This is a genomic window from Saccharopolyspora aridisoli, assembly GCF_004348445.1.
Classification (GTDB): domain Bacteria; phylum Actinomycetota; class Actinomycetes; order Mycobacteriales; family Pseudonocardiaceae; genus Saccharopolyspora; species Saccharopolyspora aridisoli.
Genome location: NZ_SMKV01000019.1, coordinates 57,672 through 115,342, shown reverse-complemented (window position 1 = coordinate 115,342; position 57,671 = coordinate 57,672). Strand labels below are relative to the sequence as shown.

General features: G+C 70.1%; 40 protein-coding genes (2 of these 40 cut by a window edge). 17 read left to right on the top strand and 23 right to left on the bottom strand.

Annotated elements, in window-relative coordinates:
- The 10 genes from E1161_RS16790 to sbnA form a co-directional block, all read right to left on the bottom strand.
- Positions 1 to 616 carry the 5' portion of a sulfatase family protein gene (locus tag E1161_RS16790; protein WP_132624316.1) on the bottom strand. Its footprint begins 854 nt before the window's first position, so only the first 616 of its 1,470 coding nucleotides appear in the window; its start codon is at positions 614 to 616; its stop codon lies off the left edge, out of view.
- Positions 617 to 759: 143 nt separating this feature from the next.
- Entirely contained in the window at positions 760 to 1,278 is a 519-nt protein-coding gene (locus tag E1161_RS16785; RefSeq protein WP_132624314.1) for a class I SAM-dependent methyltransferase, read from the bottom strand.
- A gap of 216 nt (positions 1,279 to 1,494) precedes the next feature.
- Positions 1,495 to 2,673, bottom strand: a complete 1,179-nt coding sequence (locus E1161_RS16780) for a type III PLP-dependent enzyme (protein WP_132624312.1) — start codon at positions 2,671 to 2,673, stop codon at positions 1,495 to 1,497.
- Positions 2,666 to 3,439, bottom strand: a complete 774-nt coding sequence (locus E1161_RS16775) for an HpcH/HpaI aldolase family protein (protein ID WP_132624310.1) — start codon at positions 3,437 to 3,439, stop codon at positions 2,666 to 2,668. The genes E1161_RS16780 and E1161_RS16775 overlap by 8 nt, the downstream gene beginning before the upstream one ends.
- Positions 3,433 to 5,181, bottom strand: a complete 1,749-nt coding sequence (locus E1161_RS16770) for an IucA/IucC family protein (RefSeq protein WP_132624308.1) — start codon at positions 5,179 to 5,181, stop codon at positions 3,433 to 3,435. The genes E1161_RS16775 and E1161_RS16770 overlap by 7 nt, the downstream gene beginning before the upstream one ends.
- Positions 5,178 to 6,776: an IucA/IucC family protein gene (locus E1161_RS16765; RefSeq protein ID WP_132624306.1), complete on the bottom strand. Its 1,599-nt coding sequence runs from the start codon at positions 6,774 to 6,776 to the stop codon at positions 5,178 to 5,180. The genes E1161_RS16770 and E1161_RS16765 overlap by 4 nt, the downstream gene beginning before the upstream one ends.
- The gene (locus tag E1161_RS16760; protein ID WP_132624336.1) at positions 6,773 to 7,999 is read right to left on the bottom strand and encodes an MFS transporter; all 1,227 of its coding nucleotides are present in this window, start codon (positions 7,997 to 7,999) and stop codon (positions 6,773 to 6,775) included. The genes E1161_RS16765 and E1161_RS16760 overlap by 4 nt, the downstream gene beginning before the upstream one ends.
- Complete coding sequence (locus tag E1161_RS16755) at positions 7,999 to 9,651, bottom strand: IucA/IucC family protein (RefSeq protein ID WP_132624304.1); 1,653 nt, start codon at positions 9,649 to 9,651, stop codon at positions 7,999 to 8,001. The genes E1161_RS16760 and E1161_RS16755 overlap by 1 nt, the downstream gene beginning before the upstream one ends.
- Positions 9,651 to 10,670, bottom strand: a complete 1,020-nt coding sequence (gene sbnB / locus E1161_RS16750) for a 2,3-diaminopropionate biosynthesis protein SbnB (RefSeq protein ID WP_328591275.1) — start codon at positions 10,668 to 10,670, stop codon at positions 9,651 to 9,653. The genes E1161_RS16755 and sbnB overlap by 1 nt, the downstream gene beginning before the upstream one ends.
- A 31-nt stretch (positions 10,671 to 10,701) precedes the next feature.
- On the bottom strand, positions 10,702 to 11,685 hold the full coding sequence (gene sbnA / locus E1161_RS16745; RefSeq protein WP_132624302.1) for a 2,3-diaminopropionate biosynthesis protein SbnA: 984 nt from the start codon (positions 11,683 to 11,685) through the stop codon (positions 10,702 to 10,704).
- 365 nt (positions 11,686 to 12,050) lie between these two features.
- Between sbnA and larA the strand changes: the two genes are divergently transcribed.
- Entirely contained in the window at positions 12,051 to 13,334 is a 1,284-nt protein-coding gene (gene larA / locus E1161_RS16740) for a nickel-dependent lactate racemase (RefSeq protein WP_132624300.1), read from the top strand.
- A gap of 5 nt (positions 13,335 to 13,339) precedes the next feature.
- Here larA and E1161_RS16735 read toward each other — a convergent pair whose 3' ends face one another.
- The gene (locus E1161_RS16735; protein WP_235875084.1) at positions 13,340 to 14,497 is read right to left on the bottom strand and encodes an acyl-CoA dehydrogenase family protein; all 1,158 of its coding nucleotides are present in this window, start codon (positions 14,495 to 14,497) and stop codon (positions 13,340 to 13,342) included.
- A 406-nt stretch (positions 14,498 to 14,903) separates the two neighbouring features.
- On the opposite strand from E1161_RS16735, the gene E1161_RS16730 reads away from it, so the two are divergent.
- From E1161_RS16730 to E1161_RS16700, 7 genes are all read left to right on the top strand, one after another.
- Positions 14,904 to 15,026, top strand: coding sequence for a ribosomal protein bL36 (locus E1161_RS16730; protein WP_132624332.1), 123 nt, complete (start codon positions 14,904 to 14,906; stop codon positions 15,024 to 15,026).
- Positions 15,027 to 15,071: 45 nt separating this feature from the next.
- Entirely contained in the window at positions 15,072 to 15,641 is a 570-nt protein-coding gene (locus E1161_RS16725) for a class I SAM-dependent methyltransferase (RefSeq protein ID WP_132624296.1), read from the top strand.
- A gap of 296 nt (positions 15,642 to 15,937) precedes the next feature.
- On the top strand, positions 15,938 to 16,729 hold the full coding sequence (locus E1161_RS16720) for an enoyl-CoA hydratase/isomerase family protein (RefSeq protein WP_132624294.1): 792 nt from the start codon (positions 15,938 to 15,940) through the stop codon (positions 16,727 to 16,729).
- 63 nt (positions 16,730 to 16,792) lie between these two features.
- A complete protein-coding gene (locus E1161_RS16715; RefSeq protein WP_132624292.1) occupies positions 16,793 to 18,049 on the top strand; it encodes an acyl-CoA dehydrogenase family protein in 1,257 nt (418 codons plus the stop codon).
- Entirely contained in the window at positions 18,046 to 19,398 is a 1,353-nt protein-coding gene (locus E1161_RS16710) for a phosphotransferase family protein (RefSeq protein WP_132624290.1), read from the top strand. Before E1161_RS16715 ends, E1161_RS16710 begins: the two co-directional genes overlap by 4 nt.
- On the top strand, positions 19,391 to 21,046 hold the full coding sequence (locus E1161_RS16705) for a class I adenylate-forming enzyme family protein (protein ID WP_132624288.1): 1,656 nt from the start codon (positions 19,391 to 19,393) through the stop codon (positions 21,044 to 21,046). Before E1161_RS16710 ends, E1161_RS16705 begins: the two co-directional genes overlap by 8 nt.
- A gap of 5 nt (positions 21,047 to 21,051) precedes the next feature.
- On the top strand, positions 21,052 to 22,074 hold the full coding sequence (locus E1161_RS16700) for a phosphotransferase family protein (RefSeq protein ID WP_235875083.1): 1,023 nt from the start codon (positions 21,052 to 21,054) through the stop codon (positions 22,072 to 22,074).
- Positions 22,075 to 22,082: 8 nt separating this feature from the next.
- On the opposite strand, the gene E1161_RS16695 is transcribed toward E1161_RS16700, so the two are convergent.
- Both E1161_RS16695 and E1161_RS16690 read right to left on the bottom strand, forming a co-directional pair.
- On the bottom strand, positions 22,083 to 22,700 hold the full coding sequence (locus E1161_RS16695) for an MOSC domain-containing protein (RefSeq protein WP_132624284.1): 618 nt from the start codon (positions 22,698 to 22,700) through the stop codon (positions 22,083 to 22,085).
- A gap of 91 nt (positions 22,701 to 22,791) precedes the next feature.
- Positions 22,792 to 23,523 (bottom strand): dienelactone hydrolase family protein, encoded by a 732-nt coding sequence (locus tag E1161_RS16690; protein ID WP_132624330.1) that lies wholly within the window; start codon positions 23,521 to 23,523, stop codon positions 22,792 to 22,794.
- A gap of 350 nt (positions 23,524 to 23,873) precedes the next feature.
- On the opposite strand from E1161_RS16690, the gene E1161_RS27660 reads away from it, so the two are divergent.
- Both E1161_RS27660 and E1161_RS27655 read left to right on the top strand, forming a co-directional pair.
- Positions 23,874 to 24,218: a hypothetical protein gene (locus E1161_RS27660; RefSeq protein WP_207920275.1), complete on the top strand. Its 345-nt coding sequence runs from the start codon at positions 23,874 to 23,876 to the stop codon at positions 24,216 to 24,218.
- A complete protein-coding gene (locus tag E1161_RS27655) occupies positions 24,161 to 24,550 on the top strand; it encodes a hypothetical protein (RefSeq protein WP_207920274.1) in 390 nt (129 codons plus the stop codon). The genes E1161_RS27660 and E1161_RS27655 overlap by 58 nt, the downstream gene beginning before the upstream one ends.
- Positions 24,551 to 24,554: 4 nt before the next feature.
- On the opposite strand, the gene E1161_RS16680 is transcribed toward E1161_RS27655, so the two are convergent.
- Positions 24,555 to 26,012, bottom strand: a complete 1,458-nt coding sequence (locus tag E1161_RS16680) for an MDR family MFS transporter (RefSeq protein ID WP_235875082.1) — start codon at positions 26,010 to 26,012, stop codon at positions 24,555 to 24,557.
- A gap of 397 nt (positions 26,013 to 26,409) precedes the next feature.
- Here E1161_RS16680 and E1161_RS16675 point away from each other — a divergent pair, with 397 nt between their 5' ends.
- Positions 26,410 to 27,717 carry an Nramp family divalent metal transporter gene (locus E1161_RS16675; RefSeq protein WP_165939826.1) on the top strand — a complete coding sequence of 436 codons (1,308 nt, stop codon included), beginning with the start codon at positions 26,410 to 26,412 and terminating at the stop codon, positions 27,715 to 27,717.
- Positions 27,718 to 27,879: 162 nt separating this feature from the next.
- Here the strand turns inward: E1161_RS16675 and E1161_RS16670 are convergent, their stop codons facing one another.
- From E1161_RS16670 to E1161_RS16660, 3 genes are all read right to left on the bottom strand, one after another.
- Positions 27,880 to 28,293 carry a ribonuclease domain-containing protein gene (locus tag E1161_RS16670; protein ID WP_132624278.1) on the bottom strand — a complete coding sequence of 138 codons (414 nt, stop codon included), beginning with the start codon at positions 28,291 to 28,293 and terminating at the stop codon, positions 27,880 to 27,882.
- A gap of 490 nt (positions 28,294 to 28,783) precedes the next feature.
- Positions 28,784 to 29,527: a DUF4352 domain-containing protein gene (locus tag E1161_RS16665; RefSeq protein WP_132624276.1), complete on the bottom strand. Its 744-nt coding sequence runs from the start codon at positions 29,525 to 29,527 to the stop codon at positions 28,784 to 28,786.
- Positions 29,528 to 29,677: 150 nt separating this feature from the next.
- Positions 29,678 to 30,622: a hypothetical protein gene (locus E1161_RS16660; protein ID WP_132624274.1), complete on the bottom strand. Its 945-nt coding sequence runs from the start codon at positions 30,620 to 30,622 to the stop codon at positions 29,678 to 29,680.
- A gap of 240 nt (positions 30,623 to 30,862) precedes the next feature.
- On the opposite strand from E1161_RS16660, the gene E1161_RS16655 reads away from it, so the two are divergent.
- Positions 30,863 to 36,352, top strand: coding sequence for an ATP-binding protein (locus E1161_RS16655; protein ID WP_132624272.1), 5,490 nt, complete (start codon positions 30,863 to 30,865; stop codon positions 36,350 to 36,352).
- 187 nt (positions 36,353 to 36,539) lie between these two features.
- On the opposite strand, the gene E1161_RS27235 is transcribed toward E1161_RS16655, so the two are convergent.
- Together E1161_RS27235 and E1161_RS16650 are read right to left on the bottom strand one after the other, a co-directional pair.
- Complete coding sequence (locus tag E1161_RS27235; protein ID WP_165939825.1) at positions 36,540 to 36,683, bottom strand: hypothetical protein; 144 nt, start codon at positions 36,681 to 36,683, stop codon at positions 36,540 to 36,542.
- Between the two features lie 94 nt (positions 36,684 to 36,777).
- Entirely contained in the window at positions 36,778 to 38,289 is a 1,512-nt protein-coding gene (locus E1161_RS16650) for an acetyl-CoA hydrolase/transferase family protein (RefSeq protein WP_132624270.1), read from the bottom strand.
- A gap of 1,367 nt (positions 38,290 to 39,656) precedes the next feature.
- Here E1161_RS16650 and E1161_RS16645 point away from each other — a divergent pair.
- From E1161_RS16645 to htpG, 4 genes are all read left to right on the top strand, one after another.
- On the top strand, positions 39,657 to 40,352 hold the full coding sequence (locus E1161_RS16645; RefSeq protein ID WP_132624268.1) for a PAS domain-containing protein: 696 nt from the start codon (positions 39,657 to 39,659) through the stop codon (positions 40,350 to 40,352).
- Between the two features lie 366 nt (positions 40,353 to 40,718).
- Positions 40,719 to 43,568: an ATP-binding protein gene (locus E1161_RS16640; protein ID WP_235875088.1), complete on the top strand. Its 2,850-nt coding sequence runs from the start codon at positions 40,719 to 40,721 to the stop codon at positions 43,566 to 43,568.
- Positions 43,565 to 46,378: a LuxR family transcriptional regulator gene (locus E1161_RS16635; protein ID WP_132624264.1), complete on the top strand. Its 2,814-nt coding sequence runs from the start codon at positions 43,565 to 43,567 to the stop codon at positions 46,376 to 46,378. The genes E1161_RS16640 and E1161_RS16635 overlap by 4 nt, the downstream gene beginning before the upstream one ends.
- 55 nt (positions 46,379 to 46,433) lie before the next feature.
- Positions 46,434 to 48,341, top strand: a complete 1,908-nt coding sequence (gene htpG / locus E1161_RS16630; RefSeq protein ID WP_207920273.1) for a molecular chaperone HtpG — start codon at positions 46,434 to 46,436, stop codon at positions 48,339 to 48,341.
- 44 nt (positions 48,342 to 48,385) lie between these two features.
- Here the strand turns inward: htpG and E1161_RS16625 are convergent, their stop codons facing one another.
- The 4 genes from E1161_RS16625 to E1161_RS16610 all read right to left on the bottom strand — a co-directional run bounded on the left by E1161_RS16625 (position 48,386) and on the right by E1161_RS16610 (position 53,283).
- The gene (locus E1161_RS16625) at positions 48,386 to 48,778 is read right to left on the bottom strand and encodes a DoxX family protein (RefSeq protein WP_132624262.1); all 393 of its coding nucleotides are present in this window, start codon (positions 48,776 to 48,778) and stop codon (positions 48,386 to 48,388) included.
- Positions 48,771 to 49,556: a thioesterase II family protein gene (locus tag E1161_RS16620; RefSeq protein WP_132624260.1), complete on the bottom strand. Its 786-nt coding sequence runs from the start codon at positions 49,554 to 49,556 to the stop codon at positions 48,771 to 48,773. Before E1161_RS16620 ends, E1161_RS16625 begins: the two co-directional genes overlap by 8 nt.
- A 105-nt stretch (positions 49,557 to 49,661) precedes the next feature.
- On the bottom strand, positions 49,662 to 51,518 hold the full coding sequence (locus tag E1161_RS16615; protein WP_132624258.1) for an ABC transporter ATP-binding protein: 1,857 nt from the start codon (positions 51,516 to 51,518) through the stop codon (positions 49,662 to 49,664).
- On the bottom strand, positions 51,502 to 53,283 hold the full coding sequence (locus E1161_RS16610; protein ID WP_132624256.1) for an ABC transporter ATP-binding protein: 1,782 nt from the start codon (positions 53,281 to 53,283) through the stop codon (positions 51,502 to 51,504). Before E1161_RS16610 ends, E1161_RS16615 begins: the two co-directional genes overlap by 17 nt.
- A 237-nt stretch (positions 53,284 to 53,520) precedes the next feature.
- On the opposite strand from E1161_RS16610, the gene E1161_RS16605 reads away from it, so the two are divergent.
- On the top strand, positions 53,521 to 57,671 hold the 5' portion of the coding sequence (locus tag E1161_RS16605) for a type I polyketide synthase (protein WP_235875081.1). 22,918 nt of this gene lie beyond the right edge of the window; the window shows 4,151 of its 27,069 coding nt (coding positions 1-4,151); its start codon is at positions 53,521 to 53,523; the stop codon falls past the right edge of the window.

Genomic DNA, 57,671 nt, shown 5'->3' with positions numbered 1-57,671 from the left:
CCTGGGCGGCGCTGGAGCGGATGAAGTCGTTGCCGCGCTGTGCCAGCACGTCGGTCAGGTAGTCGCCCGGCCTGTGCCCTCGCGACCGCACACGACCGTTGACGTTGAGCTGGTAGTCGTACTCCGCGTAACCGTTGCCCGCCACGGCCCACTCGTCCCAGCCCGGCGGCACGAACGGCCGCTCGCCTCCGAGCGTCCGGCCCGGTTGGTAGCCGTTGAGGTACTTGCCCATGAACCCCGTCCGGTACCCGGCCTGCTGCAACTGGGTGCCCAGGGTGTCGCGCTCGTCGCGGCGGTGGAACACCGCGAACCCGCCGTCCGGGGGCTCGTTGGTGAACACACCGGTGTTGTGCGGGTACTTCCCCGACAGCAACGACGCGCGGGACGGGCAGCACAGCGAGTCGGTGACGGTGGAGTTCGAGAACGTCATGCCTTCCCGCTGCATCCGCAGCACCTCCGGCATGAACCGCACCAGCCCCTGGTCCATGTCGTCGACCAGCACGAACACGATGTTCGGTCGCGCCGGGTCAACAGCGGGTCGCGGCGGGGGAGCGGTGCACGCGGCCAGGACCAGGCCGATGGCGGCCACGCAGACGGCCAGCCGCGGACGCGGCATATCGATCACCCTCCGGGGACTTCGACGCCGCGCACAGCATGCCCGGCAACCGGCGCCCGACCAAGCGGATGACCGGAAGTCGAACTGGCATGCACCAGGAGTGGCGCGCGGAGTCCACGGAGCCGGGTCAGAACCCGCCACTCCTAGCGGACGGCGGTGAAGCTGGTGAGGGAGGTCGAATCCTCACGGGAGACCTCGGAGAAGACGCCGCGGAGCGCTCGCTCGATCCGGTCGAGCTTGTCCTCGGAGAGCGCGTTGCTGCGCGAGAGGAACGTCGGTCGCGTTCCGCCGTGGCAGGCGATCAACAGCCGCCCGCCGGGGCGGGTCACCCGGTGCAGCTCGGCGACGCCCGCGCCGAGGTCCGGCCAGAGTGCCACGTTGTTCACCGAAACGACGCGGTCGAAGACCTCGTCGGGGAATCCGGTGTCGGCGGCGGTGCCCAGCCGCAGGTCGATCCGGCCCGCGAGGACCTCCTCGGAGTGCGGACGGCTCGCGACGTCGCGCATCTGCGGCGAGGGGTCGACGCCGCAGATCCGCCTCGCGCGAGTCGGCTCCAGGAGCCGGATCAGTCCGCCGGGCCCGTAGCCGACTTCGAGGACCTCCGCGCCGGCTCGCACGTCGAGGAGGCCGAGCACCTCCTCCTGGCGGTTCGTCCACAGCATGATGCGTCCGGCGATCCGACCGGGCGCACCTCTCGGGAGCGCGAACGGAGAGCGACTCGGTTCACGCCGACTCCACGACGACACGGATGCCACGTCAAACACCCCGCTCCAACCCGGGCCGAAGCCCTGCACGGGAGATAACGGCCCAACGGTACCCACGCGCGCTGAACCTGGCCGGTCGAGCGCGTCGCGGCGAGCCAGGCCCGGCTCGCGAGGTCAGAAGAAGACGTGCTCGGGATGCGGGTGGCTGAGGAAGTCGTGGTGCGAGATCTCCCAGCCGTAGGCTCCCGCGTGGCTGAAGACCAGCACGTCACCCGCGCGGATGCGCTCCACCGGCACGTCGCGGGCGAGGACGTCCTTCGGCGTGCACAGCTCGCCGACCACGGTGACCGGTCCGCTGACCTCCGGACGCGGCGCCGCCGAGTCCCAGCGTTCCACCGGCAGCACCGTGAAGGGGTGGCTGTGCTGCCAGGACGACGGCAGCCGGAACTGGTGGGTCCCGCCGCGCACCAGCGCGTAGTGCACGCCGTGGTTGCGCTTGACGTCCAGCACCTCCACGGCGTAGCTGCCGCATTCGGCGACCAGGTAGCGCCCGCACTCGAAGTCGATCTCCCGGATGTGCGCGGGGAACTCGGCGAGCGCCGTCGGCAGGCGCCGGGCGAACGTCGGCCAGTCGAACTGCCGGTCCAGCCGGGCGTAGTCGACGCCGATGCCGCCGCCGACGTTGACCACCTCGCAGCGCAGCCCGAACTCCCGTTCCCACTCCGACACCGTCCGCCCGTAGTGCGCCAGCAGCTCCAGGTGGGCGTCGGTGGAGAGGTTGTTGGACAGCGAGTGCAGGTGGAATCCGGTGAGCCGCACCCCGGGCAGCTCGCGAGCCGCGGACACGCAGGCGGGCAGGTCCTGCTCGTCGATGCCGAACTGGGTGGGCCTTCCCGCCATCGCCAGGGTCGCGGTCGGGAACGGGCCCGAGAGGTTGACCCGCAGCAGCACCTCCGCCGTCGTGCCCAGCCGGGTCGCCGCGGCCGAAACCCGGTGCAGCTCCAGCAGGCTCTCCACGTGCAGCCGCTGCACGCCCTGCTTGAGCGCCTGCTCGATCTCCGCAGGCGTCTTGGCCGGGCCGCCGAACACCACCGGGACGTCGGTGCCGACGGCGCGCGCCTTGTCCAGCTCACCGCCCGAGGCGATCTCGAACCCGGCGACCAGCGGAGCCAGGGCGCGCAGCAGCGGATCGGCGCTGTTGGCCTTCATCGCGTAGAACATCCGGCAGCGGCGCGGCAGGGTGGCCGTGACGGCGCGGACGTGGTCGGTCAGCCGGTCGAGGTCGTAGGCGAACAGGCACACGGGATCGCCGCCGACGCGTTCCCGCACGAGTCGCTCGAGTCGCTCAGTCATGGTTCTCCCGGTGTCGGTCGAGGTGGGCGCGCAGCGCGCGGGCGGCCAGGCCGCGTTCTTCACCGAGCACGAAGGCGCGCACCCCGGCCGCGCGCCACCGCTCGTGGTCCTCGGGGGTTCGGGGGATCGCGCAGTAGGGCACCCGGTGGGCGTCGCATTCGGCGTGCACGCGGGCCAGCGCCTCCTGGACCAGCGGATGCCGCGTCTGCCACGCGACGCCGTAGGACTGCGACAGGTCCGCCGCGCCCTCCAGCACCAAGTCGATGCCGCCACCGGCGAGGATCGACGGCAGCTCGTCGACGCCCTCGGCGTCCTCGATCATCGCGATGACCATGGTCTCCTCGTTGGCCCGGCGCACGTACTCGGTGAGCTCGATGCGCCCGAAGCCTGGAACCCGGCCCCCGTTGAGGCTGCGCATGCCCTCCGGCGCGTAGCGGGCGGCGCGGACCGCCGCGTCCACGTCGGCGCGGCACCGCACGTGCGGCACCACCACGCCCAGCGCACCCGCGTCCAAGGCTCGCAGGATCGCTCCGGGGTCGGCTTCGGGAACGCGGACGAAGGCGACCAGGTCGACCGCTTCGGCCGCCCGGATGAGGTTCTCCAGCTGTTGCGGGTCGACCAGCGAGTGCTCGGTGTCGAGGATGACGAAGTCGTAGCCCGCGCAGCCGATCATCTCCACCAGCGGTGGTGACGGGATGGAGCAGAACAACCCGTAGCTCTCGCCGCCTTCGGCGAGCCGGTGCTTGACGGTGTTGGGTTTCAGCACTGCTCCACCTCCGCCAGCGGGTTGGGCACGGCGTGCAGCCGCAGCTCGGTGTCCGGGTGCAGCCTGCGGGTGGTCAGCTGCTCCACCTCGATGGCCGGGGTGAACAGGTCGAACAGCTGGAAACGCGCTTCCAGCTCGGGGAATCGGCGTTGGTAGGCGCGGATCTCCTCGACCACCAGCCGCCAGAAGTCCTGTTCGGCGAAGCCGTAGTGGTCGTCGAGGAACAGCGCGAGTTCACCGAGGTTGATGAAGAAGAACGCGTCCAGCAGGAAGTCGGTGACCAAGCTCAGCTCGTCGGTCTCGACGAAGGAGTTGCGGTTCTGGTGGTGCGCGGGCGTTCCCGCCAGCTCCGGAGCGGGTTCGGCGAGGTGCTCCCGGCAGAATCGCACGCCGTCGTGGAAGTCCTTGAGCACCACGCGCTCCGGCTTACCGTCGACGTGCACCAGGGCCATGTTCTGCGCGTGCGACTCCAGCGCGACGCCGTGCGCGCACAGCAGGTGCACCAGCGGCAGGGCGCTGACCCGCACCACCTGACGCACCCAGTCCTCGACCCCGGAGTCGCGCACCCACGCGTCGATCAGCGGTGTTCCGTCCCGCAGGCAGGCGGTCAGGCCGGTGAACGGGATCGCCCGCTCCCCGGTTCCCAGGTGCGGGTGCAGGCTCTCGCGCCAGATGCACGCCAGGGCGCCGTAGGTGTCGGCCTGCAGCAGATCGGCTTCCGGTGTCACCGACACGCCCAGCTCCTCGCCGAGCAGGATCGGCCGCAGCTCGCCGGACAAGTAGTCGTCGCCGGCGACGACCTCGCGCAGCCAGCCGGTGATGCGCGGGGCGTTGCGCACGGTGTGCGCGGCCAGGCCGCGGCTGGTGGAGGTGTTCACCATCGACATCGACAGCTTGAGGTAGGGGCGTTCGGGGGCGTCGCGGCAGGTCAGGGTGCGGATCGACTGCTGGGCGAGGAACTCGTGCGGATCGTCGCCCAGCGGGATCAGCTCACCGCGTCCGAGCTGCTCGGAGAACGCTCGCGCGATGCGCTCCCGCCACTGCCACGGGTGCACCGGGACCAGCACGTAGTCGTCCGGGTCGCGGCCAGCGTCCTCGATCCGGCGGTGGAAGCCCTCGACCGCGCTGCCCAGCTGCTCGTTCACGTAGTCGCGACCGAGGGTTGCGGAACCGCTGACCTCGGTGATGTCGCGGTGCGCTGCCAGCCACAGCGGGCGCAGCGGGTTGGCGAACTCCGGGCCGAAGGCGATGTCGTCGGCGACGTCGAACCCGAGGCGCGACTTGTACGTCGGGTGGTAGCGGTGGCCGTCGGTGATGGCAGATTCCAGGACGTCGTGGTCCGCAGTGGACGGTGGGTCCGCCCGGAGGTGTTCCGACAGCGCGTCCTTGAACAGGGTCTCCTCCAGCTCGCGGGCGAATCCGGGGAGGTGGTCGGGGTCGGCGTCCAGGGACTTGTGGACCTCCGAGAGGAACCGGGTGACCGACTCGGCCTCGACGCCGTCGCGCAGCACCGGTGAGGTCAGCCCGACCCGGCCGAACCCGAACCTGCGCACCGCGCGGAAGGAGTAGCGCACGGGTTCGCCGTCGTGGTCGGTCCCGGTGACGACGTGCTCGTCGCCGTCCCGCTCGGTGCGCACAGCACCTTCGTAGAGCAGCGATTCGACCAGCTGGCGGAACACCCGGCGCCGCACGTCCGCGGCGCGGGGGTCGGTCAGCGCTGCCTGCACGAGCTCGGCGGTCATCTGATCACCTCGTGGATCGGGTTGGGGATGTCGACGTAGAGCGGGTTCTCACCGCGCTCGGAGAACCGGCTGAGCAGGTTCGCCTTGGCGGGCAGTGCCGGTGCCTCGCGCAGTGCGGCCGCGTACCGCCCGGGGACGCCGCGCAGGAACTCGCGGACGACCTCCCACAGCACCCGCTCGCCGGCGGGTGTGCACCGGCCGAGCACCGCGACCACGTGCCCGAGGTGGTTGGTGACCAGGTGGTACCGCAACCGGTGCCACGCCTCGGCGTCGTCGTAGAGCACCGGGCTGGTCGGGGGCAGGACTCCGTCGGGCACGCGATCGCGGTCAGCGCTGGTGCCTTCCATGTCGCGCACGTAGAACCTGCTCGGCCAGCCGCCGTCGGTGTGCAGCAGGCTGTTCTGCACGTGCGCTTCGAAGCCGATGCCGTCGTCGGTGAACACCGCCAGCAGCGGTCCCAGCGAGATCCGCAGGTAGCGGAGCAGCCACTCGGCGACGTGCTCGGTGGTCAGCGGGCCAGCCTGCTCGACGAGCTCCACCAGCGCCGGACGTCCGTCGACCCGGTCCTCCAGCAGCGCGGCGAGCACGCGCGGCGCGATGTCGGTGCCCGCGAACGGGTTCCGGCGGAACAGCACGGCGAAGTCCGCCGCCAGGTCGCCGACGACCGCCGGGTCGAGGGTGCGGTACCCGGTCTCCGGCAGCACCTCGAAACCCTCGTGCTCCCAGTGCTTCTCGAGCGCCGCCACCAGTCGTCCCGCGTCGGCCGCGCGGTGCAGGTGCTCGACGGGGTTGTTGCGCACGAAGTTGGTGATGCGCACGTGCAGCGGCAACTTCCACGCCGTCGGGAAGCCGGGATCGCAGGCGGTGCGCACCGAGGACGTCGCGTACACCCGCGCTCCCACCGGGCCGAGCGGAGTCAGCCGCCCCGACTCGATCAACTCCTGCACCTGGGGCTGCTCCCGCAGGTAGCGGTCCTGCCAAGGGTGCACGGGGAGAACGGAGAGGTCCTCCTGCGGGAGCCACGGCCCGTCACCGACCCGCTCCTCGAGCAGCAGCTCGGGGGCAGCGGCCCAGTGGTGCAGCCGGAACGACGCGCCGAGCTCCGGGGCGTAGCGCTCCAGGTCCTCGTCGCTGATCCCCTCCGCGCTCTTGGGCGTCGGGTGGAACGGGTGCCCCAGCAGCAGCGACTGCTCCGCCTGCCGGGTGATCTCCGCCGGATCGGTCGCCTTCGTGAACGGGGGCCGGTCCAGGTAGCGCGCCGTCCGGGCGACGCTGTTGGCGACCTGACGCCGGAAGCGCTCCACCGCTCCCGGCGGTGCCGTCGCGCAGCGCCCGGCCAGCTCGTCGGCCACCAGCGCCACGAACTGCTCGTGCTCGAGCGCGACCCCGTCCCGGAACACCTCCGACCCGTAGACGTGGTGGCCGATCTCGGACCGGTGCCGGACCTCCGCGCACAACTGGCTCGGAGAGGCATCCCCGGTGCCGGCTCGCAGCGGGACCCGCACCGAGCCGGCACCGAACTCGCCGCCCACTTCCCTGATCAGCGCGTTCAGCAGCCGCTGCCGGGCCGCCGCACGTGCCACAACGTCGTTCACCGCAACACCTTCTCGTGAATCTCAACCGGGGCGGAGGTGTGAGTGGGGACCTCCGCCGCCTTCGTTCGGCCGGCCAGGGCCAGCAGTGCGGCGACGCCCAGCAGCGCGCCGATGAGGGAGAACGCCGCCGCGGGCGGGAGCAGGACCGCCAGGACGGCGCCCGCGAGCGGGCCGAAAACCTGACCGAGGTCGAGCACCCCGGTGCTGAACCCGAACGCCGTGCCCGAACCGCGCTCCGGCACGTGGTTGGCGTTGACGTGCAGCACCGACTGCACGAGCGCCGCGAAGCAGAAGCCCTGCACGATCCGCAGCGGGATCAGCCCTTCCACGCTCACCAAGCCCTGCAACGCCACCGCGAGCGCGCAGCAGGCCGCAGCCACGGCGAAGCCCAGCTGCGCGGGCCTGCGGTCGTTGCGGCGGCCCCACCAGGGACTGCCCGCGCACGACGTCGCCCAGGTCAGCGCCTGCAACGCACCGACCCACACCGTCGCGGTGGCCACCGACCCGGACATCCGCTCGACCTGCGGTGCGAAGACCACCACCAGCGCGTAGATCGCGGCCTGCGCCGCGAAACCGGCCAGCAGCATCAGGCGGCTCTCCCTGCGCCTGAGCAGGATTCCCGCGATGGCGCGCGGCGAATGGCGTTCTCGCGCCTGCGCCGGTGGCTCGGTCAACGAGCACGCGGCCAGCACGCTCGACAGCACGAGCATCCCCGCCACCGCCGCGAACAACGGCCCGAACCCGATCCGGGTGGCCAGCAACCCGCCCACCAGCGGCCCCAGCAGCGAACCCGCCGCCGTGGCGCCGAAGAGCATCCCGAGCGCGCGACCGCGCCGGTCGGTCGAGGCCGCCGCGGTCGCGTAGGAGGCGGTCGCGCTGACCACGCCGCCGCACGCGCCCTGCAGCAACCGGCAGGCCAGGAACTCCTCCGGTGTGCTGGCCAGGGCCATCAGCGCGATCGCCAGGCCCAGCCCGGCGTGGGCGCGCACCACCATCGCCTTGCGGCCGAACCGGTCACCGACCCAGCCCCACAACGGCCCGCTGAACAGCTGGACCACCGCCGGAGCCGCCACCGAAACCGCCGTCCACCAAGGGATCTCGGGTCGAGGCGTGCCGAGCCCTGCCAGGTAGAACGGCAGCAGCGGGACGACGATCGTCAGCCCCGCGGTCGCCGCGAACTGGCCCAGGCACAGCACGGGATAGGTCCTGCCCGGCGAGAACATCACGCCCTCAACTCCCCGACCAGCGGATTCGGCACCGATCCGGCACCGGCGGGCATGCTCACGCCGCTGGACCTCCCCTGCTGCAGCAGCGGCTCCAGCACCCGACGGCTGGGCCAGGAATCGGCTCCCAGCAGGCACTTCCGCAGCACCTCGCGCACCTCGGTGGGCTGCGCGGGCAGGAGCCCCCGCACCGCTTGGTGCAACTGCGCCCACAGCTCCCGCTCGTCCACGCCGAAGTGACGGCGCAGGGCGTCGGCGATGCCGTAGAGGTTGACCTGGAACCCGAGGGTTTGCAGGTAGCCGACCAGCGATTCCGCCGAATCGAGCCGGAGCGACTGCGGCGCACCGGGTTTGATGACGTACTGCGGATCCGGCGTACCGGCCAGCCGCATCCAGTCCGGGAACAACCGCAGCGTGTCGTGGTCGCGCAGCACGAACTGCATCACCCGCCCCTCTTCGAGCTGCACCACCACGTTCTGGCCGTGCAGCTCCGGCAGCACCCCGCGGCTCAGGAAGCCGAACGCGATCTCGCAGAACGAGCGCGCCAGGTCGCCGAAGAACCGGACCGGGTCGAACCGGTCGGAGATCACCGGTGCCAGCACGTCCCACTCGTGCGCGGCCAGCGCCGCCATCGGCAGCACCAACCCGTCGAGCTCCGGGTAGATCCGGACCTGCGCGGCGAGTTGCCCGGGCCGATCCCCGAACTCGTCGTCCGGGTCGTGCCAACCGGCCCAGACCCGCTCGTCGCACAACGCGACCCGTTCGCCCAACGCCGGAACCCGGTCGAGCAGATCGGCCATGCAGCGCTGGGCCCGCTCGGCGTTGGCCAGGTAGCGGGGCGGCAGCAACCGCGTCGCGCCCAGCGTGGCGACTCCGAGCGGGAGTTTGACGTGCCGGTCGGTCTCGGGTTCCGCGACCAGGGTGCGCAGCGAGGAGGTGGGGTGGAAACCGCCGAGCCCGCGGGCCAGCGGAACCACCGCGCCCTCCACCATCTCCGCGCCGAAGGACTTCGCGAGGACGTGCTGGAACTGCCACGGGTGCACCGGAATCGGCTGGTATTCCTCCCCGGCCTCGTCGAGCGCCTGCAGTTCGGCGGGTGAGAGGACCAGCTCGGCGAGGTGGTGCGAGAGCGGGTCAGCGCCGTGCACGAGGTGGTCGCGGCGCACCGCCACCCAGTCCAGCCCCCACGGCTCACCGCGCATCGGGCCGTACCGCTCGACCTCCTCCGCGCGCCACCCCGCGGCCGCCCGCGAGGTGGGGTGGAACGGTCGGTTGCGCGTCGCCGCCAACCGCTCCCCGGCCAGCAACCGGCCGTCTCGCGGGGTCAGGTCGAGGGACGCGCGCTGCTCGCGCAGCACCTCGGCGTGCTCCACAGCTGCCCGCAGATCCGCGGCCACCTCGGACGAGTCCTCGCTCACCAGCGAGAGGAGCTCAGCCGGCGACAGCGACCGCGTCCCCTCGAACAGGACCGGGCCGCCGGCGTGGCGATGGCGTTGCAGCGCGCCACCGGAGACGATCCGGAAGCGCACCGCGCCGTCCGCCAGCGTGATCCGGCCCCAGCCCGGCGGCTCTTCGGTGAGCTCGACGAGCTCCTCCTGCAGCAGCACGTCGATGAGGTCCCGCATGACCAGCTCGGCCGATCCCACCTGCATCAGTACAGGTCCAGCCAGGTGCCGACGCCCTGCTCCTTGGCGCGCTCGTAGACCGCGCCCGCGCAGGCGATGTCCTCCACGGCCATGCCCATCGGGTTGAGCACGATGATCTCGTCGTCATCGGTGCGGCCGGGACGGGTGCCCGCCAGGACCTCGCCGAGCTCGGCGTGCAGCTGCTCGCGGGAGAACGAACCCTCCAGCACCAGCTGGTTGATGATCTTCTTCTCGCGGTTGCTCTGGTCCCAGTCGTCCACCACGACCTTGTCGGCCTTGAGGAAGACGTCCTTGTGAACGTCCATGATGGACACGTTGCACAGCAGCGCACCGGGCTTGAGCCAGTCGAAGACGATGTAGGGCTCGCTGGTGACGGTGCACGGAACGACCAGGTCACCGGCTCGCACGGCCTCTTCGGCGGTCTCGGTCACGCGGGCCTTGACCGACGGGTGCTCATTGCCGATCCGCTCGGCCAGCGCGTGCGCGGCCTCCGGTCGCTGGTCGTGGAGGTGGACCTGTTGGATGCAGTCGAACTGCTCCAGCAGCGCCGTGATCTGGGTGCTGCCGATGACGCCGCAGCCCACCAGCGCGACCTCGGAGAACCCGGCGCGCGCCAGGTGTCGGGCGGCCAGGCAGGTCACGCCCGCGGTGCGCCAGGCGCTGATCAAGCTTCCTTCGAGCACCGCCACGGGGTAGTTGCTCTCCGGGTCGTTGAGCACGATGACCGCGCTGGCGCGCTCCTTGCCGCGCTCGGCGGGGTTGTCGTGCTTGCTGCCGATCCACTTGATGCCGGACAGCCCGGGATCTCCGACGTGCGCGGGCATCGCGATGATCCGGTCGGCGATGTGGCCCTGCTTGCCCGCGACCCGCAGGTACGGCTTGAGCGGCTGCACGGTCTTGCCCTCGGAGTGCGCGATCAACCCGTCGTTGAGCGCTTCCACGTAGAGCTCGGACGCCGCGCCGCCGACCGCTGCGATGTCGCTGCGGCTCAGGTAGAGCATCTGCGGGGATTCCTCGGTGGTCACCGGTCTTCTCCTTCGTGTTGCGGTGTTCTGGTCAGTTCGCGCAGCGCCGGCGGGCGGCGTCGAACCAGTCGTCGTTGTAGATCAGGTCGAGGTAGCGGTCCCCGCGATCCGGGAACACCGCCACCACCCGGCACGGGCGGGGGAGTCGCGGCAGCGTGCGCTGCACGGCGGCGACCACCGCTCCGGTGGACCCGCCGGCGAAGATCCCCTCGGTGGCGAGCAGTTCGCGGCAGCCCACGGCGGCCTCGAAGTCGTTGACGTGCACCACTTCGTCGATCTCGTCGGGGCTGAACAGCTCCGGGACCCGGCTGGCGCCGATTCCCGGCACGTCGCGCTGTCCGGGTGGGCCGCCGAAGATCACCGAGCCGACGGCGTCCACCGCGACCACCCGCATCTCGGGGAAGTTCTCCCGCAGCCGTCGCGAGCAGCCCAGCAAGCTGCCGGTGGTGCTGACCGCCCCGAACAAGTAGGACGGCGGTCCGTCGAGCTGACGGCTCAGCTCGTCGCCGGTGCCGTGGTAGTGCGCCTGCCAGTTGCGGTCGTTGGCGTACTGGTTGATCCAGATCGCGCCGGGAGAGTTCGCCACGATCTCCTGCACGCGGAGGATTCGGGTGTGCAGGTAGCCGCCGGTCTCGTCCGGCTGGTCGACCATCTCCACCTCCGCGCCCAGGTGCCGGAGGATCGACACGTTGGCGGGCACGGCCTTCGGATCCAGCACGCACGTGAACCGCAGCCCGTGGATGCGCGCGGCGATGGCCAGCGCGATCCCGAAGTTGCCGGAGCTGCTCTCCACCAGGTGGGTCCCGCGCCGGATCGAACCGCTGCGCAACCCGGATTCGATGATGTGCCGTGCGGACCGGTCTTTCATGCTCCCGCCGGGGTTCATCAGTTCGAGCTTCGCGATCACCTCGACATCGGTTTGAGGGAAGAGCCGGTTCATCGCGACAGCAGGGGTGTTCCCCACGCATTCGAGAACCGACCCGATTACGGATTCGGTCTGGGTGTCGACGGCCACGTTTCTCCTCAGATCGACGACCGAAAGGCAAAGCTACGAGCAGAAACGCTAACAAAGGCAAGGCTAACTTAACAGGATTGATCCGCGAGAGCCAGCGCACATCGGGGCGGCGCAAGCGGTTGCAGATCGTCCGTTGCGAAAAGTCCCGAACAGTCTTCTCGGGGATTCTGAGCTGCGCTTATCCGGCGCCTAGGACGCAATAGCGGAGCAAATTGTTCCGGATCATCGGCGAGCTGGAATGAAATGCTCCGAATGGGTGGGGATTTCGGTGTCGGGTGCGGGAACAGCCGAGGAGGCGGGTCTGCCCGCTGCGCCGTTCGCTGGGTCAAGATCGGGGGGAGACCCGAGTGGACCTGGAGCGATGAATGCCGGAGACGTTGTCCGTTGAGCTGGCCTACGGCAGGACGGGGCTCACCGTCGAGCTGCCGTCCGAGCGCACGACCGTGGTCGCGCCCGCCCACCCGCCGGCGGCACCCGACGCGGCGGCGGCGCTGCGCCGAGCGCTCGTCGAACCGGTCGCCGGTCCCCCGCTGCGGGAACGGGTGCGGCCTGGCCAGCGGATCGCGGTGTCGCTCTGCGACGCGACCCGGCCGCAGCCCCGCGAGGCGATGGTGCGCGCCCTGCTGGCCGAGCTGGAGGGCATCGCGACGCGGGAGGACTTCACGCTGCTCGTGGCCACCGGGACGCACCGGGGCAACACCGACTCGGAGCTGCGGGCCATGCTCGGAGACGAGCTCGTCGAGACCATGCGCATCATCAACCACGACTGCCGAGACCCCGAAGTGCTCTGCGCGCTCGGAACTTTCGGCGACGGCGTGCCGGTGTCGCTCAACCGGCACTGGGTGGAGGCCGACGTCCGGATCACCACCGGCTTCGTCGAACCGCACTTCTTCGCGGGTTTCAGCGGTGGCCCCAAGCTCGTCGCCCCGGGGCTGGCCGGACTGGACACCGTGCTCACGCTGCACGACGCGGCGCGCATCGCCAGCCCGCGTGCGACCTGGGCGGTCTGCGAGGGCAACCCGGTTCACGACGACGTCCGCGCCATCGCGGAGGGCACCGGCGTGGACTACGCCTTCGACGTGGTGCTCAACCGCGAGCAGCGGATCGTCGAGGCATTCGGTGGAGACCTGCTCCCGATGCACGCCGCCGCCCGCGAGGTGGTGCGCGAGCTGTCGATGCGTCCCGTTCCGCAGCGCTACGACGTCGTGGTCACCACCAACTCCGGGTATCCGCTCGACCAGAACGTCTACCAAGCGGTCAAGGGCATGACCGCCGCCGCGACCGTCGTCAAGCCGGGCGGGTTGATCATCTGCGCGGCCGAGTGCAGCGACGGCTTCCCCGATCACGGCTCGTTCCGCGAAGTCCTGGCATCCGAACCCACGCCCGAAGCGCTGTTGCGCACCATCTCCGGGAGGGCCGAAACCGTCCCGGACCAGTGGCAGGTGCAGGCCCTCGCCCGCGTGCTCGCCACCGCCCGCGTCGGCGTGCACACCACCGACCTCACCGACGCGCAGCTCCGCACGGCCCACCTCCACCGGATCGACGACATCGCCACCGCGGTCGCCGAGGAGCTCGCCGCGAGGGGACCGCAGGCCCGCGTCTGCGTCCTCCCCGAAGGCCCGCAAACGATCCCGTACGTCGAAGCCTGATCGCGTCAGATCATGTCGGTGATGTTCGGCTCGACGCCCAGCAGCGCGCGGCCGAAGACCTCGGCGCACGAGGCAGGATTGGCCACGGCGTGCCGCGATGCGGTGTGGATGTCGCGCACGTGCGCCTGCAGCGGGCTCGTCTCGGAGAACGCCGCGGCGCCGTGCGCGGTGACGAGGTCGTCGACCGCCTGCCGGCACAGCTGCGCGGCGTGGCCGGTGTGCTGGCGGATCCTGGCCCTGGTGAGGTCGTCGGGGAAGGTACCGGCGTCGGCGTGGCCGTCGACGACGGAGGCGGAGTTCTCCGCGATCAGCTGGGCCAGGTCGATCTTCATCGAGGCGTCGGCGACGGCCAGCTGGAACGCCGTGGAGTCGCGCTGGCGCTCGTAGTGGGTGAACGCGATGCCCTTGGTGTCGGCGCCTGCCACGACGTGGTCCAGCGCGGCGGAGGCCATCCCGAGGTAGGGCGCGATCATGTAGGTCGCCAGCGTGGACATCAGCGCTGAGCGGTAGCGGGACTCCGCCGGGCGCCCCGCGGGGAACCGGCCGCGGATGGCGGAGGCGAACCGCAGGACCCGGTGCTCGGGGACGAACACGTCGCTCCCGACGAGCAGGTTGCTGCCGGTGGCACGCATGCCGGTGGTGAACCAGGTGTCCTCGACGGCCAGTTCCGCCATCGGGACCAGCGCGAGGGACGCATCGCCGTCGACGCCGGGGAATCCGATCATCGCCCACTGCGAGTGCAGGCATCCGGAGGCCGGGCCCCAGCGCCCGGTCAGCAGCCAGCCGCCGTCGACCGCCCGCGCCGTGGACTTCGGTGCGAGCACGGTGCACACGCGGGTGTCGGGACCGTCGGCGTAGACCTCCTCCTGCGCGAGCGGCGGGAACATCCCGCTGAGGAACGCGCCGGAGCCGAGGATCATCACCACCCACCCGGCGGAGGGGTCGGCTTTCGCGACCTCGCACGTCGCGTCGATCGCGGTGCGCAGCGAGCACTCCCCACCGCCGAAGCGCGCGGGCACCAGCGCTCGCATCACTCCGGTGTCGACGAGGCAGGAGACCGTCTCGTCGCTGAGCCTGCGCAGCCGGTCGTTGCTCTCGCGGTTGCCTTCGAGCTTCGGGCGGGCTTCGGTGACGAGACGCAGTACGTCCGTCGGTGCGGTCACGTGGTCTCCTCCGCGTCCGGCGCCGTCATGAGGTTCCAGGACGCACCCGAAAGACGAAGCGCACCTGGTCCAGCACGCCGCAGATGCTACCGCCGCAGGCGCCAGGTGATCGTGAACAACGCCCGGAGCCATCCGCGCCCGTTCGGCACGAGTGTCCAGGGGGCGGTTCTGGTCCGACCCGCCCATGATCAATGCCGGTTCTGCCCGGACGGTTCGCACCAGAACCACCCACACCGAGGTCACCGACGGTGATCCGGCCCCGGATTTCAGTGGAACTCCGGCACCCGATTTCAGTGGAACTCCGGTACCTGAGTTCCATGGGAACCGGGACCTGGTTGTTGTGATGACAATGGTTGTCATTTTCGATAGGGTGGAGTGCGTCGCTCTGGAGGAAGGTCGTGGAACGGTGAAGGTGCGCAAGTCGTTGAAGTCGTTGAAGCAGAAGCCCGGGGCTCAGGTGATCCGCCGGCACGGAAAGACCTTCGTGATCAACAAGAAGACCCCGCGCTACAAGGTTCGCCAGGGCTGAAGGAGGAGCGGCCATGGCACGACAGGGCGAGGTCGGCACGGCCCGATGATCGCCGAGCTGCGCGAACGGGCCGCCGGGCTGTCGCAGCTGAAGACCCACGAGGCCGACGTCACCAGCTGGGGCGGTTCCGGGTACGACCTCGTCCAGTCGGCGCTGGGCATCTTCTTCTTCCCTGACGTGGAAGCCGGCACCAGGCACCTCATCGGGACGGCCAGGCCGGGAGGCCGGGTCGCGTTCACGATCTGGCGTCGTGGTGCGATGGACCCGGCGGGAAGGCAGCTCGCCCTCGCCGTCGCGGAGGCGGCCGGTGCCGAGCCGCCCGGCGAGCGGCCGAAGCGTCCCGGCGACCGCATCAACCAGCCGGACACGTTCGCCAGCTGGCTGAACGACCTCGGCCTGTCCGAAGTGGACGTCGCTGTGCACGAGCGGAGCTTGTTGATGACACCCGAGGTCGCCTGGCTGCTCGTCCTCGGCTCCGGCTACCGGGGCGTCCTCAGCGGCCTCGACCCCGATCAGGTCGCCCGAGTCCGGGACCGCTACCTCACCCGCCTCGACGAGGTGGGCCTGGCCGAGCTCGACGCCACCACCCTCGTCGGCACGGGCATCGCCCGCTAGTCACACCACATCGCGAACCGCCCGAACCACGGCATCAGCCCTGCTCCAGCCATGTCCGAATGCCCCGCATCGTCCAACCGACGAACCTCGCCCCGGTCATCGCAGCGGCGAGGTCGCCGTAGAGGCGATGCTTGACCTGACCGGACTCGGCGGCGGGTTCGCGCGCTCCGGGTGGTGTCAGCTCGTCGGTCGCCGGATGGTCGACGAGCGAATGCCCCGTTGTGGTTGGTTACGTTTTCGAGTTCCGGGTGTTAACTTAGCGATCGATAAGTGCATCGGAGTTCGGCGGAGGGCGTGTGAGCACAGTGGACAGTGACACCGTTCTGGCGGAGCAGCGTGGGCCCGTGCTGACGTTGACGCTGAACCGGCCGCAGCGCAAGAACGCCATCGACCCGCCGACCTGGGATGCGCTCCACGAGGCATTGCGCAGCGCGGAGCTCGACGACGCCGTGCGGGCCGTGGTGCTGACCGGGGCCGGTGGGGACTTCTGCGCCGGTGCCGACCTCTCCGCCGACCGGGGCGGGCATCCGCTGAGCCGCATGCACCGGGTCAACGACGTGGCGCTGACGTTGCACGAGCTGTCGAAGCCGGTGATCGCCAAGGTGCGCGGCGTCGCGGTGGGGGCGGGCTGGAACCTGGCGCTGGGCTGCGACCTGCTGGTCTCGACACCGGACGCCCGGTATTCGCAGATCTTCGCCAAGCGCGGCCTGTCGCTGGACTTCGGCGGCTCCTGGTTGCTGCCTCGCCTGGTCGGTCTGCAGCAGGCCAAGCGGTTGGCGCTGCTCGGCGAGATCATCGGCGCCGAGGAGGCCCGCGAGCTCGGGCTGGTCACCTGGGTGAAGGGCGACGACGAGCTGGACAACTTCGTCGACAACCTCGCCGACACGCTCGCGTGCGGGGCTCCGGTGGCGATCTCGCAGAGCAAGGCCATGCTCAACGCCGCAGGTCAGCAGACGTTCCGCGAAGCGCTGGAATCCGAGGCCCGGGCCCAGTCGGTCAACTTCGCGACCGCCGACGCGCCCGCGGCGTTCCGGGCCTTCGTGAACAAGACCGAACCGCAGTTCACCGGCGAGTGGTTGGTCGACTGACGCCCTCTTGTGCCAGCCGGAACGTGTGCTTAAGGTCACTGAACGGGCGCTAAGGAGGCTTGCATGGACTTCTCGATGCCCGGTGAGCTCGTCGCCCTGCTCGGTGAGCTCGACCAGTTCATCGAGTCGGAGATCGTTCCGCTCCAGCAGCAGGACGACAACGTGCGCTTCTTCGACCACCGGCGGGAGTACGCCCGCACCGATTTCGAGGCAGGTGGCACGCCCCGCCCCGAGTGGGAAGCGCTGCTGCGCGAGATGGCCCGGCGCGCCGACGCGGCAGGATGGCTGCGCTACGGGCTGCCGGTGGAGGTCGGCGGCGGTGGTGGCGGCAACTTCGAGATGGCCGTGATCCGCGAGCACCTGGCGGCGAAAGGCCTTGGTCTGCACAACGACCTGCAGAACGAGGCATCGGTCGTCGGCAACTTCCCCGTCGTGCACATGATGCTGGAGTTCGGGACCGCGGCGCAGCGTCAGGAGTTCCTGCAACCGATGCTCACCGGCGGAGCCCGGCTCGGCTTCGGCCTCACCGAACCCGACCACGGCAGCGACGCCACCTGGCTGGAGACCACCGCGGTCCGCGACGGCGACGACTGGATCATCAACGGCGGCAAGCGCTTCAACTCCGGGATGCACTCCGCCACCCACGACGTGATCTTCGCGCGCACCTCCGGTGAACCGGGAGATGCCCGGGGCATCACCGCGTTCGTCGTGCCCACCAGCACGCCGGGGTTCTCGGTGGACTTCCACTGGTGGACCTTCAACATGCCCACCGACCACGCCGAGGTGTCGCTGCGAGACGTGCGGGTGCCTGCCTCGGCGATGTTCGGCGAGGAGGGCAGGGGTCTGGAGCTGGCGCAGTGCTTCGTGCACGAGAACCGCATCCGCCAGGCCGCCTCTGGTGTCGGGGCCGCGCAGTTCTGCATCGACCGCAGCGTCGACTACGCCCGCGAGCGCGTCACCTTCGGCCAGCCGCTGGCCCGCAGGCAGGCCATCCAGTGGCCGCTCGTGGAGTTGCAGACCGAGGCCGAGATGGTGCGCTGGCTGGTGCGCAAGACCGCGTGGGAGATGGACCGCCTGCCGAACTTCGAGATCAGCGACAAGGTCTCGATGTGCAACTACCGGGCGAACCGGTTGGTGTGCGACGCGGCTGACCGCGCTATCCAGGTGCACGGCGGGCTCGGCTACACCCGGCACGCACCGTTCGAGCACATCTACCGCCACCACCGCCGCTACCGGATCACCGAGGGCGCCGAAGAGGTGCAGATGCGCAAGGTCGCGGGCTACCTGTTCGGCTTCGCCGGTCCGGGAAGGCGCGCATGAGGGCTGCGGAACTCGGTGAGCGACTGGCCAAGCGGCTGAGCGAGGTCCAGGGGCGCCCGGTGCGGGTGACGCGGTTGGAGCGGGCCAGCGGCGGGGCGAGCCGGGAGACGTGGTTCGTCGAGCTCGACATCGGCCGCTTGGTGCTGCGACGGGACCCACCCGGTCTGGCCCGTCACGATGGCATGGCACGGGAAGCGGAGGCGCTCGAAGCGGCTGAACACGCCGGGGTCCCGGTGCCGCACCTGGTCGACCACGGCACCGACGAAGTGGTGCTGGGCTCCCCGTACGTGCTCACCGAGCACGTCGACGGCGAGACGATTCCCCGGCGCCTGCTGCGGGAGGACGCCTACGCCACCGCGCGCGCCGGACTGGCCCGCGAGCTCGGCAGGGCCGCCGCGCGCATCCACTCGATCCCGGTGCCGGAGGGCTTCCCGGAGCCAGACCCGCTGGAACAGCTCGTCGCTGACCACGACGGCCTCGGCGACCCGATCCCGGCCGTGGAGGTCGCCTTCCGCTGGCTGCGGGAGAACCGGCCGACCGGGTCGGGGAGGTCCCTGGTGCACGGGGATTTCCGCAACGGCAACCTCATCGTCGACGAGATCGGACTGCGCGCGGTGCTGGACTGGGAGCTCGTGCACGTCGGGGACCCGATGGAGGACCTGGGCTGGCTGTGCACCAACGCCTGGCGCTTCGGATCTCCCTTGCCGGTGGGCGGTTTCGGTTCGACGGACGACCTGTTCGACGGCTACGCCGAGATCGCGGGCACGCGGCCGGACCCGGACCTCGTGCGCTGGTGGGAGGTCTACGGCACGGCCAGGTGGGGCGTGATCTGCCGGGCCCAGGCCGAACAGCACCTCAGCGGTGCGCGCCCGTCGATGGAGCTCGCCGCGATCGGCCGCAGGGTGAGCGAGCAGGAGCACGACCTGCTCACCGAGCTGGGAATCCCGGAATCAGCCGCCGAACCGCAGGTGGAGTCCGAGTTCGCGGACCTGCACGGGCGGCCGACCGCCGCCGAACTCGTCGCCGCGACGCGGGACTTCCTGCGCGACGAGGTGCTCACCGCCTTCGACGGCAGGATGCGGTTCCAGTCGCTGGTGGCCGTGAACGTTCTGTCCACTGTGGAACGTGAGCTGCGGTTCGGCGCCGAGCAGCAGCGGCGGCACCGCGATCGGCTGGGCGAGCTGGGATTCGCCGATCGCGCCGCGCTGGCAGCCGCGCTGCGGTCGGGCGAGGCCGACCCGTGGGGCGAAGACGTCGCCGCGCTGCTGTGGTCGCAAGTGCGGGACCGGCTGGCGGTCGCCAACCCGAAGCACGCCAAGGGAACGACCAGGGGAGGCAACGGTGTCTGACGAACTGCGCGAACGCCTGCTGGACGAGCTCATCGGACCCGGCGGCGACTTCGAGATGATCGACGCCGTGGTGCGCGGAACACCCATGCGCGTCTACGCCGAACCGCTGCGCACCCTGCGCGATGCCGCCCTGCTCAGCGCCTTCCACGGCGACAACGACTTCCTCATCTACGAGGACCACCGCTGCACCTTCACCGAGCACCAGCGGCTCGTCGCGGGACTGGCCCGAGCGCTGCGCGAGGAGTACGGGCTGACCAGCGGCGACCGCGTCGCCATCGCGATGCGCAACTTCCCGGAGTGGGTGCCGATCTTCTGGGCCATCCAAGTCGCGGGGCTCGTCGCCGTCCCGCTCAACGCCTGGTGGTCGCGCGACGAGCTGCGCTACGGCATGACCGACAGCGGAGCGAAGCTCGTGTTCGCCGACCCCGAGCGCACGGAGCTGCTCGACCGCGACGTCCCGGTCGTCGAGGTGCGCGGCGGCGAACCGGGACCGGGGGTGCGGCCCTGGGCGGACCTGATCGCCGGGTTCCCGGACGACGTGCAGCCGCCCGCGGTCGTCATCGAACCCGACGACGACTCCACGATCCTCTACACCTCCGGCACCACCGGACGCCCCAAGGGAGCGGTCGCCACGCACCGCAACCACGTCACGAACCTGCTCAACACCGTCGTCACCCGCAAGGTCGGTTCGGCCATCGCCAACGGCGGCACCTTCCCCGAACCCGACTCGAACGACCCGCAGCCCGGGGCGCTGCTGACGTTCCCGATGTTCCACATCGCCGGCATCACCGTGCTGTGCTTCGCGACCCTCGCGGGGGCGAAGCTGGCAACGATGTACCGCTGGGACCGGGCGCAGGCCGAGAAGCTGATCCGCGACAACGATCTGACCAGCGCCGCCGGTGTTCCCACGGTGATGCGGGACCTGGTCGAGAACAGCGATTCGGTGCGCGGCCTGGAGGGCGTCACGATGGGCGGCGCTCCGATCCCGCCCGACCTCGTGCAGCGCATCGGCGGGCTCGGCAGCAGCGCGGCCAGCGGCTACGGGTTGACCGAGACGACCTCCACGGTCGTCGGCAACTCCGGCGAGGACTACCAAGAGCACCCCGACAGCGTCGGAAAACTCGTTCCGGGCGCCGAGATCCGCGTCGTCGACCCGGCGACCGGCGACGACCTCTCGGACGGCGAGATCGGCGAGCTGTGGTTCCGGGGGCCCAGCGTCGTGCGCGGGTACTGGAACCTGCCCGAAGCCACCGCGGAGTCCTTCACCGACGGCTGGTTCCACACCGGTGACCTCGGCTACGTCGACGACGGGTGGGTGTACGTCGTGGACCGTCTCAAGGACGTGGTGATCCGGGGCGGCGAGAACGTCTACTGCGCCGAAGTCGAGGCCGCTCTGCACGAGCATCCGGCGGTCGCCGACGTCGCCGTCATCGGGCTGCCGCACGCCACGCTGGGCGAGGAGGTAGCGGCGGTGGTGAACCTCAAGACCCCCGTCGATCCCGAGGAATTGCGAGCACACGTGCGAGATCGATTGGCGGGGTTCAAGGTTCCAACGAACGTGGTGGTGCACGAGGACCCGCTGCCGCGCACGCCGACGGGCAAGGTCCTCAAGCGTCGACTCCGAGAGCAGATCGTCCAGCAGGGGTGAGCGCGGTGGAGCTGCCAGGCATTGAACGCGACGCGGTCACCCGCTGGCTGGCCGAGCACGGCGTGCCCGCACCGGTGGAGTTCTCGCTGGTCTCGGGCGGGAGGTCGAACCTCACCTACCGGGTCGCCGACGCCGACGGTGTGGTGCACGCCCTGCGCAGGCCGCCGACCGGGGGAGTGCTGAGCACCGCCCACGACATGAGCCGCGAGTGGCGGTTCATCTCCGCGCTGCACGGGACGGGCGTCCCCGTCCCGGCACCGCTCGGGTACTGCGAGGACACCGAGGTCACCGGGGCCGCGTTCTACGTGATGGACTTCGTCGACGGCATCGTGCTCGCCGACCGCTCCTCGGTGGCCCCGATGCCGCTCCCCGTTCGGCACCGGGCGGGGATGGCGACCGTGGAGTGCATGGCAGCGCTGCACAACCTCGACCCGGACGCCGCCGGGCTCGGCGACGTGGCCCGCCGCGACGGCTACCTGCAACGTCAGCTGCGGCGCTGGCAGAAGCAGGTCCACGTCTCAGGCGCCCCGGACCTGGCGCTGCTGGACCAGGTGCACGACGTGCTCGTCGCGAACGTGCCCGAGCAGACCACCGGCATCGTGCACGGCGACTTCCGTCCCGGGAACCTCTCCTACGGCCTCGACGGCGAGGTCCTCGCGGTCTTCGACTGGGAGCTGGCCACCCTGGGCGAACCGCTGGCCGACCTCGGCTGGCTCATCGCCACCTGGGAAGAACCCGGCGACGACCTCCCGGCCGTCACCCCCGGCCCCACGGCGGAGGGCGGTTTCCCGACCCGCGAAGACCTCATCGCCCGTTACGCCGAGCTGACCCGCCGCGACCTCTCCGACCTGCCGTTCCACGTCGCCTTCCAGCGCTGGCGCTCCTGCTGCATCACGGCAGGAGTCCGAGCCCGCTACCAAGCCGGCCACATGGGCGACGACGGCTACGACGCCACCGCCCGGGCGGACACCGAACAACGCCAAGCCGAACTGGCCTGGCAAGCCGTCAAGGACCTCGGCCTGGCGTAGTTGGGTGATCAGTCGAGTGCTTCGCGAGCCGAACGTGGAATCGACGGCAGCAAAGCAGGTTCGAGCGTCATCGCGCGGAACGCGAGGGCGATCGTAGCGCTGCGGTCGGGACGGTGAACGATCTCCACGGAGTCGCCGGGCCGGACGTATCCCGGCTCGATCACGCGCAGATACGCTCCGGGCTTCGCCGCCCTCATGAACTGCTCGATCCAGCCGCCACGCCCCATCCAGCCCTGGAACGTCGCACAGGGGATCCGAGGGCAGGACACCTCCAGGACGACCTCCCGGCCGATGCGCCAGCGCTCACCGATGAGGGCGCCGTTCACGTCGAGACCGCAGGTGGTCAGGTTCTCGCCGAAAGCCCCGTGGGGGACCGGGCTTCTGAGCTCGGCCTGCCACTCGTCCAGGTCTTCACGGGCGTAGGCGTAGACGGCCTGGTCGGGTCCTCCGTGGTGCTTGACGTCGTACGCCCGATCCCCCGCGAGCCCAACCGCACCGGTGCCCTTGGGGCCGGGTGCGCGGACAACCACCGGGCCGGTGACAGGCCGCTTGTCGATGCCGGTGGTGCTGACCTTCTTCCAAGGGTTGGGCCGAGGTCGGCCGACGTTGACGGACAGCACCTCCATGCCCCGACCGTACGGCCGGGCCGACCTCGGAAGCGACTCATTTTCGTGCGAGGAGCGAGTGCGGGAGGTTCAGCCCGCCTCCTCGGGCGGCTCAGGCGGTTCTCCTCAGGTGCCGGGCGAAGAAGCGGTTGGCGGAATCGCCCTCCCACGGTGGGACACCGGTGTGCCCGCCCATGTTGGCGTGCAGCGACTTCTCCTCGGAACCGAAGGCGTCGAACAGTTCCAGCGACTGCTCCCGGTCGTTGCCCTCGTCATCCCACTGCAGCAGGACGTGCAGCGGGATCGCGACCCGCCGAGCCTCGTCGAACATGCTGCGGGGCACGAAACTCCCGGCGAAGAGCACTGCTGCCGCGATGCGCGGCTCGACCACCGCCAACCGGATCCCGATGGCGATGACCCCACCTGAATACCCGACCGGCCCGTCGACCTCGGGCAGCGAGAGGAGAGCGTCCAGGGCAGCCTGCCACTCAGGAACCGCCTGGTCGACGAGTGGTGAGACGAGCCGCTCGACGATCTCGTCCACGGGCTCGCCGGCCGCCAACGCCCGACGCAGCTCGGCGCGCGCCTCGTCGGCCTCAGCGGAACGCGGCCGGTCACCGCTCCCGGGCAGCTCGATGGTCGCCGCGGTGAAGCCCTGGCCCACGGAGAGCCGCGCCCGGCTTGCCAGTCGCGGGGACATGCCGTCCACCCCACCGGGGTGGCCCATCAGGATCAACGGTCCGGACCCGGATTCAGGCGTCCACAGGATGCCGGGAATCTCGCCGAGGGTGAAACCGCGCTCGACGACACCGTCGTCGAGGCGCTGATCAGAAGTGAAGCGCATGGTCGTGCCTTTCGAAGAGCTCACCAACGGCGCTCCCGGACGACCTATCGCCCGACCGTGACCCCGAAGAGGAGCACCCACGTCACAACGTCCACGGGTACCACCTCCTCAACTCGAACACGGCCTCCGAGAAAGTAGCAGCGGTCGCCGTGAACTTCCCACCGATTTTCGTGTGCTCGAAATCGTTGTCGAGCACGAGTACCGAGCGCGACGTCCCTCGTGCGCATGCTGGTCGGCAGTACCACCTCGTGGGGGAAGGCAGCAGAGCACGATCGGCCCGTCGTAGGCACGGCTGGTCTCGTCGCGCCAACCTTTCGAGGCGCTGGTGGGCTCGGCGAGTTCGCGAGCAGGTGGGGCGGCGGCTGTTCTCGGCCTTCGGGGAACTCGCGCAGCTCGCGGGGTGGGTCGCCAGTGACGCGGGCCGTTGTGCCGACGCGCAGCGGTTCTACCTGTCGGGCGCGGATGCCTCCGAGGCGGCGGGCGATCGCGTGCTGGGTGCGCAGCTGTTGTCCAGCTTGAGCTATCAACTCGCCAATGTCGGGAAACGGCGTGACGCCGCGCTTTTGGCGCGGACGGCGGTTCGAGGCGCCGAGGGTGCGTCGACGGTGGTGCGCGCGCTCCTGCTGGAGCGCCTGGCGTGGGCCTCGGCGAAGGCGGAGACGCCGAGGGCACCTGGCGCGCGTTGGACGCCGTGAACGACTCGTACGACCGCCGAGGCGGTGCCGGGTCCGAGCCGGAGTGGGTCCACTGGCTCAACCAGGCGGAGATCGACGTCATGGCCGGGCGGTGCGTGATCGAAACCGAGCCGTCCCGCCGACGCCGAGCCCTGGCCAACGCCGTCGCGACCTACCCGGCCGAGCACGCCAGGGAAGTGGCGCTGTACCTGACGTGGCTGGCCGAATCCCATGCGAGGACCGGTGACCTGGACGCCGCGCGCGACGTCGTGGAGCGGGCGCAGCGCCACGCGGCGACCATGCCCTCGTCCAGGACCGAAGACCGCCTGGACTCGGTCGTGCGGATGCTCTGACGGGTCAGACCGTCGTGGCGGCTTCGTCGGGGTGTTCGACCTGCGCGGTGTGGCGCTTCGGGTGGTCGGCGGGCATGAGGAACGCCAGGACCACGAGAGCTGCGGCGATGAGGAACAGCAGGCCGAAGACGACGTGCACCGCTGCCATCAGGCCTGGTCCTGCTGGGGTGCCGTCGGGGCCGACGGTGGTGCGGGCGTTGACGATGGCTCCGCAGACCGCCACGCCCACCGCCGAGCCCAGCGAGCGGGCGAACATGTTGACGCCGGTGACGGCGCCGCGCTCGGTGAACGCGGCAGCAGACTGCGATGCGATGAGCGTCGGCACAGCGGTCAGGCCCATGCCCAGGCCGACCACGAACGTGAAGGCCCCGATCATGAACACGGTCGAGTTCTCGCCCAGCAGCAGCGTCAAGCCGGTGCCCACGAGCACGAGGGCCGAACCGATCATCGACGTGTAGCGGAACCCGAGGTTGAGGTACACGCGCCCGGCGTTGGTGGCGGCCAGCGGCCAGCCGACGGTCATGGCAGCCAGGGCGAAGCCGGCGATCAGCGGCCCGACGCCGAGCACGCCTTGGGCGTAGATCGGCACGTAGGTGGACAGGCCCAGCACGATCACGCCCACCAGCAGCGCGACGGCCGTGGGAACGCCGATCACGCGGCGGCGCAGCAGTCGCAGGTCCAGGATCGGGTGCGCCGAGCGCAGCGCGTGCGCGGCGAACGCCGCGAGCAGCAGCACTGCCGTCACGAAGATCAGCACCGACGGCACCGACATCCACGCCCAGCTGGTGCCGCCTTCGAGCAGGCCGAGCAGCACGAGCGTGCTGCCGCCGGTGAGCAGCGCGGCTCCGAGGTGGTCGATCGGCTCGCGGTCGCCTCCACGCGCGGACTCGTGGTACTTGAGCACCAGCATCGCCGCGGCCGCGAAGCACAGCGGCAGGTTGATCCAGAAGATCCAGCGCCAGCTGATGAACTCGCTGAACACACCGCCCAGCGTCGGGCCGACGACCGACGAGATCGCCCACACCGAGGCCAGGTATCCCTGCGTCTTCGCCCGCTCCTCGAGCGTGTAGATGTCGGCGGCGATCGTCAGCGAGACGGGCATCACCGCGCCCGCGCCCAGCCCCTGCAGCACCCGCCCGACGATCAGCGCGGGCATCGACCAGGCCGCACCGCACAGCACCGACCCGACCAGGAAGAACCCGACTCCCGCGAGCATCAGGCGCTTGCGGCCGAGCACGTCGGCGAGCCTGCCGAACAGCGGCGTGCTCACCGCCTGCGCGAGCAGGTAGGCGGAGAACAACCACGGGACCTGAGCGAAGCTGCCGAGATCGCGGGCGATCGTGGACGACGCGGTGGCGATGATCGTCGCGTCCAGCGCCACCAGGGCCGTGGACAACATCAGCGCGAGCAGGATCGGGCCGCGCTCGGAGCGCAGCCCAACACCGGAAGACGAAGCGGGCACGACTCCACAAGGTACCCGGATTCGGAAATATTCCGGGCGCCGCGAAGTTCCCCGATTTCCCCGGGTTCGCGCAGTTTCTGGGAAGCGCGCAGTTCTGGGATCGAACTGTCAGGGCATGAGGGACGACGATCGAGGACGGTTCGGAGCAAGACTGTTCGATGACAACGCCATGTCGCTCCGTCGGCAGCTCCGATGCTATCTGGGTATCGGTGAATGCCGAATGGATGTTGGACATGCATTGTCCGGGCATTTAGCGTCAATTCGCTCATGCCGGGTGATTCAGGGCACTACGACATTCGCCAGCCGGTGGAGGCGCGGTCGAAGCCTCCGAGCCGACGGACTCCGATGCACGCCTGACGAGGCGCGTCGCGGGCTGGCAAGGGCGAAGGAGCCTCTCGTGGTCAAATCCAGGTCGCTCAACACCACCTCCGCCGACGCAACCGCCGCGCCACCACCGACATCGTTCATGGGGTACCTGCGGTCCTTCGGGCCGGGCATCGTCATCGCGCTCAGCTGGGTCGGAACCGGCGACCTCATCGACAACTCGGTGGCCGGCGGCAACTACGGCTACGCGCTGCTGTGGGTGCTGCCGCTGTCATTGGTCTTCCGCTTCCTGTTCGTCAACAGCCTCGCGAAGTACCCGCTCTACAACGTGCAGAACGATTCCAGCATCGTGCGCGGTTTCGCCCGAACGCACCCGGTCTTCGGGTGGCTGATGCTGATCTCCTTCGTGCTCTACACGCACCTGCTGCTGGCCTTCAGCTTCAGCGGTGTGGGCGTGGCGCTGCACGGGCTGTTCGGCGGGCTGCCGCCGTTCTGGTGGTCGGTCATCGGCGCGATCTCGGTGTTCGTGGTGACCTTCCGGGGGGCTTACGGAGTCCTGGAGAACACCTTCAAGGTCGTGCTCGCGGTGATGGTGGGCGCGTTCGTCGTCGGCGTCGTCATGGTGGGCGTCAACTGGCCCGAACTGGTGCGCGGATTCGCCTTCGAGCTGCCGTCGCAGAGCGGCCTGTTCGACTCGTCGCTGGTGGCGTCGAGCCTGGTCCTGGCCACGCTCGGCTCGATGGCCAACCTGTTCTACCCGCAGTTCCTGCGGGAGAAGGGCTGGGTGACCCCGGCCTACCGCCGTGTCCAGCAGTACGACCTGCTGTTCGGTTCGTTCGTGGTGCTGTTCCTCGGCGTGTGCGTCTGGGCGCTGGGGGCGGAGGTGCTGAGCACCGGTGAGGGAGTCGACGAGGCCTCCGACATCGCGGGAGCTCTGGGCACAGCGATCGGCCCGATCGGCACCTACCTGTTCTACCTGGGCTTGCTGGGCGCGGCGTGGACGACGGTGGCGGGCTCCCTGTTCGCGTTGAGCAAGATGAGCGTCGAAGCCCTGCACGCGGTTCGGCCGGGCCGCAGGGAGCGGGTCGGTGACGACCCGCGCGAGGACGGCTTCTACGAGGTGATGGTCGTGTGGGGCTTGGCCGCGATCGTCTGGTCCCTGCCCGCCGCACCGGGTTTCGTCGTGCTCGTGGTGATCTCGCACGTGCTGACCTCCCCGTTCCTGCTGATCATCGTGATCGGCCTGATCGTGATGCTGAACAAGCGCCGGATCATGGGCGAGCACGTCAACACCTGGAAGGAGAACCTGGTCCTGGTCATCGTCGCGCTGCTGGTCTGCGCGGCTGCCGTGCAGGGATTCGCGCAGCTGCTCGCTCCCTGACCCGAGCGAGGAAGAACGAACGAGGCCAAGGTCGCCGTCCTGTTGGACCTCGACGGCAGCGTGGTCGAAGTCGTCTGCGAGGCAGGCAACGGCGGACGTCGTCGGTGCTCTACGCAGGCCGACCGTCCACCGGACTCACCCGATGGACGGTCGGCCTGCCGATCACAGCAGGTGGAAGGTGCCGTAGTGGTCGGGGGAGAAGTACACCTCGTTGGTGGTCGTGTCCAGGACCAGGCGGTAGGCCTGGCGCTGGGCGCCGCACTCGCGCGGCGTCACGTCGAATTCGAGGTAGTCGTGGCCCTCGGGGAGCTGGCCTTCGTAGTTGTTGTAGGTGCCGCCGGCGAAGTTGCACTGCCCGTCCGGCCAGTCGACCCAGCCGCGCTCCGACGGGTAGTTCAGCGAGGCCCATATCTCGTTCGAGCTGCGAGCCTCGTCGCACCCCTTGACCTCGCAGGCCTGCGCGACCGCGGCCGTGGCGGTCGGGGCGATCACGGCACTGCCGCCGCCGAGCAAGCCGAGCACGGCGAAAGCGGCGATGAGCAGCTTGATCACTGGGTTGATCCGGTTGTGCGTCACGCGTCCTCCCGAAAGTTGGCAGCGCCTCCGGAATCTAGGGGGTCGTGAAGGCTTCCGGGGTAGATCTGCGACAACTGGACAACTGGATCAAGCACACTCGAACGCCAGTGGCGAACCGCATCAGTCCCGGCTCCGCGACGTCACGGAGTCGACCTGGGTGTGCATCAGGGCGAGGGTCTGGTCCAGGGTCAGGCCGGAGCGCACGGAAGGCCAGGTAGGTGACGGCCCTGCCTCGTCGCGATCCCGCGCGCCCGTCGACGTCGAACCCACCCACCTCGCGACCAGGACTGCGAGCGCAACCTCCTCATCACCGACTTCACCCCGCCTCGCCGAGGACTCCAACACCGCCCCACCCCGCGACGAAGGTTCCAGCTGAAACCTCGCCGCCGTGAGGGAACCACTCATCAGGAAGGGGTGAAGTCTCAGTTGGAACACCCCGTTCCGCCGGTGGGGTTGGAAGTTCAACGCACCACGTGGTCAACAGCGATGATCAGAACTGGCCCTTGAAGAACACCGTCTGACCGGCGATGGGGTTGGGCTTGACCGACACTTGCAGCTCACCTGGCTGCTGGTCGACCTCCCAGACCTTGGTGAACGTGACCTCGCCGCCGGGCGGGATCTCGGTGTTGGGCAGCGGGTCCCCGGCGGTGAAGTTCTCCTGCGCGACCCGGCCGGAGTGCTGCGCGGTCAGCTGGGCCATCATCACCTGGTAGGGCTGGCTGGTGCCGTTCCTGACCGTCACGTCCACCGAGGCGAACCGCTTGCCCGAAGGTGCCTGAAGGAACGGGTTGTCCGGGGTGAACTCGCGAGGGACGGACACGGTCACTGTTTCGCCGCCGCTCCAGGTGTGGCCCTGACCGAACGCGATCACCGTCGGGGCAGCTTGGTCGCCTCGCGTGATGCCGGTCCCGATGACCGAGCCGGGAGCGTTGATCTGCTCGTTGACCGCCGTGGCGAACAGCCCGAACACGACGGTGCTGAGGATGAGCGCGACGACCCCGAGGCCGGTGCCGATGGCCGCGACGACGAGGTTGGTCGCACGCCCCTTGCCGGCCCGCACGATGCCGATGATTCCGAGGACGATCGCGAGCGCGCCCAAGATGAACCCGATGAACCCGATGATCGGGATCCAGGCCAGCAGCAGACCGAGGATGCCCAGAACCAGCGCCGCGGTTCCCATTCCGTTGCGCGGCTGAACCGGAGCGGGCTGAGGCGTGTAAGCCGAAGTCGTCATGACCTCTTCCTTCATGGAAGTTACTCTTCGAGGTCAGGACATTACCGTGAGAACATGAGGCTCTGTCTGCGAAATGGCGGAACGAGTTCGTATTCTGTAGATCTTCTCCGTGCCCGTTCGGGCCGGAGGGGCGACCTGGCGAACGGCGGCCTACTGCCGATCTGGCTGCGATTTTTCGGTCACGGAGTCGACCTGGGTGTGCATCAGGGCGAGGGTCTGGTCCAGGGTCAGGCCGGAGCTCACGGCGTGGTCGAGGTAGGTGAGGATGCGCTGCGCGTCCTCGCCGAGGACCGCGTTGGTGGAATCTGCCGTGGCGGCGTCTAGGGTGCCGAGGCTCGCGCGCTGCTGGGCGCCGCGCACGGCGCGCCGGAGGATCGTGGTCTCCTGCGCGTTCGGACGCCGGCGCTCCTCGGTGAGGCGGGCGAGGATGCGTCGCACGGTCGGGTCGTTGTTGACCGTCGCGGTCCGCGCGGCGTACGCGGCCACCATCTGCGACCCGCGTCGATCGTCCGGAGCGCTCGGGCCGTTCTCGGCGTGGGCGGGCGGCACGTCGACGTCGAGCGCGTCCATCGCTCGCTGCACGCGCGCGTCCCTGGCGCGTGCGCGGGCGATCGCGTCCGGACGTCCCTTGCCCGCGCGCTCCCGCACCTGCTCGCGGGCCTGCTGCCCGGCTGCGGACAACGTCCGTGGTCGGGAGACGAGCCCGTCGTTGATCTGCTGCTGGCGCTTGAGCCGCAGGTGCATGTCCAGCGACTGCCCTGCCCGGGGTGGTGCCAGCCGCGCGTTGCGCTCGAAGTCGTCGTCCGAATCGCGGAACCACTTCCGCAACCGCCGGACCAGGAAGTCCTCCGGCGACTCCCGGTCACCCCGCCGGGGCTGGAAGCCCTCCTGGCCCTCCGGGAGGTTGTCGAGCGCGACCTTGATCGCGTCCACGCACCAGCCCGCGTCGAACCAGCGGTTGAGGATCGCGATGGCCTCCGAGGTCACCGGGTGACCTGGGAAGACCTCGCCGAACAGCTTCCTGGTGGCCAGCTCGACCTGCTCCCGGTCCGCCGGGATGACCCGGCCCGGCCAGGACTGCGGGGTGAAGGCCATTCGGTTCCTCCAGGGGCTGCGTGTGCGCCACCAGTGTCCACCAACGGTTCCGGTGATCGACGCCGGATCGTGACCGCTGACCTACCGGCGGCGTCCACAGGGCTTCCGTTTGGTGGGTCTCGACTATTTTCGGGGTCCACCACGCCAGGCTGGCTACATATCCCTACTTCCCGGTAACCGGGAGGGTGTTCTTGAACGTCGGGAGCGACAGCTCCCGTGAGGAGATCGGAGGTCTTGTCGGTGTTCCGTCGTGTGGCGATCGTCAACCGCGGGGAAGCCGCGATGCGGCTGATTCATGCTGTGCGGGAGGTCGAGGCCGAGACAGGGGCCCGGATCGAGACCGTCGCCCTCCATACCGACGCGGACCGCTCGGCGGCCTTCGTGCGGGAGGCGGACCTCGGCTACGACCTCGGTGCGGCTCGGGACCGGCCCTACCTGGACCTGGGCGTCCTGGAGCGGGCGCTGATCGAGACCGGGGCCGACGCGGCCTGGGTCGGCTGGGGCTTCGTCGCCGAGGACCCGGCGTTCGCCGAGCTCTGCGAGAAGCTGGGCGTGACCTTCATCGGTCCGAGCGCCGATGCGATGCGCAAGCTCGGTGACAAGATCGGCGCGAAGCTGATCGCCGAGGAGGTCGGTGTCCCGGTCGCGCCGTGGAGCCGAGGCGAGGTCGCCGACCTGGACGCGGCCGTGCGCAGCGCGGGTGAGATCGGCTACCCGCTCATGCTGAAGGCCACCGCGGGCGGCGGCGGACGCGGCATCCGCGTGATCAACGACGAGCGGGAACTGGCCGACGCCTACGAGCGCACCCGGCTGGAGGCCGAGCGGGCGTTCGGCAGCGGTGCGGTCTTCCTGGAGCGGCTCGTCACCGGCGCCAGGCACGTCGAGGTCCAGGTGATCGCCGACGGACAGGGCACGGCGTGGGCGCTGGGGGTCCGCGACTGCTCCGTGCAGCGGCGCAACCAGAAGGTCATCGAGGAATCCTCCTCGCCGGTGCTCAGCGCCGAGCAGAGCGCTGAGCTCAAGGCCTCGGCCGAGCGGCTCGCGCTGGCCGTGGACTACCGGGGAGCCGGGACCGTCGAGTTCCTCTACCACCCCGGTGACCGGCTGTTCGCCTTCCTGGAGGTCAACACCCGCCTGCAGGTCGAGCACCCGATCACCGAGGCCACCACCGGCGTCGACCTGGTGAAGGCCCAGCTGCACGTCGCGTCGGGCGGCAAGCTGGAAGGGGAGCCGCCCGCCGAATCCGGGCACGCGATCGAGGCCCGGCTCAACGCCGAGGACCCGGAGCGCGACTTCGCACCGGCACCGGGCAAGATCGTCCGGCTCGACTTCCCGCAAGGGCCCGGCATCCGCGTCGACACCGGCGTCGACGAGGGTGACAGCATCCCCGCGGACTTCGACTCGATGATCGCCAAGATCATCGCCGTGGGGCGCGACCGGGACGAGGCGCTGGGCAGGTTGCGCCGCGCGATGGCGCAGACCACCGTGATCGTCTCCGGCGGCGCGACCAACAAGAGCTTCGTGCTCGACCTGCTCGACCGGCCCGAGGTGATCGACGGTTCCGCCGACACGGGCTGGATCGACCGGGTCCGCACCGAAGGTGAGCTCCAGTCGCACCGGCACTCGGCGATCGCCCTGGCCGCGGCCGGCATCGAGGCGTACGAGGACGCCGAGCTCGTCGAGCGGCAGCGGTTCCTTGCCGCCGCGCACGGCGGCAGGCCGCAGGCGCAGCACGAGAGCGGGAGGCCGCTGGAGTTCAAGCTGCGGGGCAACTCCTACCGCGTGCAGGTGGCGCGCATCGGGCACGAGCGGTTCCGGATCGGGATCAGCGCGGGCAACGGCGGGCCGGTCCACACCGCCGACGTCGAGGTCGAGCGCTTCGACGACCACGTCGGCCAGCTCACCGTCAACGGCGAGCGCTACCGCCTGGTCACCGACACCCACGGTCCGGTGTGCCTGGCCGAGGTGAACGGCGTGGCCCACCGGGTCAGCCGCGACGAGGGCGGCGTGCTGCGCTCGCCCGCGCCAGCGCTGGTCGTCGCGACCCCGCTGGAGGTCGGCGCCGAGGTCGAGGAAGGCGCGGCGGTCCTCGTGCTGGAGAGCATGAAGATGGAGACCGTGCTTCGCGCCCCGTTCCGCGCCAAGCTGCGGGAGTGCTTGGTGCGCACGGGAAGTCAGGTCGAGACGGGAGCGCCGCTGCTGCGGCTGGAGCCGCTCGGCGACGCCGACGAGCCCAGCGCGGAACAGGCCACGTCCGAGACCGCTGATCTCGCGCTGCCTCCGGGACGGGAGGGCATCGACGCGGGCGAGCGCGCGACGCGCAGCCGGCAGGACCTGCGCAGCATGCTGCTCGGGTTCGACGTGGACCCGCAGGACGAGCGCCGGGTCCTCAACGACTACCTGCGGGCTCGCGAGGAGCTGGTCGAGGCCGGACGGCGTCCGCTGGCCGAGGAGATCGAACTCCTCGAGGTGTTCGCCGACCTCTCCGAGCTGAGCCGCAACCGGCCGGTCGGGGAGGAGACGGCAGCGGACTCGCGCGTGCACAGCTCGCGCGAGTACTTCCACACGTACCTGCAGAGCCTCGACGTCGAGCGGGCCGGGCTGTCCGAGACGTTCCAGCGGCGCCTGGTCAAGGTCCTCGCCCACTACGGCGTCGACGAGCTGGACCGGACCCCGGAGCTGGAGGAAGCGGTCTTCCGGATCTTCCTCGCCCAGCAGCGCGCCTCCTCGGACGAGGCGGCGGTGTCGACCCTGCTGCGGCAGTGGCTCGCCGAGGCACCGCCGTCCGGCGCGAACCGGCAGCCCGCCGGTCTCGCCCTGGAACACCTGGTCGCGGCGACCCAGCTGCGCTTCCCCGCGCTGTCCGACCTCGCACGCACCGTGGCGTTCCGCTGGTTCGCCCAGCCGATGCTGCGGCGCCACCGCGCGGAGGTCTACGCGGGGGTGCGCAAGCACCTGAGGCACCTGGACGAGAACCCGGCCGCACCGGACCGGGCCGAGCGGATCTCCGCGATGGTCTCCAGCGCAGAACCGCTGGTCCGGCTCGTCGGGCAGCGCATCGGCCGCGAGGGCACCGACCCGGCGCCGCTGCTGGAGGTGCTCGCCCGCCGCTACTACGGCAACCGTGAACTCGACGACGTCCGCACGGTCGAGGTCGCCGACTGCACCTTCGTCACCGCTGAGCACCGGAGCGCCGGTTCGCGCGTGGTGAGCACGGCGGTGGACTTCGCCGCGCTGCCCGACGTCGTGCGGGCGATCGGTGAGCTGGCCACCGACGGTGACCTGGTCGCCGACGTCTACCTGGTGTGGGACGGCCAGCCCGACGACACCGACGCCATGGCGGCCCGGCTCGGCGAGGTGCTCGCCGCTCAGCAGCTGCCGAGCCAGGTCAACCGGATCACCACCACGGTTGCCGGTCCCAGCGGTGCGGTGATGCACCACCACTTCACCTTCCGCCCGTTCTCGGAGGGCTTCGCCGAGGAACGCCTGATCCGCGGGCTGCACCCGTTGCTCGCCGACCGGATGCAGCTGGAGCGGCTGCGCGAGTTCGACCTCGACCGCCTGCCCTCGGCCGACGAGGAGGTCTACCTGTTCCGGTGCGTGGCACCGCAGAACCCGGCGGACGAGCGGCTGGTGGCGCTGGCGCAGGTGCGCGACCTGACGCCGTTGCGGGAGTCCGACGGCAGGCTCGTCGCGCTGCCCGCCGCGGAGGGCGTGCTCACCGCGTGCCTCGACGCGATCCGCAAGGCCCAGGCCAAGGAACCCAAGGCGAACAAGCGTTCCGGGACCAACCGCATCGTCATCTACGTCTGGCCTCCGAACGAGCTGTCCATGGAGGAGCTCGACGTCGTCGCGCAGCGCGTGCTGCCCACGACGGCCGGGGCCGGGCTGGAGGAAGTGCTGTTCCTGGTGCGCCAGCGAGACCCGGAGACCGGTGAGCTCGGCGAGGTCGCGGTGCGCATCGGCTACGACGCCGGGGCGGGGATGCGGTTCTCCGTCGAGCAGCCGTCGGTGGAGCCGCTGCAGCCGCTGGACTCCTACCGTCAGAAGGTGTTGCGGGCGGCCAACCGCGGAACCGTCTACCCGTACGAGCTGACGAAGATGCTGGCCGGTGCTCACGGCACCTTCGTCGAGCACGACCTCGACGAGGATGGCGTGCTGGTGCCGGTGGACCGGCCGAAGGGGCAGAACTCGGCGGCGATCGTCGCGGGCGTGGTCACCACGCCCACGCGCCGGCACCCCGAGGGGATGTCGCGGGTGGTGCTGCTGGGCGATCCGACCAAGGCGCTGGGTGCCCTGTCGGAGCCGGAGTGCTCGCGCGTGATCGCCGCGTTGGACCTGGCCGAGCGGATGCAGGTGCCGCTGGAGTGGTTCGCGCTCTCGGCCGGTGCGCGGATCTCGATGTCCTCGGGAACCGAGAACATGGATTGGGTTGCCGCCGCGCTCAAGAAGATCGTCACGTTCACCCAGGGTGGCGGTGAGATCAACGTCGTGGTGGCCGGTATCAACGTGGGTGCGCAGCCGTACTGGAACGCCGAGGCCACGATGCTGATGCACACCAAGGGGATCCTGGTGATGACACCGGATTCGGCGATGGTGCTCACGGGCAAGCAGTCGCTGGACTTCTCCGGTGGTGTCTCGGCCGAGGACAACTTCGGCATCGGCGGTTACGACCGGGTCATGGGCCCGAACGGTCAGGCGCAGTACTGGGCGCCGAACCTCGCAGCGGCCAACGACGTGCTGATGGCCCACTACGAGCACACCTACATCGCCCCGGGCGAGACCGGGCCGCGCGGTGCGGGCAGCAGCGACCCGCGTGACCGCGACATCTCGACCTACCCGCACGAGCTCGCCGACAGCGACTTCAGCACCGTGGGTCAGATCTTCTCGTCCGAGCACAACCCGGACCGCAAGAAGTCCTTCGACATCCGCACGGTCATGCGGGCGGTGTCGGACCAGGACCACCCGGTGCTTGAGCGGTGGGCCGGGATGGCCGACGCCGACACGGCCGTCGTCCAGGACGCGCACCTCGGGGGCAGCCCGGTCTGCCTGATCGGTGTCGAATCGCGTTCGGTCGCGCGGCGCGGGTTCCCGCCCACCGACGGCCCGGACGCCTACACCTCGGGGACGCTGTTCCCGCGCTCGTCGAAGAAGACCGCTCGCGCCATCAACGCGGCCAGCGGGAACCGGCCGCTGGTGGTGCTGGCGAACCTCTCCGGGTTCGACGGCTCTCCCGAATCCATGCGCAAGCTGCAGCTGGAGTACGGCGCCGAGATCGGCCGGGCCATCGTCAACTTCGACGGCCCCATCGTGTTCTGCGTGATCTCCCGCTACCACGGCGGCGCGTTCGTCGTGTTCTCCAAAGCGCTCAACCCCAACATGACCGTCCTCGCGGTCGAGGGTTCGTACGCCTCGGTGATCGGTGGCGCACCGGCGGCAGCGGTCGTCTTCGCGGGTGAGGTCAACGAGCGCACCGTGAACGACCCGAGGGTGCGGGAGCTCGAGGCGCTCGTGGCGGCTGCCAACGGTCCGGAACGAGCGGCTGAGAGCCTCAAGCTGGCCGACGTCCGGGCGGAGGTGCGAGCCGAGAAGCTCAGCGAGGTGGCGGCGGAGTTCGACCGGGTGCACAGCATCCAGCGCGCGGTGGAGGTCGGCTCGGTCGACGCGATCGTGCGCGCCGACGAGCTGCGTCCGCGGATCATCGACGCCATCGAAAGCCACCTGGGCTGACGTCAGAGTCCCCGGCCGGGCATCGACCCCGGCCGGGGCCGCTGGCTGCAGATCTACGCCCCGACTCCCAGCAGGGCATCAGAGGCCCAGCCGGGCGACCGGGTCAGCTGCGCCTTCACCTGAGACCTCAGCGACGACGGAATCCACCCGGACTACACCGTCGCCGCCCCCTCCACCGCGCCTCCGGTCAGGCGGTGGACTCGTCCTGCAGAGCACGTCGCTGAAGCCCGATCAGGACTTCCCGCAGGATGCCGCCGCCGAGCGGGGTCACGCACGCCCGGCGTGAGGACCCGACCAGGTAGCCGCACCATACGCACAGCGGTGAGCGCACCGGTGAGACCGAACGCGAACGTCCCGGTCAGATCAGCGCGAGCGACAACGGCGGTTGAGCCACCGCAGTCTGACCCCGCGCCCATCCCACACGCTCACCCGCGCATCGATCCGTGCTGGACGAAGCGGTGGTGCCAGGACAGGGACTCGTCGAGCAGGTGCGGGGTGTGCAGCCCGAACGACGAGTGCTGCGCCCGCTGGAAGTAGTCGTGCAGCAGCGGCCGGAAGTCGGGGTGCGCGCAGCGGTCGATGATGCGTTCCGCCCGCTTCTTCGGCGACAGGCCACGCAGGTCGGCAAGGCCCTGCTCGGTCACGACGACGTCCACGTCGTGCTCGGTGTGGTCGACGTGCGAGACCATCGGCACGATCGCCGACACGTCCCCGTTCTTGGCCTGCGACGGCGTCACGAAGATCGACACGTAGGCGTTGCGCGCGAAGTCGCCGGAGCCGCCGATGCCGTTCTGTACGCGGCTGCCCATCAGGTGAGTGGAGTTGATGTTGCCGTAGATGTCGGCCTCCACGATCCCGTTCATCGCCAGGCAACCGAGCCGGCGCACCACCTCGGGATGGTTGCTGATCTCCTGCGGCCGCAGAACGATCTTGTCGCGGTAGGCGGCGGTGTCCCGGTTGAACCGGTCCACCGCGGTCGGGCTCAGCGAGAACGCCGTCGCGGACGCCATCTGGAGCTTGCCGGACTCGATGAGCTGCAGCATCCCGTCCTGGATGACCTCGGTGTAGGCGGTGAGCCCGTCGAACGGTCCGGCTCCGAGGCCGGCTAGGACGGCGTTGGCGACGTTGCCCACCCCGGACTGCAACGGCAGCAGTTCCCGGGGCAACCGGCCGTTGCGCACCTCCGACTCCAGGAAGCCCAGGACGTGCCCGGCGATCTGCTCGGAGGTCCGGTCGGGCGGGGTGAAAGCCGCGTTGCGATCGGGTGATTCGGTTTCCACGACCGCGATCACCTTCTCCGCCGGGCACTCCAGGTGCGGCACGCCGATCCGGTCGGCCGGGTGGGTGATCGGGATGGGCTTGCGGTGGGGCGGGAGAGCGGTCCCGTAGTAGATGTCGTGCATGCCGTCGAGGTGCTCGCTCTGCCACGAGTTCACCTCGAGGATCACCCGATCAGCCTGCTCCAGCCACGTCTTGTTGTTGCCCACCGAAGAGGACGGGATCAAGTGGCCGTCCGAGGTGATGCCGCTGACCTCCACGACGGCCAAGTCCAGTTCGCCGTAGATGCCCTGCCACACCCGCTGCGCCACGTGGGAGAGGTGGATGTCGGTGTAGTCCAGCCGACCGGCGTTGATCTTCGCGCGGCTCACCGGATCCGACTGGTACGGCAACCGGAGGTAGATCCCCTCCACCTCCGCCAGCGCCCCGTCGAGCTCCGGAGCGGTCGAAGCCCCGGTCCACAACCCGACCTTCATCGGCCGCCCCTGCTCGTGGGAGGTCGCGACCCGCTTCGCCAGCGCTCCAGGCACCTCCTTCGGATACCCGGCGCCGGTGAACCCGCTCATGCCCACGTTCTCGCCGGGTTCGATCATCTCGGCGGCCTCCTCGGCCGAGACGATCTTCGAGGCGAACTGCCGATTCCGAATCCTGCCGGTCATCCACGACCTCCCGCTCAACGTTGAGACGCGCAGCGCCACCTCGGGCCAAGGGCGCTTGCTGTGACGCGGATCCTAAGCACGAGACCAAGCGGAACTCGCTGTGACGCGGGGCACCGACCGTGCCCCGCGGTCCCGCTCACCAGGCAAGACGCGGCGCCGGAAGCGTCACGCGAGCGATCGGCGGCGTTCGCTGAGCGACACCGGCGGTCGCGCAGCGAACCCCGACCGGCGCGCCTCTGCAGCGCGAGCGCCGTGGTTCCACGGCGGGGTGACGACGACGCCCAGGGCGCTCGCGATCGCTGATCACCCTGGGAACCGGGCTCGTTCTCGCCGTCGGCACCGAGTGGGGAGTCGCGACGCACCACTGGTCGCTGATCAAGCGCGTGCTGGTGGCCGCCACGATCGCCATCACCGCCAGCCTTCGCCCGGATGGATCGCCGACGCGACCCAGCCCGTCGGGGCCTTCACCGGGGCCCGGACCAACCTCGTCGGCATGGCCGTGTTCCACGTCCTCGCGATCGGGGCCGCCGCGTGGCTCTCGATCTACGAACCCGACGGCTGCCTCCGCTGGACCCTGGCGACCTCCAAGCGGTGATACGCAGGCTCCGCGAGCTGGGTCCCGCACGTCGACCAGACGGCGCGCCCGACGTCGTCACCGACCGCGTTCGCATCTGAATCATGCAATTCGGTGCACGAGTTGTGAATACCGGGCCGTCGAAGCCGGCGGCCGACGCCATGAATCCTCGATTCGCAATGGCGTCCGTCCTCGCAGGTGGACCGACTGTTCATTGCGTGGTGAGCGCCCACCGGCCGGATTGAGTCGTTTCATGCTGTCCCGACGCGACAACGATCTGTTGTTCCGCAGGGTGGGGATAGGAACATAAGGGTTCCTGTTCATGGGTCTGAGTAATATGGCAACTCTGTGAATTATGGGATTTTACCCGTGCTCATCTGAGTGTGAGCGCTCACTCGGCTCATTTGAGCAATTGCCGTGAGTGTTCGGACTTGTCCACGTTGTGCGCGAGGGTTGTGCGCAACTAAATGCTCTTCTCGGCGGCAAGTGGTGCGGGTCCCGCGTGTTCGGGTGCGCTGTTTCCCGCACCCTCCTGGTGCGCCGTGCTCCGCAACGTGGGGAGCCCGTATGGAGTACGGGCTTTTTGTCGTCGCTGGACAAGGGCGGTTCAATTTTTCTCTCGGCGACGTGGCCGAACTGTCGGCGTCAGCGACCACAACATTAGGCGGTGCGCACTCTCCCGCGTTGACCTCATAAGAGCGCTCTTCATACGATTGGAGGTGTCTCCGTGCGGAGGCGAACAGACCTTCCCGGCAGTCGGGATTCCTCAGGATTCGGGAGAGGTACACCGTCAATGCCCACTGTTGCCGCTGATCCTCGCCTCTTCGACAATGCTTGCGGCGAGGAATTGAGAAACGATATTGCCGACGTGGATGTGTTCCAGTCGCTCCTAGAGCGATCAGGGCAGCACTTGGCCAGTCTAGATCTGCAGATGCGGATCATCCAAGCCAACGATGCTTTTGTCGCCCAATTCGGCCACCCCCGCGAGTCGGTGCTCGGGCGCAGTTTCTACGACCTGCTGCACCCCGGGGTGCGCGAGCCGATCAGCCGGAACTTCGAGCGGCTGGTCGAAGGGCGAAACCAGTGCTTCGTCGACTGCTTCGTCGGTGTCGGTGCGGAGCAGAACGCCTTCACCGGCGACATCACCGGAGTCGCCGTGCGCGGAACGTCGTCCGGTGAACTGACGAAGCTCGTGGTCCTGATATCCCCGGAGAAGCTCAACCGGGCGAACGTGGTGGTCGCCGATCGGAAGAGGGTCCTCTCCGAGCTCAACGCTCGAATCCTCGAGGGCATCGCGACCGGTGAGTCGACCGTTCGCCTGGCCTCCCGGCTCTTCCTGAGCCGGCAGGGCGTCGAATACCACGTCGGCGCGATGCTCAAGAAGCTCAAGGCACCCAACCGCGCAGCCCTCGTGTCCCGCGCGTACAGCCTCGGTTTGCTGAGCGTGGGCAGCTGGCCACCTCGCGTGCCACGCGACTACGTGAAGTAGTGCCGCAGTGACCGTCCGATGTGGATGAAATCGTCCGGTCCTGCCCGATGTGCCGTCCGGTGCGAACCGGGTTGCTGCGCACTGACCCGGCATCGGGCGGCGTTGTGGTGAACATTCGATGGCCGCGCCGACAAGCGCAGCCGTCCCGCGGTTCGAGCGATCGCGTCTACCGCAGGGGAACTAGGGCATTCACCAGCATCTGGTGTTGATCAGCGCTTGCGCCTCCGTAAGACCGATGGTGGACTTCTGCCCAGGTCTACTGGCGGATGTACCCGTGAGCGCGGCTGGAATCCCTGGTCAGATCCGTGTGAGTCGGGGTGAGTTGGGTTGCGGGGTGACGAAGGCGGCGCCGAGTGGATCCAGCCCGTGGTCGGGCGGTCCCGCGAGTGCGCGGCACTCGCGGACGGGCTCGCGGAGGCTCGTTCCGGTCGTGCGCGGTGTCTGGTCTTCCGAGGACCCAGCGGAGTGGGCAAGAGCCGTCTGCTGAGCGGAATACGGCAGCACGAATCGGCGCGCGGCTGCACCGTTCTGCGGGCGAGCTGCTCCGAAGTGGACTTCCCGTCGAACTTCGCTGTGGTGCGGAAGCTGTTCGCACCGCTGCAGCTCGGCGCCGACGACGTCGCCAGCCCGGTGGTTCCGGTGCTCTTCCCGGCCCTGCCGCCCGCGATCCAACCCGCCGTCGACTACGCGGTGCTGTCCGGTCTGCACTCCCTGGCGGCGAAGTTGATGTCCACGGCTCCGCTGGTGCTCGTCGTGGACGACGCCCACTGGTGCGACGAAGCTTCGCTGCGCTGGCTGGACTTCCTGCTCCGAAGAGCCGACGACCTACCGCTGCTGGTCGTGCTCGGCGACCGCTGCGACGAACTGGAAGGCACCGCGCAGGCAGCCAGGTCCGGCATCGTCGCCCAGCGCGCCAGCACCGTGATCGAGTTGGGGCCGCTGACCCGGACCGACGTCGGCGAGGTCGTGGCGGAGGTCTTCTCGGAGCGGGTGGACTGCGGATTCGTCGACGCCTGCGCGCGGACCTCGGGGGGAAACCCGGGGCTGCTCAACCGATTGCTCGATGACCTCGTCCGGGCCGGGGTCCGGCCGGGTTCGGAGGGCGTCGCCGCGGTCGAGGAAGTCGGGCGGGACGTGCTGGCCGCCTCGGTGCTGAGCCGGCTGGCCGGACAACCCGAGCGAGTCCGCAGGGTCGCCGCCGCGATGGCCGTTCTCGGTCCCGCCGCAGGACCGGAAACCGTGGCCGCGCTGGCGGGAGCGACCCGGTGGCAGGTCGCCGAAGCGCTCGGCGTGCTGCGCCGGTGCGACGTCGTGGCGGCTTCCGGCGCTGACTTCGTGCACGACACCGTTCGCACCGCGGTGCTCGACGCCCTGCCGATGTCCGAAGCGGACCGCCTGCGCGCGGCGCGGATCCTCAACGACGCCGGGCGGCCCGCCGTCGAGGTCGCGGACCACCTGCTCTCACTGCCCGAGCTGGACCAGATGTGGATGGCCGGGGTGCTGCGCGACGCCGCGGCCTTGTCGGAGCGGCAGGGGACTCCCCAGACCGCCGTGCGCTACCTGCGACGAGTGCTCGACGTCGAGGTTTCCGAACCCCAGCGCATCCGCGTCCGAGCCGACCTCGGCCGGGTGCTCGCGCAACTCGACCCGTACGCGGCGCTGCCGATCCTGCGAGAGCTGCTGAACAAGGTCACCGACCCCGACGCGTACGTCTCCCTCGTCCTGAGCTTCTCGATGACCGCGGTCACCGCGCAACGCCATCCGGAAGCGGTTCGGGTGCTCGGCGAGGTGCTGGCGATGCTGTCGACCAAGACCGGGCGGGACGTCTCCCCGGCACATCACGAGCTGTGCCTGTCCGTCGAGTCGATGCTGCTGATCATCGGCGCCGGCGAGCGGTCGACCTTCGCCCTCGTGCGGGACCGGATCGAGGAGCGGCCGCGCCCGGCGGGCAGCACACCGGCCGAGCGGCGGATGCTCGCCGCCACCTCCTACGTGCGCTCGTTGCGGGGAGAGCCGTCGGGACAGGTGGTCGAGCAAGCCCGGGCCGCCCTGAGCTTCCAGGCCAACGACGCCGACCCCTGGACCGAGCGGTGCTCGCTGTTCGCCCTGCACCTGGCGGACGTCACCGACGACCTGCTGCCCGCGGCCCGGCGCTCGGTCGAGGTGGTCAAGAACATGGGCGCGCGCTCGGACTACTCGTACTCGCTGTCCTGCTACGCCCGAGTCCTCCTGCACCTCGGCGATGTCCGGGAGGCCGCCGCCGAGGCGCAGACGGCTGCGGAGATCTGCGCGCAGACGAGCGGGGCCGGTTCGACCGCCGCGCAGTTCACCGCGTGGGCCAGCGCGCTGGTCGAGCAGGGGCACGTCGAGCAGGCCGATGAGGTGCTGGACCGGATCGACCGGGCCTGGTTCGAGGAGTCGACCCTCGAATGGCACTACTTCCTGCACACCAGGGCGCGGGTTCGCTGGATCCAGGGCAACCCGGCCGCGGCCTCGGACTTGCTGCTGCGGTGCGGTCAGAGCATGACCGACGTGGGCATCGGCAATCCGGTCTTCGTGCCGTGGCGCACCGACGCTGCCTACTTGCTGGCAAGCCTCGGACGCCGTTCGGAAGCGGCTGAACTGGTCGAGCGCGATGGGGAAGCGGCGCAACGCTGGGGCACCGCGAGGGCCATCGGGCGTCACCTGATGGCGCGCGGAGCGATCGCCGAGGACGCCGCGCACGCGGTCGAGTGGCTGACCGAAGCCGTCGAGGTCCTCTCCGGTTCTCCCGCATGGCTCGAGGAGGCCCGCGCGCAGCGCCGGCTCGGTGCCGCCCTGCTGCTCACCGGGGACGTCAGGGGCGCCCGCAAGCACCTGCGACGCGCGGTGGACCTGGCCACGCTCTGCGGTTCCCGGCCCATCGCGGAGAGCGCGCGGGCGCTGGCGGTGACCGCCGGCGGCAGGATGGGGCAACCGCTGCGGTCGCCGGTCGACCTGCTCACCGGCAGCGAGCACCGGGTCGCGACGATGGCGGCCTCCGGCGCCAGCAACAGGGAGATCGCCGAGGCGCTGTTCGTCACGCTGCGCACCGTCGAAACGCATCTCACCAACGCCTACCGCAAGCTGCGCGTGTCCCGGCGAGCGGATCTGCCCACCGCGCTCGGTGGTTCCCGAACGCGGTTGCAGCAGCACGAGCACGAAGTCGAAGCGGTACCGCTCGCCGGAAGACGATGACCACGGGGGCGACGATGCAGACGACCGGGACGCACCTGCCGACCGGTTCCGCACTGGACCCGGGGCGCTCGCGGCTGCTCGAACGGGAGCACGAGCTCGACGCCGCCGACGAGGCGCTGGCCGCCACCCGTTCCGGCGCCGGATCACTGCTGGTCATCAGCGGTCCGCTGGGCATCGGGAAGTCGGAGCTGCTCAGCGCGTGCGCGCAGCGCGGTCGTCGGATCGGGCTCCGCGTGCTGCGCGCCAGCTGCGCCACGCAGGAGCGCGATTTCGAGTTCGGCGTGGTGCGGCAGCTGCTGGGACCGGCGAGCACCGCCCCCTCCCCGGAGACCACCGGGGGCGGTCAGCACGACCTGGTGGTTCGGCGCGACGTGCTTCCGGCCATCGTCGGGATGAGCGCCGAGCAGCCGCTGCTGATCCTGGTCGACGACCTGCACGGGGCCGACACCGCGTCTGCGACGTGCCTGGGCCAGCTGGGCGGACGGGTGGCCGGTCTGCCGGTCACGATCGCGGTGACCGTGCTGGACGGTGATCCCGGGTCCGAGCGCCCGCTGGTCCGGGAGATCAGCGACGCGGCGACCCGTGTCCTGCGACCGGGGCGGCTGTCGGCCGCCGCGGTGCGGACCGTGGTGCGCGGTGAGCTCGGTGAGCGGGTCGACGAGGAGTTCGTGACAGCCTGCCGGGACAGGTCGGCGGGCAACCCGCTGCTGCTGATGTCGATGTTGTCCGAGGTGGAGGTCACCGGGCGGAGCCCGAGCGCGACCGAGTTGGAGGCGGTGCGGCCGTCCGGGCTGCGGGAGCGGTTGGTGGCCTGCCTGAGCGCCCAGCCTCCCGCGGTGCACCGGCTGATCCGGACGACGGCGGTGCTGGGGGAGAGCGCCGACACCGAGTTGGTGGGCAGAGCCGCCGGGCTCGACGAGGAGCAGCACGTGGAAGCCGTGCGGGTGGTGCGCCGACTGGGTCTGTTGAACTCCGAATCCTGCCTCGGGCCAGCCGGTTCCGCCGTGCGCGCCGCCGTCGAGGCGCTGACCGCTGACGAGGAGCCGGAGGAAGTCCACCGGCGCGCCGCTGAGCTGCTCCACCACCAGGGCCACTCGGCGCGAGAAGTGGCCAGGTACCTGGTCGAGATGGCGGCACCAGCGGACGACTGGGCGCTGCGCGTGCTCCGCGACGCGGCGGAGGCCGAATTGGAGTTGGGCGCACCGGAGACTGCGGCGTCCTACCTGCGCCGAGCGCTCCTGGACAGCTCACCGGGCGGGGAAGAACGCGCCGAGCTGCTGGCCGAGCTCGCCACCGCGGAAAGGGCTTTCGATCCTGCTGCCTCGGTTCGCCACGTGTCCCAGGCGGTGTCGATGCTCGCCTCGACCGAGGAGCGAGCGGCGGCGCTGTCGCGGCTGTCGCCGATGATGCTGGCCATTTCGCCAGCGCCCATCATCGATGTGGTCCGGGAAGTGGTCCGGGACTGCGGGGCGCAGCAGGAGCCCTCCTCGGCGGATCGGTTGCTCCGCATGGAGGCTCGGCGGCGCTACCTCATGATCGAGGACCCGAAGGGGATCGCGGACAACGTTCGCCGACTGCGCGAACTGGGGCCGAACCCGCCGCTGGAGAGCGCGGCGCAACGCGAACTGCTGTCGGTGCTGCTCTACGCGGCGACGGTGACCTCGGAGGTCGGCGCGTCGGAAGTGGCGCGCCTGGCCCACCGCGTCCTGGAACGAGAACCGGCCCGCACCGAGCACGTCCACACCGGACTGCCACTGCTCGCGAACGTGCTCGTCGGCGCCGACTCGCCCGGGATCCTGCCCTCGTGGGTGGACCGCGCTCGGGAGCAGCAACAGCGCCAGGAGGACGTCGTGGCGCGGACGTTGCTGCGCACCGAGGAGGGCCTGGCCCTGATGTCCACGGGACGGTTGGACGAGGCGCTGTCCGCCATGCGCGAGGCGATCGACCTGGGCGGATCGGGTTGGGAGCACGGCAACTCGGGAACGCTGCTCACGGTTGCCTTCCTGGCGCTGGAGACCGGTGACCGCGATCTGACGGATCGGGTGCTGGAACGTGGCGTCGTGCCGGGCAACAACGTGTGCGTCACGGCGGTGGTGCGGTCGCTCAAGGCCTCGGTGGCCACCGACCGCAGCGAGGTCGGTCTGGCGCTGCAGCACATCCTCGATCTCGGCCAGCAGCTGGACCGCTGGGGGATGCGGAACCCCGCGCTGTGCCCGTGGCGAGGCCTGGCCGCGGAGATGCATCACCGGCTCGGCGAGGTCGACGAGGCACATCTGCTGATCGAGCAGGAGTACGAGCTGGCGCGGAACTGGGGCGCCCCGGTGGCGATCGGCCGAGCTCTGCGGCGCTACGCCGCGCTCAGTGGCGGAGGCGAGGACATCCGGTTGCTGCGGGAGGCGGTCTCGGTGCTGAAGGAGTCCGCCAACCGGGTCGAACTGGCCCGAGCGCACCTGCTGCTCGGTCGGCGGCTGCGCGGCGTGGGTCGGCCGGGCGCGGAGAAGCACCTCCGGGAGGCACGCGGCATCGCCATCGAGTGCGGGGTGCAGCGGTTGATCGATCGCGCCACCGCAGAGCTGGGTGTGCCGGTGTCCTCGGCCCCGGCGACGGGACCGCTGTTGACGCCTTCCGAACACCAGGTGGCGATGCTGGCCCGCAGCGGTCGCACGAACGAGGAGATCGCCCGCGAAGCGCGGATCACCTCGCGCACGGTGGAGAAGCACTTGACGAAGATCTACCGGAAGCTGGGCGTCGGAGGCCGGGCGGAGCTGGCGGACGCGCTCGCCCCTCCGCACGACCGAAATTCGTCCTGATGCCGATAAAATCGTGCCGCATCACATGGTGGTGCGGCCATCTGAAAGGAGTTCGGTGAGCACACAGGTGGAAACCCACGAGTTCCAGGCCGAAGCGCAGCAGTTGTTGCAGTTGATGGTGCACTCGATCTACTCGAACAAGGACGTCTTCCTGCGGGAGCTGATCTCCAACGCCGCGGACGCCTTGGACAAGCTGCGGTTGGAGACCTTCGTCGACAAGGACCTGCAGGTCGACACCTCCGACCTCCACGTCCAGATCGAGGTGGACCGCGAGCAGCGGACGCTGACGGTGCGGGACAACGGCATCGGGATGTCACGCGCGGAGGTCGTCCAGCTGATCGGCACCATTGCGAAGTCGGGAACGGCCGAGCTGCTGGCCAAGGCGCGCGAGTCCCAGGAGTCCGGTTCGGCGGAACTCATCGGGCAGTTCGGCGTCGGTTTCTACTCCAGCTTCATGGTGGCGGACCGGGTCAGCCTGGTGACCCGTCGCGCGGGTGAGGACGAGGCCACGCGCTGGGAATCCGACGGGAGCGGCACTTACACCGTGGAGACCGTGCAGGAAGCGCCGCAAGGCACCGCGGTGACCCTGCGGCTCAGGCCGGAAGAGGCTGATGACGGTCTCTTCGACTACTCCTCCGAGCACAAGATCCGCGAGCTCGTCCAGCGGTACTCCGACTTCATCACGTGGCCGGTGCGGATGGAGGTGGAGCGCTCCGACGACGACGGCAGCACCAAGCGCGAGATCGAGACCCTCAACTCGATGAAGGCGTTGTGGGCGCGGTCCCGGGACGAGGTCTCCGACGAGGAGTACGCGCAGTTCTACAAGCACGTGAGCCGCGACTGGCGAGACCCGTTGGAGGTCATCGCGGTTTCGGCGGAGGGGACCTTCGAGTACAAGGCGCTGCTGTTCATCCCCTCGCACGCGCCGGGAGACCTGTTCGCCGAAGACCACCGGCAGGGCGTGCAGCTGTACGTCAAGCGGGTGTTCGTGATGGACGAATGCGCGGCGCTGGTTCCGCCCTACCTGCGCTTCGTCAAGGGCGTCGTGGACGCGCAGGACCTGTCGTTGAACGTGTCGCGGGAGATCCTGCAGCAGGACCGGCAGATCACGCTGATGCGTCGCCGCCTGACCAAGAAGGTGCTGTCGGCGGTGAAGCACATGATGTCCGAGGACCACGAGCGGTACGCCACGTTCTGGGCGGAGTTCGGCGCGGCGTTCAAGGAAGGCATCCTCAGCGACGCCGAGAACCGCGACACCATCCTGGAGATCGCGTCGTTCGCGTCCACCCACGACGCCGAGCGGACGACCACGTTGCGGCAGTACGTAGAGCGCATGGGCGAAGCCCAGCGCGACATCTACTTCATGACGGGCGCGTCCCGGTCGATCATCGAGAGCTCGCCGCACATCGAGGCGTTCCGGGCCAAGGGCTACGAGGTGCTGCTGCTCACCGACCCCGTCGACGAGGTGTGGGTGGACTCCGTCGCGGAGTTCGACGGCAAGCCGCTGCGGTCGATCGCCAAGGGCGAGCTGGACCTGGACGCGGAGGAGGACGAGTCCGCCGAACCCGAGCGCGAGCAGCGCCAGGAGGAGTTCGCCGGGCTGCTGTCCTGGATGACCGCGCTGTTGGAAGAGCAGGTCAAGGAGGTGCGGCTGTCCTCCCGGCTGACCACGTCACCAGCGTGCCTGGTCAGCGGCGCGCACGAGATGACTCCGACGATGGAGAAGCTCTACCGCGCGATGGGCCAGGAGCTGCCGCCCACCAAGCGCGTCCTCGAGCTCAACCCCGCCCACGCGCTGGTGGACGGGTTGCGGAAGGCGCACGACGAGCGCGGGGACGCCGCGGGGCTGGCGGAGACCGTCGAGCTCCTGCACGGCTCGGCGGTGCTCGCCGAGGGCGGTGAGCTCACCGATCCAGCTCGCTTCACGCGCCTGCTCGCCGACCACCTCGCCCGCGACCTGTAGCGGACCGGGCTCCGCGCACCTCCGATCGGTGCGCGGAGCCCGGGTCAGCGCTCGAGCGGTGCGGGAAGCCCGGACCAGCGGCGCCACGCGATCAGACCGAGCAGGACGCCCAGGACGACCGTCGCGAAGGCGACCGGGGGCTGGGTCAGCAGGTTCGTCACCGTCGCGCCGATCATGACGCCGACGAGCCCGAGCGCGGCCAGGCCGGTCAGCCTCGGGACGAGCAGCCCGATCGCACCGGCGATCTCGCAGGCGCCGGTGATGTGGCGAAGCCACTGGCCGACACCGACGGCCTCGAAGGTGGCAACCATGGTGGGATCGCCGAGGAACTTGGGGACGGCCGCCATGACGAAGACCGCGGCCAGCAGGACCTGGAGCGCCCACAGGACGACGTTGCCGACCCTGCCGCCGCGCCGCGCGGTCGAGTTCTCAGCCATGCCGGGCCTCCTCCGAGCGCGTCCTCGCGGCTGCGAGCTCGGCTTCGATCTCGAGGTTCACCTCGGTCTGGTGATCGGTGAGAAAGAAGTGCCCTCCGGGGAACTCCCTGAGCCGGAATCCCCCGTCGGTGTGCTGCTTCCAGGCGTTCGCTTCCTCCAGCGTCGTCTTCGGGTCCTCGGTCCCGGTCAGGGCGACGATCGGGGAGCTCACCCTCCGGTCCGGGTCGCAGGCGTACGCCTCGATGGCGCGGTAGTCGTTGCGGATGGCGGGCATGGCCATCCGCAGCAGCTCCTCATCGCCGAAGACCGCCGTGTCGGTGCCGTTCAGCTCCCTGAGCTCGGAGATGATGCCGTTGTCGTCCCGCTTGTGCACCTCTTCGTCGCGCCGCGTGGCCGGTCCGCGCCGACCCGACGCGATCACCGCGTGGGGCGTCCGGGCTCCCCGCTGCTCGAGCCGGTACGCGGTTTCGAAGGCCAGCACGGCGCCCATGCTGTGTCCGAAGAAGACGGTGGGTTTGCCGCTGAGCGCGGCGATCTCGTCGGTCAGCAGGTCGGCGAGCGTCTCGATGTCCTCGACGCACGGTTCGTGGCGCCGGTCCTGGCGGCCCGGGTACTGCAGGGAGACCACATCGGTGTCGGGTGAGAAGCGCGGTGCCAGCGGGTGGAAGAAGCTGGCCGAACCGCCCGCGTGCGGAAAGCAGACGAGCCGCGTCGTGCTCGTCGCGGACGGCCGGTACCGACGAATCCACGCGGTGGTGACATCGTCCTTGGTGTTCAACTTGGTGGCCGATCCTTCCCGGTTGCTGCCATGTCCCCACACCAGTGAAGACGCCCTCGCGCTCGTGAATCCCTAGTCTTCACGCCGACCGTGCCTCCGCGGGGTTCAGGAGGCGTAGAGCCGGGCGTAGGCGCCGTTGGCGGCGAGGAGTTCGTGGTGGGTGCCTCGTTCCACCACCCTGCCCGAGTCCATGACCAGGATCAGGTCGGCGTGGCGGATCGTGGAGAGCCGGTGGGCGATGACGAAGCTCGTCCGCCCGGCCCGCAGCGACGCCATCGCCTGCTGGATGAGCACCTCGGTGCGGGAGTCGACGGAGCTGGTCGCCTCGTCCAGCAGCAGGATCGACGGTTCCGCCAGGAACGCCCTGGCGAGCGTGATGAGCTGCCGCTCACCGGCGCTCACGGTGGACGATTCGTCGTCGAGCACGGTGTCGTAGCCGTCGGGCAGGGAGCGGACGAACCGGTCGACGCACATCGCGCGGGCCGCGTTCACCACCTCCTGCTGCGTCGCCCCCGGCCGCCCGTAGGCGATGTTCTCCGCGATGGTGCCCGCGAACAGCCAGGAGTCCTGCGACACGAGGCCGATCCGCGAGCGGAGGTCTCCGCGGGTCATCGAGGCGACGTCGATGCCGTCGAGCAGGATCCTGCCGCCTTCCAGCTCGTAGAACCGCAGCAGCAGGTTGCCCAGCGTCGACTTGCCCGCCCCGGTCGGTCCGACGATCGCGATGAGCTGGCCGGGCACGGCGGTGAGCGAGAGGTCCTCGATCAGCGGGGTGTCCGGCACGTAGCGGAACGCCACTCGCTGGAAGTCCACCCGCCCGCGCACGCGCGCCGGTCGCACCGGCTGCGGCGGTTCGGGCCGCTGCTCGGGTTCGTCGAGCACCTCGAAGATCCGCCTCGCCGAGGCCATCCCCGACTGGAGCTGGGCGGAGAAGTTGGCCATGTCGATGATGGGCTGGGTGAACATGCCGGAGTACTGCATGAACGACTGCACGCTGCCGATCGACATCGTGCCGCCGGCCACTCGGAGCGCGCCGACCACGGCGACCACCACGTAGTTCAGGTCGGTCACGAACCGCGTGACCGGACCGATCATCCCGGACAGCGCTTGGGCCCGCGACGACGCCTGGTACAGGGACTCGTTGTGCTCGTCGAAGCTGCGCTCGGCGAGTTCTCGGCGGCCGAAGGCCACCACCGTCGAATGCCCGGTGTACATCTCCTCGACGTAGCCGTTGAGCGAGCCGGTGCGCTGCCACCGCTCGGCGAACCGCGGCCGCGCCCGCCTGCTGATCGACAGCGCGGCCACCGCGGCGACCAGCACGCTGACCAGCACCAGACCCGCGAGCATCGGGGAGAGCAGCACCATCACGGTCATGACGCCGACCACCGCGAACAGCGAGTTGACCATGTGACCGAGGGTCTGCTGCAGCGTTCTCTGCAGGTTGTCGACGTCGTTGGTGACGCGGCTGAGCACCTCGCCGCGCGAGTTGCGGTCGAAGTAGTCCAGCGGCAGCCGGGTCAGCTTGTCGCTCACCCGTTCCCGCAGGACGTACATGGTGTGCTGCGCGGTGAACGCCACCACGCGGCCCTGCCCCAGCATGCACAACCCGCTGGCGACGTAGAGCACGAGGATGATCAGCAGCAGCTGGAGGAGCCCTTGGAAGTCGACGCCGTGGCCCGGGACGATGTCGGCGGTGCTGAGCACGTTCGCGAGCGTGTCGTCTCCCCTCGCGCGCAGGTTCGCGATCACCTCCTCCTTGGACGCGCCCGGGGGCAGGCCCCGGCTGACCACGCCCGCGAAGGCCATGTCCGTCGCGTCGCCGACCAGCTTGGGACCGGCGAGGTTGAACGCGGTCGCCGCGGTGCCCAGCACCGCCACCAGCACCAGGCGGAGGCGGTACGGGCGCAGCAGGTCGAGCAACCGCACGACCGTCGACGGCGACTCCCTAACCGCGTTGACCATGCAGCACCCCTCGGATGGTGCGGTTGCCGCGCGGCGGGATGTCCTGCGGAACGGCTTGGGAGTAGGCGATCTCCTGGTAGGTCCGGTTGTAGTAGAGGAGCTGCGCGTGCGTGCCCGCGCCGACCACGCGGCCCTGGTCGAGGACCACGATGCGGTCGGCGTGCCACACCGCGCTGAGCCGCTGCGCAACGATGATCAGGGTCGCGCTCGGCACGTGCCTGGCGAACGAGGCCCGCACCCGCGCCTCGGTCGTGCGGTCCAGGGCGGAGAAGCTGTCGTCGAGCAGGTAGATCTCGGGACGCAGCACCAGGGCCCGTGCGATCGCGAGCCGTTGCCGCTGCCCGCCGGAGAGGTTGGCGCCGCCCTGGGCGACCGGTGCGTCGAGCATCCCGGGCAGCCGCTCGACGAACTCGCCTGCCTGGGCGATGTCCAGCGCGTGCCACAGGTCGTGGTCGTGGGCGCCGGGAGCGCCGAAGCGGAGGTTCGAGGCGATGGTGCCGCTGAACAGGTGCGGCTCCTGCGGGACGATGCCGATGGTGCGGTGCAGCGAGTCCGGGGAGTACTCGCGGACGTCGATGCCGTTGACGTGGACGGTCCCGGTGGTCGCGTCGAACAGCCGCTTCGCGAGGTTGAGCAGGGTCGTCTTGCCGCTGCCGGTGCTGCCGACGATCGCCACGGTCTGGCCGCGCTCGGCGATGAGGGTGATGTCGTGCAGAACCGGTTTCGCCGCACCGGGATACCGGAATCCCGCGGAACGGATTGTCAGCTGCCCGCGGCGCCGCGCGCCGTGGACCGGGTTCGCGTGCGTCGGCACGCTCGTCCCGGTGTCCAGGACCTCCTGGACCCGGCGCACCGAGACCGCAGCGCGCGGCAGGTCGGCGAAGACGATGGTGGCCATGATGATCGCGGTGATGATCAGGGTCACGTAGCCCAGCAGGGCCGAGATCGAGCCGAGCTGCGCCTGGCCGGAGTCGATGCGGCGGGTGGCGAACCAGATGATGGGCAGAGTCGCGGTGTTCATGAGCATCATGACCACCACCGGGACGGTCGCCATCATGCGGCCGACCCGCATCCCGACGCCGAACAGCTCGGAGTTCGCCCCGCTGAACCGGGTTCGCTCGTGGCGGTCGCGGACGAACGCGCGGATGATGCGGATCCCGGTGATCTGCTCGCGCAGCAGGCGGTTGATGTTCTCGACACCGCGCTGCATCCGGGCGTACGTCGGACTGATCCGGATCATGATCACCGTCAGCCCGGTCGCAAGGACGACGACCAGCGCCACGACGATCATCGACAGCGAGACGTCCTGCAGCAGCGCCATCACGACGCCGCCGACGCAGGTGATGACCGCGGCGACGGCGATGTCGAGCAGCGTGACGACCAGCGCCTGCACCTGCTGGACGTCGTTGATGGTGCGGGTGATCAGCGACGGCGCGCCGAACCGGCCGACCTCGCGGGCCGAAATGCCCATGACCCGGCGGAAGACCCGCGAGCGCAGGTCGCGGCCGAGGGAGGCGGACACCCGCGCGCCGACCGCCGCCGCGCCGACGGCGGCGAGGATCTGCAGCAGCGCCACGACGATCATGGCGGTGCCGACGTCGCGGATGTGGGCGACGTCGCCGCGCACGACCCCCCGGTCGACGACGATCGAGTAGAAAGCCGGCTGCAGCAGCGTGGCCATCGTCTGGACGACCTGCAGCACCAGCAGGAGCAGGAGGGCCCGCCGGTACGGCCGGAGATGGGCTTTCAAGAAGATGATCAACAAGGGGCGCTCTCCGGTGGCGGTCAGCGGTCCATGCGCGTCAGTTGACCTCAGTGGAGTCCCGGTAATCCCTAGACTTCGCGGCCGCACCCGCTCGATGCGCTCGGCTCCCTGGCCCGCGGAGAACCCGCTCGAGAACTAGGGGTTTCTGAGCCGTTGCTGCACAACACTTCCCGACGGGTCGTTCCTCCTGCGTGATCGCGTCCAGGTCGGTGGGCCGTCGAAACGGGCGTCGTCGAGATGGGTTTGGTGGAGATGGACAACGAGCAGAAGCTCCGGGATTACCTGCGGCGGGCCAGTGCGGACCTGCAGCGGACCCGGCGGCGGTTGCGGGAAGTGGAGGCCTCGGCGCAGGAACCCATCGCCGTCGTCGGCATCGGCTGCCGCTACCCCGGTGGCGTCACCGGCCCGGAGGACCTGTGGCGGATGGTCGCCGACGGCCAGCACGGCGTCGGGGAGTTCCCGGACGACCGCGGCTGGGACCCGGAGATGCTCGCGATGTCGTCCACCGACCGAGGTGGGTTCCTCAGCGGTGCGGGGGACTTCGACGCCGACTTCTTCGGCATCTCGCCCCGCGAGGCGCTGGGCATGAACCCCCAGCAGCGCGTGGTGCTGGAGGTGACGTGGGAGGCGCTCGAACGCGCCGGGATCGACCCGCACTCCATCAAGGGCACCGAGGCCGCGGTCTTCATCGGTGCGATGAACCAGGACTACCAGCTCGCGCCCGGTGAGGGCGGCGAGGGAACGGCCCTGCTCGGCAGCTCCCAGAGCGTCATCTCCGGTCGGATCTCCTACACCCTGGGCCTGGTCGGCCCCGCGGTCACGCTGGACACCGCCTGCTCCTCCTCGCTGGCGGCCATGCACATGGCCACGCACGCGCTGCGCAACGGGGAGTGCTCGCTGGCCCTCGCCGGTGGTGTCACGGTGATGGCGAACCCGGCGACCTTCATCGAGTTCAGCCGTCAGGGCGGCCTGTCACCGGACGGCCGCTGCCGGTCGTTCGCCGACGCCGCGAACGGGACGGGGTGGGCCGAAGGCGCGGGCGTGCTGGTCCTGGAGCGGTTGTCCGACGCGCAGCGCAACAGCCACGACGTCCTCGCGGTGCTGCGCGGTTCCGCGGTCAACCAGGACGGCGCGTCCAACGGCCTCACCGCGCCCAACGGACCGTCGCAGCAGCGGGTCATCCAGCAGGCGCTGGTCAACGCCCGGCTGACAGGCGACCAGATCGACGCCGTCGACGCCCACGGCACCGGCACCACGCTCGGTGATCCCGTCGAGGCGCAGGCGCTGCTGGCCACCTACGGGCGCAACCGCGACGAGAACCGGCCGCTGCTGCTCGGCTCGGTCAAGTCGAACATCAGCCACACGCAGGCCGCCGCCGGTGTCGCCGGCGTCATCAAGATGATCATGGCGATGCGGCACGGGGTGGTGCCTCGCACGCTGCTCGTCGACGAGCCGTCCTCGCACGTCGACTGGTCCGCGGGCGCCGTGCGCCTGGTCACCGAGAACACGCCCTGGCCGGAGACCGGCGAACCGCGCCGCGCGGCCGTGTCCTCGTTCGGCCTCAGCGGCACCAACGCGCACACCATCATCGAGCAGGCCCCTGCCGCCGCACCGCACGTCGAGGCAAGTCCCGCCCCGGTGGGGGTGGTGCCGGTGGTGGTGTCCGGGCGCAGTCGCGGGGCGCTGCAAGAGCAGGCGGCGCGCCTGAGCGCTGCGGAGGGCAGCCTGCTCGACATCGCGCACTCCGCGGCGACCACCCGGTCCAGCTTCGAGCAGCGCGCGGTCGTCCTCGCCGAGGACGCCACGGCGTTGCGCACCGCGCTCGACGAGCTCTCGCGCGGTGAGGAGCCGGGAGCCCGCGTGGTGCAGGGCGTCGCGCAGGGAAGGGACAAGCAAGCGCACCTGTTCACCGGCCAGGGCGCTCAGGACCCGGGCATGGGGCGCGAGCTCCACGCGCGGTTCCCGGTCTTCGCCGAGGCGCTGGAGGAGGTCCTCGAACACCTCGACCCCGCGCTCCGGGACGTGATGTGGGGCGATGACGGCGAGGCGCTGGAGCAGACGGAGTTCGCCCAGCCCGCCCTGTTCGCCGTCGAAGTGGCGCTGCACCGGCTCGTGGAGTCGTGGGGCCTCAAGCCCGATTTCGTCGCCGGACACTCGATAGGCGAGATCGCCGCCGCGCACGTCGCGGGGGTCTTCTCGCTCGAAGACGCCGCGAAGCTCGTCACCGCCCGCGGCAGGCTCATCCAGGCGCTGCCGCCGGGCGGCGCGATGCTGGCCATCGCCGCGACGGAAGTCGAAGTGCTGCCGCACCTCGCCGGCGAGGCATCGATCGCCGCGATCAACAGCCCGAACGCGGTCGTCGTCTCGGGCGCCGAGGACGCCGTCGCCTCGGTCGAGGCCGCCTTCGCCGCCGAAGGGCGCAAGACCAGCAGGCTGCGCGTGTCGCACGCCTTCCACTCGCCGCTGATGGAACCCGCGCTCGACGAGTTCCGCGCGGTGCTGGCGGAACTGTCGCTGGAAGCCCCGCGGATCCCGCTGGTGTCGACGGTGACCGGCGAGCAGGTGCGGCTGGAACAGGTCACCTCCGTTGACTACTGGGTCGATCAGGTCCGCCGGACGGTGCGCTTCGCCGCCAGCGTGCGCTGGATGCACGAGCACGGCGTGGCCTCGTTCCTCGAACTCGGACCGGACGGCGTGCTGTCGGCGATGGCGCAGGACTGCGTGGACGGCGTCTCCGCCGCACCCGCGATGCGGTCCGGTCGCCCGGAGGTCGAGACGATCACCACCGCGCTGGCGAACGCGCACGTTCGCGGTGTCGCGGTGAACTGGGCGGAGTACTTCGCCGGAACGGGCGCGCGTCGCGTCGACCTGCCCACCTACGCCTTCCAGCGGAAGCGCTTCTGGCCCAAGGGCGGTGGGTTCGGGTTCAACGATCCGCGAGCCGCCGGGTTGGGCACCGCGCACCACCCGCTGCTGTCCGCCGCTGTGTCGCTCGCCGACTCCGACGGGGTGCTGCTCACCGGCAGGTTGGCGCGGCAGTCGCACCCGTGGCTGGTGGACCACGCGGTCAACGGCACCGTGCTGCTGCCGGGCACCGCCTTCATCGAACTCGCGATCCGCGCTGGTGATGAGGTCGGTTGCGATCGCGTCGACGACCTCGCGCTGACCGCACCGCTGGTGCTGCCCGAGCGCGGCGGTGTCCAGGTGCAGCTGTGGATCGGCAAACCGGACGAGTCCGGTCAGCGCGCGGTGACGATCTACTCGCGGCCGGAGGCCGAGGACGAGCAGCCGTGGACCCAGCACGCGAGCGGCACGCTCGCGGTGGGGGAGACGACGGCGTCGTTCGACTCCGCCACCTGGCCGCCCGCCGGGGCCGGCCCCGTGGACGTCGGCGGTTGCTACGAGCGCTTCGCAGCGCAGGGCTTCGAGTACGGTCCGGCGTTCCAGGGACTGCGCGCCGCGTGGCGCGGTTCCGACGGCGCGGTGTACGCCGAGGTCGAGCTGCCCGAGGACGTCGAGCCGGCCGGATTCGGCCTGCACCCGGCCTTGCTGGACTCCGCCCTGCACGCCGCGCTGCTCGCCGGTCTGGGCGAGGCGGGCGTGCCGTTCTCGTGGGAAGGCGTGTCGTTGCACGCGACCGGCGCTTCCGCCCTGCGGGTGCGACTGGCGCGCGGCGCAGGCGGTTCCCTGACCATCGCCGCCGCCGACGGCGCGGGCGCACCGGTCGCCTCGGTGGATTCCCTCGTCCTCCGCGCCCCCGACGGCGGATCGGCGTCGTCCACCAGGGCCACCGGGTCCGGTGTGGACAGGGACTCACTGTTCCGCATCGACCTCGTTCCGGTGACGGATCACTCCTGGGATCAGGTACCGCAGCACGGGAGCGGTCCGGATGCCGCGGGGTTCGCGGTGGTTGGCGAGGACGTGTTCGGGCTTGGGGGTGTCCCGGGGGACGCTGACGTGCTCGTCGTGCCGGTCGTGGGTGGTGACGACGTCGTCGGGTCGGCGCACGCGGTGGCTGAGCGTGCGCTGGAGCTGGTGCAGGAGCACCGGGCTGAGAAGGTCGTGTTCGTGACGAGTGCCGGGGACCTAGCCGCGTCCGCGGCCTGGGGTCTGGTGCGTTCCGCGCAGTCCGAACACCCGCACAGCTTCGGGCTCGTGGAGATCGACTCCGCAGAGGCGTCCCGCACCTTGCTGCCGCAGGTGCTGGGGTCCGACGAACCGCAGCTGCTGCTGCGCGACGGCGAGGTGCGCGCCCCGCGACTGGTGCGTGCCGAGTCCGCACCGGCGTCCTCCACCACCTGGGACGGAACGGTCCTGATCACCGGCGGCACCGGCGGGTTGGGCGCGGTCGTCGCCCGGCACCTGGTCACCGAGCACGGCGTTCGGGA

Bases quoted from the DNA above. Each gene is read 5' to 3' on its own strand.
- E1161_RS16785 (WP_132624314.1), bottom strand. From the start codon at position 1,278: ATGCTGTGGACGAACCGCCAGGAGGAGGTGCTCGGCCTCCTCGACGTG.
- E1161_RS16780 (WP_132624312.1), bottom strand. From the start codon at position 2,673: ATGACTGAGCGACTCGAGCGACTCGTGCGGGAACGCGTCGGCGGCGAT.
- E1161_RS16770 (WP_132624308.1), bottom strand. From the start codon at position 5,181: ATGACCGCCGAGCTCGTGCAGGCAGCGCTGACCGACCCCCGCGCCGCG.
- E1161_RS16760 (WP_132624336.1), bottom strand. From the start codon at position 7,999: ATGTTCTCGCCGGGCAGGACCTATCCCGTGCTGTGCCTGGGCCAGTTC.
- E1161_RS16755 (WP_132624304.1), bottom strand. From the start codon at position 9,651: ATGCAGGTGGGATCGGCCGAGCTGGTCATGCGGGACCTCATCGACGTG.
- larA (WP_132624300.1), top strand. From the start codon at position 12,051: ATGCCGGAGACGTTGTCCGTTGAGCTGGCCTACGGCAGGACGGGGCTC.
- E1161_RS16725 (WP_132624296.1), top strand. From the start codon at position 15,072: ATGATCGCCGAGCTGCGCGAACGGGCCGCCGGGCTGTCGCAGCTGAAG.
- E1161_RS16715 (WP_132624292.1), top strand. From the start codon at position 16,793: ATGGACTTCTCGATGCCCGGTGAGCTCGTCGCCCTGCTCGGTGAGCTC.
- E1161_RS16710 (WP_132624290.1), top strand. From the start codon at position 18,046: ATGAGGGCTGCGGAACTCGGTGAGCGACTGGCCAAGCGGCTGAGCGAG.
- E1161_RS16695 (WP_132624284.1), bottom strand. From the start codon at position 22,700: ATGGAGGTGCTGTCCGTCAACGTCGGCCGACCTCGGCCCAACCCTTGG.
- E1161_RS16690 (WP_132624330.1), bottom strand. From the start codon at position 23,523: ATGCGCTTCACTTCTGATCAGCGCCTCGACGACGGTGTCGTCGAGCGC.
- E1161_RS16665 (WP_132624276.1), bottom strand. From the start codon at position 29,527: ATGACGACTTCGGCTTACACGCCTCAGCCCGCTCCGGTTCAGCCGCGC.
- E1161_RS16660 (WP_132624274.1), bottom strand. From the start codon at position 30,622: ATGGCCTTCACCCCGCAGTCCTGGCCGGGCCGGGTCATCCCGGCGGAC.
- E1161_RS16650 (WP_132624270.1), bottom strand. From the start codon at position 38,289: ATGACCGGCAGGATTCGGAATCGGCAGTTCGCCTCGAAGATCGTCTCG.
- E1161_RS16645 (WP_132624268.1), top strand. From the start codon at position 39,657: ATGCCCACTGTTGCCGCTGATCCTCGCCTCTTCGACAATGCTTGCGGC.
- E1161_RS16635 (WP_132624264.1), top strand. From the start codon at position 43,565: ATGACCACGGGGGCGACGATGCAGACGACCGGGACGCACCTGCCGACC.
- E1161_RS16625 (WP_132624262.1), bottom strand. From the start codon at position 48,778: ATGGCTGAGAACTCGACCGCGCGGCGCGGCGGCAGGGTCGGCAACGTC.
- E1161_RS16615 (WP_132624258.1), bottom strand. From the start codon at position 51,518: ATGGTCAACGCGGTTAGGGAGTCGCCGTCGACGGTCGTGCGGTTGCTC.